Here is a 49,198-nt window from a genome sequence, read left to right on the forward strand (position 1 = left end):
CCCCGTACCCGTAGAACTGCGTCAGCAGTGATTTTATAACGAGCAAAAAGCGAAGCGTTTGCGAGTTTAACCGCAAAGGCATATACATATAAAGGAACGATATGAAAGAGATAGCTGTGATCGGTGCAGGTGCTGCCGGGATGATGGCTGCAATAGCAGCTGCCGCAAAAGGTGCCCATGTTACCATCTATGAGAAAAATGATAAAGCCGGCAAAAAGATATATATAACGGGCAAAGGACGCTGCAATGTCACTAACGTGGCTGAAAACAGCGAGTTTTTTGCCAATGTTTGCCGCAATCCCAAATTTCTCTACAGCAGTATCTATTCCTTTGATCATGATATGGTCATGGACTTCTTTGAACAGAACGGATGCCCTTTGAAGGTGGAAAGAGGGGGCAGAGTCTTTCCTGTTTCCGATCATTCCTCGGATATAATAGCGGCTCTCCTTAGAGTCTGTAAGAAGAAGGGTGTAAAGATCCGTTACAATTGCAAGGTCACATCTGTGGAATATACTGATGATGCAGTGACAGGCATTGTGATAGTCGGCAAAGAGAAAGCCTCCTGCGATAGTGTGATAGTCTGCTGTGGAGGAATGTCTTATCCATCTACTGGATCCACAGGAGATGGCTACAGATTCGCCAGAGAAGCAGGACATAGTCTTAATAAGGCCTGTCCAAGTCTGGTCCCTTTTGAAGTTAGAGAGAAATGGCCTCTGGCTCTTCAGGGTCTGTCTCTTAAAAATGTGGGACTTAAGATGTACAAGAACATTGCTCCTGAAGTCGGGGACAAAGCTGCCAAGGGCTCAAAAAAGAAAAAAGCAGTATATGAAGGCTTTGGCGAAATGCTCTTTACCCATTTTGGTATTAGCGGTCCCCTTATATTGTCTGCAAGTACAGCCTATGAAGAGGGGTGCGAATATATACTCCATCTGGATCTGAAGCCGGCTCTTAGTCATGAGATGCTGGACAAGAGAATAATAAGGGACTTTGAAGATGGCAGGAGAAAGGAATTCAGAAATGTACTGGGAGGACTGTTCCCCAGTAAACTGATCCCTGTGATCATAGAACTGTCAGAGATCAACCCTGATAAGAAAGTAAGTGAGATAGACAAGGCTGAGCGAACAAGACTTGTAAATATAACCAAGGACTTGACCATGACTGTGACAGGGACCAGAGGCTTTAATGAAGCTATTATCACCAGAGGCGGCGTCAAGGTGTCTGAGATAGATCCTTCTACCATGGAATCCAGATTCCGTAAGGGCCTGTATTTTGCAGGGGAAGTGATAGACACAGATGCGGTCACAGGAGGATTTAATCTCCAGATAGCCTGGTCTACAGGGTATCTGGCAGGTATCAGTGCAGCAGAAAGGACGGAATATGAGTCATAATATAGCAATAGACGGACCTGCAGGTGCAGGTAAGAGTACCATAGCAAGGATAGTATCAGATAAGCTGGGCTTTATCTATGTAGATACCGGTGCAATGTACAGAGCTATGGCATTATATATGATCAGAGAAGGTGTAGACCCTGCGGATGAGCAAATGGTTGCCCGAAAGGCTCTGGAGCCTGATATTACTATCAGACATGAAGATGGAGTACAGGTGGTGATCCTCAACGGAGAAAATGTAAATGATCTGATCAGGACTGCCCAGGTAAGTGACATGGCCAGCAAGACATCTCTTGTAGGCGATCTGAGAAAGCAGTTGGTGAGCCTGCAGCAGAAGCTGGCTGCAGATGCTGATGTAGTCATGGATGGCAGGGATATTGGTACAGTGGTCCTTCCCGGTGCGGATCTGAAAATATACCTGGATGCATCTGTTCATGTAAGGGCGCTTCGAAGATATAATGAGATGCTTGAAAAGGGCGAAGAAGCTGTTCTTGAAGATATCGAAAAGGATATCGAAGAGAGGGACTACCGTGATATGAACAGGCAGGAATCCCCTCTTAGAAAGGCCAAAGGTGCTGTGCTTGTGGACAGCTCTGACATGACCATTGAGGAAGTGGCTGATACTATTATCAGCGAATATCAAAAGACATTGAAATGAAGATGTGAAGCTGTTTTATAGGCGGCTTTGATGATCGGAGGCATTTTATGGAGATCAGACTGGCCAAACATGCCGGATTCTGCTTTGGAGTAAAGAAGGCGGTTGATACGGTATACGAACAGATAGAAAGCGGAGAGAAGATATATACCTTTGGTCCTATTATACATAATGATGAAGTTATAAGGGATATGGAGTCCAAAGGAGTATCCGTTATAAATGATATAGCCGAGCTGGAGAAGATAACTGAGGGCAGAGTGATCATCAGAGCACACGGCGTTCCCAGACAGGTAGAAGACAAGATACGTAACATGGGAGTACAGTATATTGATGCAACCTGTCCCTTTGTCAAAAGGATACATAAGATAGTCAGTGAAGAATCTGCTGCAGGTAAGGGGATACTCATCACAGGCAATCCTCTTCATCCTGAGGTAAAGGGCATAGTTTCCTGGTGCAGCGGGCCTGTTTACGTTATAGAATCCAGAGAAGAAGCCTCTAATACTGACTTTCCAAAGGACATGGAGCTGACTTTGGTGTCCCAGACTACATTTAATCATAAAAAATTTGATGATATAGTTGAAATTTTGCGCAGTAGAGGCTACAATATAAATATTGTGAACACTATCTGTAATGCTACCAATGAGAGGCAGACGGAGGCAGAGGAAATAGCAGAGGCTGCCGACGTTATGATAGTGATAGGGGGAACGAGCAGCTCCAATACCCGCAAACTCTATGAAATCTGCAAGAGTAAGTGCGAAAATACATATTTCGTACAGACAGCTGAAGATCTGCCTCAGGAATATCCTGAGGATACAGATATAGTGGGAATTACCGCCGGGGCATCCACCCCCAAGAATATTATTGAGGAGGTTCAGACACATGTCAGAACAGGAACAGACATTTGAGCAGATGCTCAACGAGTCATTCAGGACAATTCATACGGGGGAGGTCGTTGAAGGTACAATAATCGATGTTAAACCTGATGAAGCTATCCTCAACATAGGTTATAAGTCCGACGGTATCCTTTCCAGGAATGAATACAGCAATGACAACAGCATCGATCTTACAACCAAGCTGAATGTTGGCGACAAGATGGATGTTAAGGTCCTTAAGACCAATGATGCAGACGGACAGGTTATCCTCTCTTACAAGAGACTGGCACTTGACCGTGGCAACAAGAGAATTGAGGAAGCGTTCAATAACAAAGAGACGCTTACCGCTAAGGTCGTACAGGTTCTGGAAGGCGGACTTGTAGTAGTTGTTGAGGAAGTAAGGATCTTCATCCCTGCAAGCCTTGTATCAGATACTTATGAGAAGGATCTGACAAAGTACCAGGATCAGGAAATTCAGTTCGTTGTAACTGAGTACAATCCTCGCAGAAGAAGATATATCGGTAACCGCCGTATGCTTATCTCCGCCGAGAAGGCAGAGAAGGCTAAGGAGCTCTTTGATAAGATCCAGGTCGGCGATATTGTAGATGGTATTGTTAAGAACGTTACAGATTTCGGTGCATTCATCGATCTGGGCGGCGCTGATGGACTCCTTCACATCTCTGAGATGAGCTGGGGCCGTGTAGAGAATCCCAAGAAGGTATTCAAGGTTGGCGATTCCGTTAAGGTTCTTATCAAGGCTGTTGATGGTCGTAAGATCGCTCTTTCCAGAAAGTTCGAAGATGGCAACCCTTGGAAGGACGCAGCTGAGAAGTATGCAGTAGGCAATGTTGTAACAGGTAAGGTTGCTCGTATGACTGACTTTGGCGCATTCGTAGAGCTTGAGGCCGGCATTGATGCACTGCTTCACGTATCACAGATCTCCAAGGATCACGTTGATAAGCCCTCTGATGTACTGAAGGTTGGCGATGAAGTAACTGCTAAGATTGTTGATTTCAACGAAGCAGATCACAAGATCAGCCTTTCCGTAAAGGCTATGCTCGCTCCTGAGAAGAAGGAAGAAGAGGACGGAGATGTTGTATCAGTAGATATTGATCAGGTTATAGCTGAGGAAGGCTCCGAAGAGTAATTATTTAGAGATAATATTAAGGCAGGTTCCTTATGGGACCTGCCTTTTTTCGTAATAAGAATGATACGGATATTATCCTTTGGGCTTCTCGTAATAGAAAGAGTTCTTACGTACATAGCCCATATCCTTGTAATTGATGATCTGTTCTGTGGCTCCGATGAAGAGGATGCCTCCGGGGGCCAGGGCTTCATAGTATTTACGGAAGGTTTCATCCTTGGCTTCCTCTGTGAAGTAGATGAGCACGTTTCTGCATACGATCAGGTGATAATCCTTGGGATAAGGGTCTCTTAAGAGATCTGCCTTCTTAAAGGTAACACGGCTCTTGATCTCATTGGAGATGGATACTGTACCATCAGGATTGGTGGTGAAATACTTTTGCTTCAGATCAGCAGGCACACCTGCTATTTCCTTGGCCTGATAGACACCATTCTTGGCCTTTGCTATAGCTACTGTATCAAGATCTGTTGCCAGGATGTTGATCTGATTAAGGGGCATATGGCGTGATAGGAGCATTACTATAGTGTAAGGCTCGTCACCTGTAGAGCAGGCTGCACTCCAGATCTTGAGGTTCTTTCCGAATTTATCTATAAGCTCAGGAACCATTTCCTTGTCCATGAGGGACCACTGATCCGGATTTCTGAAGAATTCCGATACATTGATAGTCAGATAGTTGACGAATGTACCAAGGACATCCTTATCTTTTTTTAGCATGTCAGCAAATACTTCATAGCCTTTGACATCGTACTTTGTAATAAGGGTATCAATACGCCTTTTCATCTGCTTTTCTTTATAGGCGTTCAGATCGATCTTAGTCAGGTCAAATACTGCCTTTTTAAACCACTCATAATCGTAATTCATTACCTGATCCTCCGTAGACTGAAGTTGAAAATCAAATGATAAAGTTCGCTATTAATCTATCGGAGAAAATATGGATTAAACTTATGATTATTTGTTAGTTTGTTCCCAAAAACATGTAAATTGGACTTCATAGGGATAACGGGATCAAAAAAAGCAGCGCAGGTAGGGTTTTTGATCCTTATGAAAAGAGATAGGACATGATATGGCAGGCATAGAGGCTCATGGCGCTGCGGCTCTTCTTCATGGCATCTGTGAGTTCGAAATACAGATCCCTGGACTCGTAATCTTTTTTGAAGAAGGGAGTAAATACCAGGTCCCATTCAGGCAGGAACTCTCCCGGCTTTCTGGTATAACAGTTTTTGGCTGTTGCACGCTCTCTGTGGGATCTGTCCACAAATTCGGCTACGGATTTGTGAAGAGCCTGATCCTCCAGCGGCAGATAGTAGTAATTCTTGTAATCAGAATAGAAGTATTTAAGTTCTCCGCAGTAAATAGGAATGCGCAGTGTGCCGCGGCCCTGCTCGCTCCTGAAGAATATCTCTCCCTTTCTGCATCTGAAATCCGAAGGCAAAGTCATGGGCAGATTGATTCCCAGCATGAGCTCTCTTTGCTCGCTACCGTTTATATCCTTGTAATTATTGGCCCATGCCTTGACTACCCGCAGAGGAAGAGGTCCAATATCTTCTGCCGGAGCATCGCTTGTAAGGCTGATTGTGGGATAGGATAAAATACAGTCAAAGAAATCTTTGTAAATACTGATCTGTGAAAGAGGAAACATGCCGCGAACATCGTCTGCGTTGTGTAGAAGAAGGAGGCTAAGGAGTTCTTTGGAATTGTTTGCACGGTATTTTTTGTATACGTCTATCAGTTCCTTTCCGCTGTAGATATCCTGTCTCTTTATCCCCAGAAAGCTTTCGATGCTCTTTTGCTTGCAGTCTGTGAGGGAGAGTGCGTTCTTAAAGGGCAGTATGACCTTGTACAGGTCTACGCTTTCCATGTCCAAAGGAAATGTCTCGTCAGAAGGGATGCCAAGGGCTGAGGCTCTTGCCTTTATAAATGGAATGTCAAAGCGGTTGCCATTGAAATGGACCAGGCTTTTATAGCCTTTGCATAGTTCAAAAAAAGATCTCAGGAGCATGGGTTCATCTGCATTTTTCTCTGCAAAAAACTGGATAAGTTCCCAGCTGCCGCCATTATAATAGGCAGCTCCGATGAGATAGATGGTGCAGTTTCTTGGTGAAAGACCTGTCGTCTCGATATCAAAGAAGAGAATGTTTTCTTTATTATCTATTCTTTCTATATATGGATCATATACTGATGATATATCAGCTGAAATGGCCTCGTTTACCTTTTTCATATACTCCCTCCGGGTCTTGTATGCCAGCGCCTGTTTGCAGTCTGTTACTTATGGATAAAGCTTATGTACACATGATATCACAAAAGTGGAATTTCTCCGCGTGTTGACGTAAAATATATATGTGTGTATTCTGTTAAAAGCGCATTTATTTATCAAGGCATTAAAGCGCTAAAGTTTCAAAATGTGTCCTGGCTTTTCGGGACATTTATTATCCTATATTCAATATCAATACATTAAAAGGAAAGAGGGGTAGGAAATGGCAACATCTACGTTCAGAGGAGGCGTCCATCCTTATGAGGGCAAGGAACTCACGATGGATAAGCCAATCAGGACTGTTCTGCCAAAAGGGGATCTTGTATATCCGGTTTCCCAGCACATCGGTGCTCCTGCAGAGCCTATTGTGGCTGTGGGGGATCGTGTCCTTACCGGGCAGAAAATCGCAGAAGCAAAAGGATTTGTTTCTTCGCCAATCTATGCTACTGTTTCAGGAACTGTCAAGGCTATTGAGCCCAGAAGACTGGCAACAGGCGGCATGTGCAACAGTATCATAGTTGAAAATGACGGCCTTTATGAGGAAGTGGCAAAACCTGAAATAAGGCCCTGGAAGGATATGACCAGCGAGGAGATAATCGCTGCTGTTAAGGAGGCCGGAGTCGTTGGCATGGGCGGCGCAGGCTTTCCTACACATGTCAAGCTCTCACCCAAAGAGCCTGACAAGATAGAATACGTGATTGCTAACTGTTCAGAGTGTGAGCCATACCTTACCTCTGATTACCGCAGGATGATCGAAGAGCCTGAGCTCGTTGTGGGAGGCCTCAAGATCGCTGTATCACTCTTCCCTAAGGCAAGAGGAATACTGGCTGTGGAGAATAATAAGCCTCAGGCTATAGAGAAGCTCAGAGAACTGGTCAAGGATGAGCCGGGACTTGAAGTCAAGGTGCTTCAGACCAAATATCCTCAGGGCGCTGAGCGTATGCTCATCTATGCCTGCACAGGTCGTGAGATCAATTCCTCCATGCTCCCCGCAGATGCAGGCTGCATAGTGGATAACACTGATACACTCTGTGCTATTTACAGGGCTGTTACAGAGGGGCGCCCGCTCATGGAGAGGATAGTCACCATAACAGGTGATGCCGTAAGTGATCCTTGTAATTACAAGGTCAGGATTGGTACCAATTACAAGGAACTCTTGGAAGATGCAGGTGGTTTTAAAACAGAGCCTGCTAAGATCATATCCGGCGGTCCTATGATGGGATTTGCGGTTTGGGATACAGATGTTCCTACTACCAAGACTGCATCTGCTCTGACTTGCCTGACAAAAGATGCTGTATCTGCGATGGAGCCCAGTGCCTGCATTAATTGCGGCAGATGTGTCAGTGCTTGTCCTGAGCATCTCATTCCTAAGAATCTTGCTGATGCTGTTACAAACGGACAGACGGAGAGATTCCTGGCAGAGTATGGCATGGAATGCTGTGAGTGCGGATGTTGCAGCTATATCTGTCCGGCACACAGACACCTGACCCAGCTGATCAAAGGCATGAGAAAGATCCAGTTGGCGCAGAGAAAAAAGAAATGATTAGGGGGATAAAATGGCTGAATTAAGAAATGTGTCATCCAATCCGCATGTAAGAGCCGCAGATACCACAAAGAGCATCATGCTCTGGGTCATTATGGGTCTGTGTGTTCCTGCAGCCTTTGGAGTATATAATTTTGGCCTTAGAGCGCTTATTATCATGATCTTGTCTATAGTAAGCTGCGTATGTTCTGAGGCTGTATATGAGAAGCTGATGCACCAGAAGATCACTGTTTCTGATCTGTCTGCAGTGGTCACAGGACTCCTTTTGGGCATGAATATGCCTGCGACAATACCTTACTGGGTACCTGTTATGGGCGGTATATTTGCCATAGTTGTAGTCAAGATGCTCTTTGGAGGTCTTGGACAGAACTTTATGAATCCTGCTCTTGGTGCAAGATGCTTTTTGGTAATATCTTTTCCCAAACTTATGACAGCATATGCTACTGATACATATTCCGGAGCTACACCTCTTGCAGCGCTTAAGGCGGGAGAGAGTGTAAACGTAATGGATATGATCATAGGAAGGACAGGCGGCGTAATAGGTGAGACATCTATGATCGCTATAGTGCTTGGTGCTTGTATCATGATCCTGGCAGGTGTCATCGATCTTAGGATCCCCGGATCATATATCGTGACCTTTGCTATTATGACAGTGCTTATAGGCGGCAAGGGCTTTTATCCTCCATATCTGTCAGCTCAGCTGGCAGGCGGCGGACTGATGCTGGGAGCCTTCTTTATGGCTACTGATTATGTATCCAGTCCCATTACACCTAAGGGAAAATACATATTTGGTATTATTCTGGGACTTTTGACTGCAATATTCAGATTTGCAGGTTCTGGTGTTGAGGGCGTATCCTATGCCATCATCATAGGCAATCTTATGGTACCGCTAATCGAGAGATGGACACTTCCCAGAGCATTTGGTATCAGTCGTAAATCTAAAAAGGAGGGAGCAGCATGAGTACAAACAGTGCGGCAGCCGGAAGAAATGAAGGCGCTGAGATGATAAAGAATGCGCTTATCCTCTTTGTGATCACCCTGATAGCAGGTATCCTGCTTGGAATGGTCTACCAGGTTACCAAAGAGCCTATCGCGCAGCAGGAAGCATTAAAAGTAGAAAATGCCAATAAGGCAGTATTTGCAGAGGCAGCGTCCTTTGGTGAAGAATCAGTTCTTGATGAAGCCGAGAAAGACAGGCTGCTGTTGTCTGATGAGGAATTCTCCGGCGTAAACATTGATTCTGTTCTTGAAGCCTATGATGCTTCAGGTGCCCTGGAAGGATATGTAATGCAGATCACATCCAAGGGATACGGAGATGAAATAGTATTTAGTATGGGCGTGGATCTTGAAGGGGAGCTGAATGGAATTTCCCTGATCAGCATCAATGAGACTCCCGGACTGGGAATGAACGCCGAGAAGGTACTGGTACCCCAGTATAGCGAGGAAGGTCTTGCGGCCAGCCCTGATTACAGCATCGTGAAGGATGGAAGTGGTAAGGCTAATGCCTCTGATACTGCGATCGAAGCTATCTCAGGAGCTACCATTACATCCAAGGCAGTCAACAGAGGCGTTAATGCTGGCCTTTTGTACTATTCTGAAATACTGAAAGGAGGCCACTGATCATTATGGATAACAGAAGAAAAGGTGCTCTGGGACTGGCGGCAGACACTCCCCTTGAGCGATTTTTTAACGGTGTGATCACTGAGAATCCTACTACAGTATTGGTACTGGGTATGTGTCCCACACTGGCGGTTACTACCTCCGCTATCAACGGTCTGTCCATGGGCCTTGCCACTACCTTTGTTTTGGCCTTGTCCAACCTTGTAATATCACTGCTTAGAAAGGTGATACCTGATACAGTCAGGATCCCCTCATTTATAGTAGTCATCGCATCATTTGTTACATTGGTACAGCTCCTTATGGCGGCATATCTGCCGGATCTGAATGAAGCACTTGGTGTGTATATACCTCTTATCGTTGTTAACTGTATCATCTTTGGCCGTGCGGAATCCTACGCAAGCAAGCATGGCGCTGTTCCCGCATTTTTTGATGGTATCGGTATGGGACTGGGCTTTACTATGTCTATCACCATCATCGGTCTTGTGCGTGAGCTTATAGGTGCAGGTACAGTTTTTGGCATCCAGCTTCTGGGCGAAGATACCATAGTTGGAGGTGCGGTAGGTTCTGTACTTGCGCTGTATACACCTGTTAGTATCTTTGTACTTCAGGCGGGAGCTTTCCTGGTGCTGGGCACTCTTATGGCTCTTATGAACCGTATCAGGAGAAAACAGGAAGAAAAGGGCAAAGATGTATCAAAGTATAAGAGCGGCGGCTGCATGAATGTAGATCCTGTGCTGCCCGGCGAAAAGGAGGGAGATAAATGAGTACCATAAGCGGACTTTTGGGAATACTTATCATGTCTTCCCTTATCAATAATGTTGTATTATCCCAGTTCCTGGGTCTGTGTCCTTTCCTGGGCGTATCCAAAAAGGTGGATTCCGCAGTTGGAATGGGCGGAGCTATAGTCTTTGTCATTACACTGGCTTCTGCAGTTTGCGGACTTCTCTATAAGTTCATACTGCTGCCACTTGATCTGACATATCTTAATACTATAGTTTTCATACTGATAATAGCTATGCTTGTTCAGTTTGTGGAAATGTTCCTTAAGAAGTTTGTTAAGCCTCTATATGAGTCGCTGGGTGTATATCTTCCCCTTATCACAACCAACTGTGCTGTTCTTGGTGTGGCTCTTTTGAATGTATCAGATGAGTACAATATCATTCAGGGAATAGTTAACGGCTTTGCTACAGCAGTGGGCTTTACTATTTCCATAACCATACTTGCAGGCATCAGAGAGAAGATCGCATATAACGATATTCCTGAATCCTGGAAGGGAACACCTATAGTTGTGATCACAGCAGGACTTATGGCGATCGCATTTACCGGATTTTCGGTACTGCGCTGAAAAGGAGATAAAATATGCTGAGCGGAATATTATTCGCTGTGCTTGTAGTGGCAGGCTGTGGAATAATGATCGGACTGATCCTGGGTTATGCCAATATCAAGCTACACGTTGACGTTGATGAAAAAGAGGCTGCAATACTGGGAGTGCTTCCGGGGAATAACTGCGGCGGATGTGGATATCCCGGATGCTCAGGCTGTGCTGCGGCAATTGCCAAAGGAGAAGCTGCTGTTAACCAGTGTCCTGTAGGCGGAGCTGCTGTTGCGGCAGAAATATCAGAGATCATGGGAGTGGAAGCTGAGAGTGCCGGCAGGATGGTAGCTTACGTGCACTGCGGCGGTGACTGTGAAAAAGCGCAGCAGCAGTATGATTACTCAGGAGCAGAGGACTGCAGAGTGATAGATCAGCTTCCGGGGCAGGGCCCCAAGACCTGTACCTACGGATGCCTGGGCGGCGGAAGCTGCGTATCTGTATGTCAGTTTGATGCCATACATATCCAAAACGGTATAGCAGTTGTGGACAAGGAAAACTGCAAGGCCTGCAAGAAGTGCATGGAGATCTGCCCTCGTCATCTTATTGATCTGGTACCTTATGAAGCTGTTGTTTCTGTTAGATGTAAGTCACAAGATCCTGGGCAGAAGGTTAATAAGTATTGTACAAGCGGCTGTATCGCCTGTAGGATCTGTGAAAAGAACTGCCCCAGTGAAGCTATTAAGGTTGAAGGCAATGTGGCTGTGATCGATCAGGATAAGTGTACTCACTGCGGACTCTGCGCATCCAAGTGTCCGAAGAAAGCTATCGAGCTTATCGGATAATAGCTATCTTATACATTCTTGGATAAATAATCCAAGAATGTATGCAAATAGGCCATTTGAGAGCGGCTAGGGCCGCTGGGCCTATTTGCCAGCAACATGTTCTCACGAAACACGCAGTAAATGCGTGTTTCTGAAGGTATGTCTAATAACATATACATTAGAAGAATAACCAAGCTGCCCTGGCAATTTGATATGTACCCTCCTTACTGGTTTGTCCAGTAAAGAGGGTACATATCATTATGACAGGGCAGCTTTTTAATAAGTTTTTATTTATCAGTTTACTTATTTTGACTTTTTTATTTGTTTTTAAGAGCTAATGAAATACTCTTTTACTGATCTATATAAGAGCCTGGGAAGCCTGAGGAATAGCTTATCTTTTGATCGCTGTCTATGAACATGGCTTCTATACCGTCAAGGCTCTCTATAAGCTTCATTCCTTCGTCTGGTCCCATTACAAAGCAGGCAGTGGATAAGGCGTCTCCGTCTATGGACTTGTCAGACAGTATGGTTACAGAGTAGAGTCCGTTTGATACAGGAAAACCGTTATCAGGAGAAAGGATATGATGGTATATAAGGCCATCCTTCTCAAAATATCTTTCGTAGACACCTGAAGTAACTATGGATTTGTTGGAAGTATTTACGATCTCTGAAAAGGAGCCCGAGTCACCAAAGGGCTTTTGTATCCCTACTCCAAAATCTTTGCCATTAGGCTTGGAACCTATCAGCAGGACATTGCCTCCAAGGTTGATAATGGCGGATTGTATTCCTTTTTCCAGTAAATGTGCCTTTAATTTGTCTGCTATCATTCCCTTGGCCACAGCTCCAAGAGCTATATGGCATGAAGGATCTGACACAGTGACTGTGGATCTTCCTTTGTTTATGCTTATGCATGAGGGATCGGTATGTTCCAGAGCTTTTTTCAGGGCGTCTCCTGACGGGATGATCTTGTCCCGGTCAGAAGTGAAGTCCCAAAGCTCTATCACAGATCCAAGAGCAGGATTTAGGGCGCCGCCGCTGAGCTCGTTATACTTAAGGGCGGTATCCAGAAGATCTATAGTGTCTTCATTTACCTTGGTGACTGCACCTTCCGAATGATTGATATTATAGACATCAGAGCCCTCAAGATCGGGATCAAGGAGATTCTCCATATCACCGCAGATCTCCATGCATTCATTTAAGATTTCTTCATCGTTGCAATCATAAATTCTCACATTGACTATAGTATTAAAATAAAATCCCGATCTTTCGATATACATGTTCCCGGAAAAGGCTGTACATCCCACCAGAGATATCACTGTTCCCAGTATCATAAAGAGGATAATGAAGGTAGCTATGAGCCTTACAAATGGTGAATATTTGCTGCGATAATTACCTTTGTTTTTATGCCTTCCAGGTTTGGCAGTATTTTTTGATGATTTCCTTCCTGATCTAATTGTGTCTGTTTCATTAGTGAGTCTGATCTTCATGTTCTTTGTTTGTCCTTATATTTTTTGTCACTGTTAAAATGTCTGATCCTGGGAGAAACCCGAATCGAGGCATATATATCTGCATAATCACGAGGGCTCATGTCCTGGAGATAATTGAGCTCGTAGTTTTTGCGCACATTTTGCTGCGAAAGGAGGTCTGCTGCTTTGTTATATGCGATTGCGGCTTCTTCCTCTGTGTTGTAGGTTCCGATTATATAATTGCTCCTGACATGGATCACTGCCTTGTAGCGTGTCAGACCTCTGACGCTGATCCTCCTGACGCCTCTGTAGTGATTGATCACTTCGATATTGTGGTAGCGCAGATCGCTGCTGTCACCATTGACGAAGCGAAAATCCCTGCCTGCTACGGAATAGGCTTGTATTCCATATCTTGACAGGATACTGATGTGGCTGCCATAATCTGCCACAAAGAGATGAGACCCCCTCTTCATTATGGTGTGAGAGGAATAATAGAAGAGGTCGTCCATATCGAATGTAAGTATATCATTTTGATTAAGATAATAAAAAAAATATTTTTTCATCAGGAAAATAGGAGTGGAGAAATATACTCCGTTATCCCTGTAATTGACAAGCTGTACACATTTATTAAAGGGCAGGATGTAATCCTCTTTCCACTTATCAAGAGTCCAGGCAGCTGCTGATATGATGCCTTTTCCCTCAAGATAGGCTGCATGAGCGTCATTTTCACTATTATATGAGCCCAGAGAGATATGCCTGCCTTTTATTGTTATAGAAGAGCGGTAGTATAAGCTGCCGTCTTTTTTGCTGGCTATCTGTACTCCTGCCAAAGCCGATGAAGGTAGATTTTCAGTCATATATAAAATGACCTCCATTTTTGACCATTCGGACAAAATAACGATAAATAATTGTATAATTATTCAATGCTTGTATTAATTGTACGTTACGCTATGGCGACAGATGTGGTAGAATAAAACCCATATTTATAACCATATTATCAAAATAAGTATAGGATTTCAAAATATAAGATATACAGATACAGGAAAGGGATCATTATGAAAGACGTTTTTTATTCCAGTACCAGAGGGGGCGGCGAGCAGGTAAAGGCTTCCAAGGCAGTGCTTATGGGACTTGCACCGGATGGAGGCTTATTTGTTCCGGATCATATCCCTGCATTTGACAAGAGTCTTGAAGAGCTGTCAGCTATGAATTATCAGGATCTTGCCTATGAAGTAATGAAGCTGCTGCTTACAGATTACACAGAGGAAGAGCTGAGATTCTGTATTAACAGTGCTTATGACAAGAAGTTTGATTGTGAGGAGATCGTACCTCTTACAGAGGCCGGCGGAGCATGGTTTATGGAGCTCTATCACGGTAAGACCATAGCATTCAAGGATATGGCTCTGTCCATCCTTCCTTATCTTATGACTACTGCAGCCAAAAAGAACGATATGAAAAATGAGATCGTCATCCTGACTGCTACCAGCGGCGATACAGGTAAGGCTGCTCTTGCAGGATTTGCAGATGTAAAGGGTACCAGGATCATCGTATTCTATCCCAAGCATGGCGTTTCTCCCATCCAGGAGAAGCAGATGGTTACTCAGAAGGGTGACAATACCTGCGTAATAGGTATCGAAGGCAATTTTGACGATGCCCAGACAGGAGTAAAGAAGCTCTTTACAGATAAGGAATTGGCTTCTGAGATGGATTCAAAGGGCTTTGTATTCTCATCAGCCAATTCCATCAACATCGGAAGACTGATCCCTCAGATCGTGTACTATGTATATGCTTATACCAGACTTATGGCAGGTGGCAGGATTGCTAAGGGCGAGACTATCAATGTAACTGTTCCTACAGGTAACTTTGGTAATATCCTTGCTGCTTATTATGCAAAGCAGATGGGCCTTCCTATTGGCAAGCTTATCTGTGCTTCCAATTCCAATAAGGTACTCTTTGATTTCTTTGCAAGCGGCAGCTATGACAGGAACAGAGACTTTATCCTTACCTCATCACCTTCCATGGATATCCTGATCAGCTCCAACCTTGAGCGTCTGATCTACCATATCGCAGGTGATGATGCAGCTGCAGATGCTGCTTACATGAAGGATCTCTCAGAAAAGGGCAGATATGAGATCACAGCTGCAATGAGAGAGAAGCTCTCTGACTTTGCAGGAGGATATGCCAGCGAGGAAGAGACTTCAGCAGCTATCAGAAAGCTCTACGAGGATACCGGCTATGTGATTGATACTCATACAGCTGTAGCAGCTCATGTTTACAATGAGTACAAGAAGAACACAGGTGATGATGCTGTATGCGTTATCGCATCCACAGCAAGCCCCTTCAAGTTCACAAGAGCGGTATTGGGAGCACTGGAAAATGTTGATGACAATGCCGATGATTTTGCACTGGCTGACAGACTTGCCCAGAAGGCAGGACTTGAGATACCTGAAGCTGTAACATCTATCAGACAGGCAGCTGTCCTTCATGACAAAGTTGTGGACAAAACAGAGATGGAAGCAGCAGTAAGAGCTTTTCTTAATATTTGATAATATTGTATGTATTATTAGATGACCATTCAGAAACACGCATTTACTGCGTGTTTCGTGAGAACATGAATCTGGCAAATAGGCCCAGCAGCTTTAGCTGCTTATAAATGGCCTATTTGCATACATTCTTGGATGTTTTATCCAAGAATGTATAAGTAAAGGGCACAGGTGACCGGATGGCCGCCTGTGCCTTTTTTGGACTTTACCTGTAAGCGCTGTCATGAATTAGCAGGAAGTTGCCGCAAAAAATCCTGCCCATATGAATATGAGCAGGATTCTGTGATCAAACGATCATTTGGGCCTCTTGTCCATGGGTACGTAAGGAATGTGAGGTCCTATAGGCTTGTAGGCGGGACGGATGATCTTGCCGTTATTGGCAAGCTCTTCAAGCCTGTGAGCTGACCAGCCTACAATCCTGGCCATTGCAAAGAGAGGAGTGTAGAGCTCCAGAGGAAGGCCCAGCATCTTGTATACAAAACCGGAATAGAAGTCCACATTGACACTTACGCCCTTATACATCTTTCTTCTCTCGGAGATGATCTCGGGAGCAAGCCTGGCTACCTTGTCATAAAGGGCATATTCCTTATCAAAGCCCTTTTCGTGAGCCAGCTGCTCTACGAAGCCCTTGAAGATCATGGCTCTTGGATCTGACTTGGAATAGATAGCATGTCCTACGCCGTATATGAGGCCGGCTTTGTCAAAAGCCTTGCCATCCAAAAGGGCATTGAGATAAGCTGTGACTTCATCATCATCTTCCCATTTAGAGATATTCTTTTCCATATCCTCAAACATGCGCACAACTTTGATATTGGCGCCGCCGTGGCGAGGCCCCTTTAAGGAACCGATAGCTGCAGCTATGGCAGAATAGGTATCTGTTAGTGAACTGGTAACAAGGTGTGTGGTAAATGTGGAGTTGTTACCACCGCCGTGCTCCATATGAAGTATGAGACATACGTCTAGCAGCTTAGCTTCAAGCTCTGTATAGGAGCTGTCCGGGCGGAGAAGATAGAGTATGTTCTCTGCGGTGGACAGGTCAGCCCTGGGCACATGGATAAAGAGGGAATTGCCCTCGTGGTAGTGATTGTAAGCCTGATAACCATAGATGGCCATGAGAGGAAACAGAGCTATCAGTGACATGCACTGCCTCAGTACGTTGGGAAGTGACGTGTCATCAGGGTTGTCATCATATGAATATAATGTAAGTACGCTTCTTGCAAGGGTGTTCATCATGTCACGGCTGGGAGCCTTCATGATAATGTCCCTGACAAAATTGGTGGGAAGAGACCTGTAAAAGAAGAGAGTCTCCTTGAACTCCTTGAGCTCTGAAGCTGAAGGAAGACGCCCGAATAAAAGGAGATATGTAGTCTCCTCAAAACCAAATCTCTTGTCAGCTATACAGCCGTTTATGATATCTCTGACATTGATGCCGCGATAATAGAGCTCGCCATCAGTTGGTACCATGACACCGTTCTCTTCTCTGGTGGCTACTATATCAGAAATATGGGTCAGTCCTGTAAGGACACCCTTACCGTTTAAGTCACGAAGACCGCGCTTAACATCAAATCTGGTATAAAGCTCAGAGTCGATCATGTCGGCAGCTTTGGCCTTGCTTGCAAGTTCTGTTATGAATGGTGTGATTTCTGAATAAATATTCTTTTCGCTCTGCAAAAAAACTCCTCCGTATAGAATCTAAATGGTTGAAAATGGCGTGTTTAAGAGATTTCTACGCCGCTAGAATAAAATATATAATTATTCTATCATAAATGACGACAGGAATTTATTAATTTTTTGTTTCGATATTCTGAAAATTACTGTATAATAAATAATTGGTCAAAGAATTAATATTGACCAAACAATGTGTTTTTATCTGTTCTCCCCTTATTAAGAACAGATAGGAATAGCAGAGGTGGGCATAATATGCTCAGGAAAGGAAGGATTATGAAAAAGATGAAGAAGATTCTGGCTGCTACAATGGCAGCTGCTATGACAATGAGTCTTGCAGCTTGCGGTTCTTCACAGCCGGAGACTCCCGCTGCAGAGGATGTACAGGAAGCAGTAGAAGATGTACAGGAAGCTGCCGAGGAGGTAGCAGAGGATGCCCAGGAGGCAGAAGAGGAAGTAGCTGACGATGCTACGGAAGAGACTGATATGCGTGTTGCTATGGTCACAGACTATGGTGATATCACTGACCAGTCTTTCAACCAGACAACATACGAAGCATGCCAGGCATACTGTGGCGATTCTATTGATTTCACATACTACAAGCCTGAAGGCGATTCTACAGATGATCGTGTTACATCTATCGAACAGGCTATTGATGACGGTTACAATGTAATCGTTATGCCCGGATACGCTTTTGCAGGCGCTATCGTTAACGTAGCTTCTGAGTATCCTGATGTTAAGTTCGTAGCTCTTGACGTTTCTCAGTATGATCTTGATACAGAGAACGGTGGAGAGTTCTCCGAAGCTAACGTATTCTCAGCAGTATACCAGGAAGAGCTTCCCGGATACATGGCTGGATATGCAGCTGTAAAGATGGGCTATACAAAGCTTGGTTTCCTTGGCGGTATGGCTGTTCCAGCAGTTATGCGTTACGGCTACGGTTTCGTACAGGGGGCAGATGCAGCAGCTGCTGAGCTGGGTGTTGATGTATCCATGAACTATGCTTATGGTAACCAGTTCTTCGGCGATGCTGATATCACAGGCGCTATGGACACATGGTACCAGGGCGGCACAGAAGTTGTATTTGCTTGCGGCGGCGGTATCTACACATCAGCAGCTGAAGCAGCAGCTAAGGTTGGCGCTAAGGTTATCGGTGTTGACGTAGACCAGCAGGCTACAATCGATGGCGGTTACGGCGATGGCATCACTATCACATCTGCTTGTAAGGGTCTTGCAGCAACAGTTAACACTCTTCTTGAGGCTATCAAGAACGGTGAGTGGGACAACTTCGGCGGACAGATCCAGAACCTTGGTCTGGTAAGCGGCGATGATCTCTCCCTTAACTATGTAAGCCTTGCAGATTCTACAGTATATACTGATGGATTCACAGAAGATGATTACAAGGCACTTGTTGCTGATATGTACAGCGGCAAGATCTCTGTATCAAATGACACTTCTGCTGAAGAGCCTACAGCTGAAAATGTAGCTATCAACTTCCAGGGCAACCTTAAGTAATTTGTTTTACAGATGAAAGCGGTGCCGGAAACGATATTTGTTTCCGGCACTTTTTTTGACGATTAGAAATTGATGAAATAAAGCTATTTTTGCTGCTTTATGTTAAAATATAAAAAGATGGTATAAAGGGTATTATCTTTTAATTAAGGCTTAAAAAATGTAAAGGAGACTTCAGCATGCAGGACGTATACACAATTGAAATGCTGAACATTACAAAGCGGTTTCCTGGAATCGTAGCCAATGATAACATCACGCTGCGATTGAAAAAGGGGGAGATCCATGCTCTGCTGGGCGAAAATGGCGCCGGCAAGAGTACACTGATGAGTGTCCTTTTCGGACTTTATCAGGCAGAAGAAGGTATTATCAAAAAGGATGGCAAAGAAGTAAAGATCACCAATCCTAATATTGCCAATGACCTTGGTATAGGAATGGTGCATCAGCATTTTAAGCTGGTGCAGTGCTTCAGTGTTCTGGATAATATCATATTAGGTGTTGAGACTACAAAGAACGGCATACTTCAGAAGGCTGAGGCCAGAAGAAAGGTCATGGAGCTGTCTGAAAAGTATGGTCTCAAGGTAGATCCCGACGCTCTGGTTGAGGACATTACGGTTGGTATGCAGCAGAGGACTGAGATCCTCAAGATGCTGTACAGGGACAACGATATTCTCATTTTTGATGAGCCTACCGCTGTTCTGACACCTTCTGAAATAGATGAGCTGATGCAGATCATGAAGAATCTGGCCAAAGAGGGCAAGTCTATTCTCTTCATCTCTCATAAGCTCAATGAGATCATGGAAGTAGCAGACAGATGTTCCGTACTCAGAAGAGGTAAATACATCGGAACAGTTGATATCAAAGATACTACAAAGGAAGAGCTCAGCCGAATGATGGTTGGCCGTGATGTTCAGCTGGTAGTATCCAAGGGTGAAGCAAAGCCCGGAGAAACAGTACTGTCTGTAAGAGATATGTCTGTTGCATCCAAGCTTCATCATAACAATGCAGTAAAGAATGTATCCTTTGACGTAAGAAGAGGCGAGATAGTATGTATCGCCGGTATCGACGGCAATGGTCAGACAGAGCTGGTATATGGTCTGTCAGGTCTTGAGCCTATAGTAGGCGGCTCCATCAACCTCTGCGGTAAGGATATATCAAAGGCCAGCATCAGGAGCAGGAGTACTTCCGGAATGAGTCATATTCCCGAAGACAGACAAAAGCATGGTCTGATACTGGATTATTCCCTTGCTTATAATCTGGTGCTCCAGAGATATTTTGAACCTAAGTTTCGTAATGCTCTGGGCTTCCTCAAGGAAAAAGAGATCAATGCCTATGCCAATGAGCTTATAGATCAATACGACGTAAGATCAGGACAGGGCACTGCTACCATAGTAAGGAGCATGTCCGGAGGTAACCAGCAGAAGGCTATCATTGCCAGAGAGATGGACAAGGAACATGATCTTCTCATTGCTGTTCAGCCTACAAGAGGTCTGGACGTGGGAGCTATTGAGTATATCCACAGACAGCTGATTGCTCAGCGTGATGCCGGCAAGGCAATCCTTTTGGTATCTCTTGAACTTGAAGAGGTGCTCAGTGTATCAGACAGGATACTTGTTATGTATGAAGGCGAGATCGTAGGTGAGCTTGATCCTGCAAAAACAAATAGAGAGGAGCTGGGTCTGTACATGTCCGGCGCCAGGAGGGAGGCAGTTAAGGTATGAAACAGAAGAAATCCATACTAGCTAATGAGACCTTCCAGTCTATAGCAGCATCAGTTCTCTGTATCGTAATAGGAATGCTCATTGGTTACATAGTACTTCTTGTGATCAACGCCAAGGGAGCCAATGAGGCTATTACCACACTTATCAAGAACTATTTTACATTTTCATCCAAGAAGCTGATATTAAAAAACCTGGGTAATACCCTGATCAAGACCGCACCTCTTATCATGTGTGCGCTGTCCGTTCAGTTCTGTTACAAAGCAGGTCTCTTCAATATCGGAGCTGCCGGTCAGTATGTAGTAGGTGCCGGAGCCAGCTTATATGCCGCACTTGGCTGGCATATGCCCTGGTTTGTATGTGTGCTCTTTGCTATGTGCGCAGGTGGCATTTACGGAGCTATCGTAGGCTTCCTCAAGGCTTTCCGTAATGTTAATGAAGTTATCTCAGGTATCATGCTCAACTGGATAGGTCTCTATCTGGTAAATATGCTCCTGTCAGGTGTTAAGGAGACCACAAGCCCTTATACACTGGACCTTGCCAAGGAGAATACTTCAGCTTTGATGCCTACACTGGGTATGGAGAAGTTCTTCTCCAATAATACTCATGTGACCATAGCTATTCCTCTTGCTGTTATCATTGCCATAGTTATCTGGGTTATCCAGAAGAAGACAGTATTTGGCTATGAGCTCAGGGCTACAGGTATCAATAAACAGGGCGCCAGATATGCAGGTATGAAGGAGAATACCAACATTATCCTGACTCTTGTGATAGGCGGCGCGCTGGCAGGTACAGGTGCTGCATTCCAGTTCCTGACAGGCTATGAGCAGTGGACTACTACAATGTCCAGTGTTCCTGCAATGGGCTTTAATGGCATTGCGGCTACCTTCCTTGGTGGACTCCATCCCGTAGGTACTGTATTTGCTTCATATTTCATCCAGCACATCACCAGTGGTGGTGCAAGACTTGACAAGAATATCTATCCTTCACAGATATCAGACCTGATCTCAGGTATCATCATTTATCTGTGCGGCTTCGTTCTATTCTTTAAGTATGCCATCAACTTAAGGCTCCAGGCCAGGGCTGAGAAGGAGCTAAGGCTCCAGAGACAGCGCGAGGAAAATGCATCATCAGCTGATGCAAAAGAAGAGAAGGGAGGTGATAAGTAATGGTACTACTTATCCAGTACACACTGCTCTTTGCTTCCGTTCTTATGCTTGTAGCCCTGGGCGGCTGCTATTCCGAGCATTCTGGTGTCATCAACCTGGGTCTTGAAGGCATCATGGTAATGGGTGCTCTGGGCGGAGCTCTTACTCTTAAGAGCTTTAATCAGGCTTATGCAGCAGGAAATGTTAGTGCATTTGTAGTAGTTATCGTTACTATCCTTATTGCGATCCTCAGCGGCATGCTCTATTCATGCCTCCTTGGTTTTGCAAGTATCCAGTTCAAGGCTGATCAGACTCTGGTAGGTACAGCCATGAACATGCTGGCTGCAGCTATGGCTACAGTTATTGTTAAGACTATCAATACTTCTGAGAATCCTAACAATGTATCTACTACAGTAGCTTATATTGATGCTAAAAAGGCACTGAACAGGAACATCGGTTCCTTCCAGTTTAGCTGGTTTATGCTGGTGGCAGTGATTGCTCTTATCCTGGCTTATGTGGTCCTTTATAAGACCAAATTCGGCCTTAGGCTTATGGCCTGCGGTGAGCATCCTCAGGCAGCTGATTCTGTAGGTATCAGTGTTAACAAGATGCGCTGGGCAGGAGTTCTGATCTCTGGTATGTTCGGCGGTCTGGGCGGCATTGTATATATCACTGCCGGCGTTAGTGAGTGGAAATTTGAAGTGGGCGTAGCAGGCTTTGGTTTCCTGGCTCTTGCTGTTATGATCTTTGGTCAGTGGAAGCCTCATATCATAGCTCTTGCAGCTCTGTTATTTGGTTTCTTCAGAGCTTTGTCCAACGTGTATTCAGGCTTTGATTTCCTCTATGCACTGGGCATCCCCAGCTCATTCTATAACATGATGCCTTATATCATCTCGCTTCTGGTATTGGCATTTACATCCAGAAACTCAAGGGCACCCAAGGCAGAGGGAATTCCTTATGATAAGAGTTCAAGATAAGTATGTCTCTGCTTGTTATAATAGACCAGGGAGTTTATTGGAAGTGCAATTGTGATATAATAAAGGCCCCACGTTTTGTGGGGCCTTATTTTACGAAATAATTTATCCGGAGGATATTATTTATGGAAAACACAAAGATCAGAGAGCGTCTGGCTGCTCTCAGGAGTAAGATGAAGGAGTATGGCATTGATTATTATCTTATGCCTACCTCTGATTATCACAACTCCGAATATTCGGCTGATTTCTTCAAGGCCAGGGAGTTTTTTACAGGCTTTACCGGATCCAATGGAACAGTAGTAGTAGCTCAGGACTGGGCAGGCCTTTGGACAGACGGAAGGTACTTCATCCAGGCTGAAAAGGAGCTGGAAGGCACAGGAGTTACTCTCTATAGAATGGGTAATGAAGGCGTACCTACTATCAAAGAGTATTTGACTGAAAATGCTGCAAGCGGATCTAAGATAGGCTTTGATGGCAAAGTAGTCCCTTCTGCAGAAGGTGCAGGCTATGAGAGTATATTTGCAGCTAAATCAGGCGTTGTAGTATATGATAAGGACCTGGCAGCTGAAGTATGGGCTGACAGACCGGCCCTTCCCAGTCACCCTCTCTATCTGGTGCCTGCAGATCTGTGCGGCAAGAGCTTTGAAGAAAAGCTTAGCGAAGTGAGAGAGAAGATGGAGGAGCTGTCAGCTAAGGATCATCTCATCTGTAAGCTGGATGATATCATGTGGCTGACTAACCTTAGAGGTAATGATGTGGAGTGCAATCCTGTAGCTCTGTCATATGCCTTTATCACCCCTGATGCTTTCCACTTCTTTGTACAAAGCGGTGAGATGACAGAAGAAGTCTCAGACTATTGCAGGGAGCATGGCTTTACTGTTCACGACTATAGTGAGATCAGTACATTTTTGGAAAATTATGACTATGACGGAGACGTGCTGGTAAATAAGGGTAATGTGAGCTATGCCATGGACAAGGCTCTGGATAAGGGGCTTAATCCCGGCTCATATAAAAAGGTCAATAATTTTGATCCCACTGAGCTGATGAAGGCTGTAAAGAATGAGACAGAGCTGAAGAATATCCGTGAGGTATATCTGAAGGATAGTGCAGTCCTTTGCCGCTTCATATATTATGTTAAGAATAATGTGGGCAAGGAGCCCATGGATGAATACAGCCTGGCTATGAAGCTTGATGATATGAGAGCTCAGCTTCCCGGCTTTATAGAGCTGTCCTTCCCTACCATATCAGCATATGGACCCAATGCAGCTATGATGCATTATGAAGCTACAAGGGAGGATCATGCCGAGGTTAAGGCCGAGGGCATGCTGCTGGTAGACTCAGGTGCCACATACCTGGGTGGTACCACTGATGTGACCAGGACCATGGTGCTGGGACCTATCTCTGAAGAGGTGAAGGAACATTATACCAGGAGCTGTATGGGGATGTTAAGGCTGGCTGCTGCAACCTTCCTTGAAGGCTGTACAGGTCGCAATCTGGATATATTGGCCCGTAGTCCCCTTTGGGATATTGAAACTGATTACAAGTGCGGTACAGGCCACGGTATAGGTTATATGCTCAATGTACATGAGGGGCCTCACAATATACGCTGGGCTATGAGACCCGGCCTTAATGATGCTGCTCTGCAGCCCGGCATGATCGTATCTGACGAGCCCGGTGTCTACAAGGAGGGCAGTCACGGTATCCGTATCGAGAATATTATTGAGGTAGTAAAGGCCGGCAAGAATACAGACGGTCAATTCCTGAAATTTGCTCATCTCACCTATGCACCCATCGATCTGGACGCTATAGACAAGAAATATATGGAAGAGCGTGATGTGAAGCTTCTCAATGACTACCACAAGCAGGTATGGGAGAAGGTATCACCTCTTATCGTGGACCAGGAGATCAAGGACTGGCTAAAGAGTGCCACAAGGGAGATTTGATGGATTACGGTGCTGCAGAAGCTATTTTCTTTGTTCGCTGCACTCCAAATGACATTTTACAAAATTCTTCCGCAGCCTTCTTTCCAATGCGCCGCACTCGAAAAAACTCCGGGCTTTCAGCCCGTTCAGACAGTTTTCTCGTGGGCGCTTTGAAGGCTGCGTATGAAGAATTTGTAAAATTTATATTCTTGGATAAAGATTCCAAGAATATAAGTCATTTGAAGTGAATGCTCACGTCAGAAAATAGTTTTCTGCAGCAACCTGTTTCCATCAGAAATTGTGGACGAGCGGTTGTGTTTTGAATGTTATGGATATTAGAGGGTGAAAGCCATCTTGCTTTTTTGCCGTATATGTCTATAATAATAATTAATAAAGATAGAATAGTTGCCTGGGATGTACGACAATCCTGTATATTTTTGAACCTACAGTTACTTTAAACGGGACTCCTATATCACCGAACTTTATGTCACGCCTCCGGCTTCTGCTTATGTAGAATCGCCACGGCAGAGGAAGGCAGCGGCTTTCGGTTGCGGTAACCCACCTGGCTTTTGCTAGGAGTCAAAAAGCAGGAAACGGCACCTCCGGGTTAACTTAAAAGAAATGCCGGCGCGTTGCGCCGGCATTTCTTTTAGAAAAAGGGGGAATTATGAGCGCCAAAGATGAATGTGAAGTGTTATTAGGAAGTATATTGCCTTTTGTTCAAGAACTACTACAGAAGTATAAAGAGTTTTATCCTGTTGGAGCTGTAATGGATAATGATGGAAATATATCATTTACATCATGCAAAGAGGAAAGTGAACATCCTGAATCTCAGTTCATAATAGATGCTCTTACTCAAATACATAAGAATAAAGCTGAAAAGCAGTTAATAAAAGCCAGCGCAATCGCATGGAATGCTGTTATTCAGGATGAAAATGGGAATAATGTTGATTCGATTGTAGTCAGCTTGGAACATAAAGATGATTATAAGGTTAAAATATTTGAACGATACAAAATGGGATTGTTCAAAAAAATCCAGTTTTCAGAAATTACTGCGGTTGTTGGAAATACTGATATTTGGCCCGGGTAACCTTATCAGTGATCAGGTATCATGATGCTATTTCTTGTTTTCCTTTATTCATTGTTAAAAATGCGCAGCTGCAGAAGATTATTTGCCGCAGTGAGCATTCACTTCAAATGGTTGTTTTTACTTATTCTTCATTCACAGCCTTCAAGCGCCCACGAGAAAGTTGTCTGAACGGGCTGAAAGCCCGGAGTTCTTTCGAGTGTGGCGTAATGAAGGAAGGCTGTGAAGAAGAATATAGTAAAACACCATTTGGAGTGTGGCGAACGAGGAAAAAACCTTCTACACTGCGCAATATTTATAATACATTTGATACAATAGATTCAAGAGCTTTATCTGCCGAAGGAGGCACGGGATGAAGCTGTCTGCTTTATAGAAGCAATCGGAAATCAGCACGATTAAGGACGATTATGATAGTGATATTTTCAGCCCTGTTCATAGAGGCTGCCGAACTCATAAGAATACTAAAACTCAAAAAAGAATCAGAGCCCTCTGCATTTGCAAGGTATAGTAATAGTGATAAAAATATTCTGCTCATAATAAGCGGGGTGGGACCTGTAAATGCAGCAGCTGCTGTTGGCGACTGCCTGGGGAGGTTATCCGGGGAGGAGCTGTCCCATGTTCAGCTATTGAACTATGGCTCTGCTGCCGGTGAGGGCATGGCTGTGTCCTCAATCTACAGGATAGTCAGGATAGTGGATGATATTACACAAAGGACGTATTATCCTGATCTGATAATAAGGTCAGAGTATCCTGATGCGGTGCTGTATAGCAGTCCCAAGATATTTAAAGACAAAGAGGTGCAGCATAGCCCTTCTCTGATCAATAAATCTGATAGCCATCAGGATATGTCCGGGGGATCTGATCAGGAGCAGATGCCATGCAGGTCTCTGCCTGTGCTCCATGATATGGAGGCTGCAGCTATATATGAAGCTGCGTCTCATTACATAGGTCCTGACAGGCTGCATTTCATCAAAGTGGTATCTGACATGGGAGATCCGGCTGTCAGCAGAGATACGCTGGCTGCAGTAATGACAGAGAGCTCAGCTAGAACAGCAGCCTTTGTGGACGTCTTGTGCCGGTATGAAGAGATTAAGGGGAGAGCTGCATACTATGGCGAAGGAAGAAATCTTGAGATCACAGCTAAGCTCTCCGGTCTTCTTAAGTGCTCTGTGACCATGGACAGGCAGCTTAGGCAGCTTGTGAGATATTATTTTTTGTCTACTCAAGATGCGGGAGATAAGCTGGATAAGCTGCTGGAGGAAGGGTATTTTGATGCCAAAGACAGAAGGGAAGGCAAGAAGATACTGGATGATCTAAGGAAGCGGATCCTGGCATGAATAGAGGCGTGGTATATGGATGTGAATGATAATAGAGCTGCCTTCGAAAGCAGTGATATAGTCCTTCCTGCTTTTCATCATATATATGTTGAAAAAGAGCTCCTTAGGAGTCCGGAGGCAGAGAGGATCATAAAGAGATTTCCTGCTGCAGGAGTGATAGAGATAGATCATTACAAGGATATATTTAACAGGAAAAGGCAAGACGGCAGCGTGCAGAGAAAGGCAAGGAGCCTAATCCTTGCACAAAAGAGCGGAAGGCTGGTATACGACGGAGCACCTGTATGCCAAAACTTTGGAAATAAACACTTTTACTATACTTCCGTGATGATGAACTGTATATATGATTGCGAATATTGTTATCTTAAAGGTATGTATCCTTCGGGCAATATGGTCCTCTTTATCAATCTGGATGACATATTTGCGGCTGTAGAAGAGCTGCTTGGCTCTTTTCCTGTATACCTGTCAGTATCTTATGATACGGACCTTATGGCAGTGGAAGATATTACAGGCTATATTGCCAGGTGGATAGATTTTACCCTTATGCATGAGGATCTGACCATTGAGATCAGGACCAAATGTGCCAGGAGGGATCTCTGGGACAGGCTGCCTGCCTGCGACAGGGTGATCTTTGCATATACCTTGTCTCCTGATGAGATAGCCGGGGACTATGAACACGGATGCCAGGGGCTGCGTGAGAGGCTTAAGGCTTCCTCGGAAGGCCTTGATAAAGGCTACAGCGTGCGCCTTTGCTTTGATCCTATGATATATATCCCCGGCTGGAAAAAAGCTTATGCTGACATGATAGAAGAGGCGGCGTCTTTGGTGGACTTTGACAGGGTGAGAGACTTTAGCGTGGGGAGCTTTCGCATATCTGAGGAGTATCTTAAAAGGATGCGCAGGTCACTGCCATATTCTGCGGTGGTACAGTATCCCTTTGAGCTATCTGATGGCTACTATCATTATCCTCAGGCTCTTACTGATGAGATGGAGGGATACCTTAAGGAACGCATCCTTGAGCATTGTCAGGGAGCGCAAATATTCAGATGGAAGGAATCGTGACTATTTATGAATATCAAAACTGCACTGGTAACAGGAGCATCCAAGGGAATAGGAGAGGCTATCTCCGCACTGCTTGTTGAAAGAGGGATAGAGGTCTATGGAATAGGGCGAGATTTTACCAAAACGGCACCTTCCCTTATTAAGGACCCATTGTTTCACGGCGTGACCTGTGATCTGACAAATGATAAAGAGACGGAAGTTTGTGTGAACTTTATAAGAAAACAGGCCAGCATAGATATGCTGGTCAATAATGCAGGCTGTGCTTATTACGGTCTTCACGAGCAGCTAAAGGCAGATGGCATCAGGGAGATGATAAAGACCAATTTAGAGCTCCCTATAGTCCTTACAGGGCGCTTCCTTCCGGATTTTAAGAAGCGGGGAGGCCTGATCATCAATATCTCTTCAGTAACGGGATCATCTTTTGCCAATCCTCATGGAGCAGCTTACGGTGCTACCAAGGCAGGACTCTTATCATTTGGCAGGAGCATATTTGAGGAGGCCAGGAAGTGCGGCGTCATGGTGACCAGCATTATGCCCGATATGACCAGGACAGAGCTATACAGGAATGCAGATTTTGAGGCGGATAGCGAAGAAGGTACAGGGCTTGATCCCATAGACGTAGCCCGTATGGTAGGAGTGGTCCTTGACCTTCCTGATGGTGTGACCTTGCCCGAGATCACTATAAGACCTCAAAAGCATCGCATCAGAAAAAAGCAATAAACAAGAAAACAGACATGCAGCAGGAATACTGTACATGTCTGTTTTTTTGATTCGTTTTATTCTTTTTATAAGCGCTTTTGCATCTTTAAATGATTACTTTAAAACAACCTGATCCCATGTATCGCCGGGGATGAGACCTACATAAGTCTTGCCGGTGTTGATGGTAAGCTCATTGCCGCTCAGATCAAAGTATCTTGTGTGATCAGTCTCGGAAGACTTGGTCCACTTGATCGGGATGCACTTGCCGCCTGTGAGATAGTAGCCGGGCTGGTCAACGTTGAGATAGTTGTATACCAGGTAGCCGTTCTTATCAAGCTGTGCAAAGCTTGTATCCTGAAGGATGACATTGGTAAAAGCAAGAGCCTCGCTGTCTTCGCCATCCTGGTGAAGTGAGCCGTAGTCGTAATACTCATACTTGCCGGTAGACTCATTGTACTTCAGCTTGGACTCATTGTGCTTGAAGGGAAGATCTACTTCTGTAACATCAGATACTGTGCCCATGGTGCTCAGATCAACTGTTGTACCGTACTGTGTGAAATTGAAGTGTGACTCATCAGCAAATCTGTTCTCATTATATGTTGTAGAGATGCTGGAGTTCTTGAATGCGGAATTCAGGTCTCCGGATACGATATACTCTGTAAATTCTCTGGACTTGCCGTTGGCAACACGAGAGAAGATACCGGAGAAGTGATCCTTGTAAAGCTTCTGCTGGAAGTACTGGTCGTTATAGAAAGGACCACCATCGTGGCAGAGTACTGCATTCCATTCAGCAGCCAGAACGATATTGGTAGGTCTGGTGGAACGGATGGAGCCCAGCTGGTCGATCTTCTCCCAATCCTTAACAAGGCACATCAGACGTGTGATGCGGTTGTTGGCTGTGCTGTTCATAAGCTCATATACTACATCTGCTTCAGCTGTTCCAAAGTGGGGAAGTGCTGTCTTTTCATTGTCTACCATTGCTGCGATGGGGCGCTGATCCTTAAGAGCCTCATCAATAGGCTCACCTGTAAGCTCAGAGAGATACATTCCTTCGGGGATCTCTGCTGATGCAGCAGTTTCATCCTCAGTCACAATTTCTTCATCCTCGGGAGTTACCTCTTCCTCTGCGGGTTCCTCAACAGGGGGCATTACTTCAACTGCAGAAGAACCGATCTCTGATTCTTCCTCTTTTGCTCCGCAAGCTGTGAATGTTGTTAGAAGCAGTCCTGCGATAAGAAGAGAAGCTATTTTTCTTTTCATTATTGTCTACTCTTTCCGACCGTCTTAATAGATGATTCCTGCGGTCTATCAATTTTTTCGTAAAACCTGCCAAATAATTTTACCAAATACTGTTAAATACTACAAGGTCATAATATAATCTGCTAAGCTTAAATTATCCTTAAAAGCGGTTCTATACTTGATTTCATGTGTTAAACTATTGTTAGTGAAAGAAAGGAAAATAAACAATGAGTCATATATCTGAGAATCTGATCCAAGTAGAAGAAAAAATAAAAAAGGCTTGTGAGAGAGCAGGACGAAAGAGAGAAGAAGTCACTCTTATTGCAGTAAGCAAGACCAAGCCCGTAAGCGATATCAGAGAGGCTATGGACTGCGGTATCACAGTCTTTGGAGAAAACAAGGTTCAGGAGCTAAGGACCAAGACAGCTGAGATCACTGAGAAGCTCAGCTGGCATATGATAGGCCACCTGCAGAATAACAAGGTCAAATATCTGCCCGGAATGGTGGATATGATCCATTCCGTTGATAATATGAAGCTGGCCCTGGAGATTGAAAAGCAATATGCTGCAAAGGGCCTTAGAGCTGACATTCTATGCGAAGTGAATATGGCAGGTGAAGAGAGCAAATTCGGTCTTTCACCTGAAGATGCAATAGCATTTATAGATAGCATAAAGGATCTGGAGCATATACGTATCAGAGGCCTGATGACCATTGCTCCCTATACAGATGATCCCGAATCAAACAGGAAGTATTTCAGAGGCCTTAGAGAGCTTATGAATAAGGCCAATGAGAGCCTGGAGCTTAAGGAAGCCATGGATACTCTGTCAATGGGAATGACAGGGGATTACGAAGTAGCCATAGAAGAGGGTGCCAGCTTTGTAAGAGTAGGCACCGGTATCTTTGGCGAGAGAAACTACGCTGTCTGACAGAGATAGTTGTTCAGAAAGTATATGAAAAATGATCAGAAATATATATCTGATCATTTTTCAGAAGAGCTGGCCAAAGAAATATAATATGACTGCGGCCAGTCCCAGTGCTGCAAGTATTACCAGTGCATAGTACCATTTGATCCTGCCCATAAATATCCATCCTTTCGAGTATTTGCATTATGATATGTTATCATTTTTGGCACCTGTATTTCAAATACATTTTGATGACAAAGTGTTGATAGTGCAGGCTGCTCATGTGTTTGGAGGTATGCTATGAGATATTATGTTGCTGCAGACAGACTTACAACAGGTGACGGTTCTCTTGTACATCCCTTTAGCAGGATATCGGATGCTGCGAAAGTGGCAAGGCCGGGGGATGAAGTGATAGTTGCTCCCGGTGTATACAGGGAGTGGGTGGATCCCCCAAGAGGCGGCAGCAGAAAGCATCGCATCACCTACAGGTCACAGATCAAGCACGGCGCAGTCATAACAGGTGCAGAGATAGTGGACCACTGGGAACGCATAGAGGGCGGTATCTGGAGAGCCAGTGTTCCCTGCAGCATATTTGGGGAGAGGAATCCATATACAGAGTATGTGAAGGGTGACTGGTATAACAGTTCTAAGGTCAATCATCTGGGGGATCTGTATCTTAATGGCAAATCCATGTACGAAGTCCATAGCATAGAAGAGGTCAGAAGTCCCAAGGTAAACAGGGATTCCTGGGTACCGGAGGATACTGTCTTTGTATGGTACTGCGAGGAATCTCCGGATCATAGGGACATGATTTTTTATGCCAATTTCAGAAGGGCTGATCCCAGAAAAGAGACTATAGAGATATCTGTAAGACCTCACTGCTTTTATCCCAGCCGTGAAGGCTGTGGATATATCAGTCTCCAGGGCTTTACAGTAAGGCAGGCAGCATGTCAGTGGGCTCCTCCCACAGCTCTCCAGGAGGGTATGATAGGCCCTCATTGGTCTAAGGGCTGGATAATAGAGGATTGTGATATATCGGAAGCCAAGTGCGCAGGTATATCCCTGGGCAAGTATTACCAGGAAGGTAATGACAACAAGTGGACAAATGAGGGACTAAAGGACGGCACCCAGACTCAGAGAGATGCCTCCTGCAGAGCTCTTATAGATGGCTGGGACAAGAAGAATATCGGCTCCCATATTGTCAGGAGATGTGAGATCCATGATTGCGGACAGGCAGGAATAGTGGGGAATCTTGGAGCTGTTTTCTCTCAGATAGAAGATAATCATATACATCATATTAATTGCAAGCACAATCTTGAAGGCGCAGAGATAGGAGGCATTAAGCTCCATGCTGCCATAGATGTGCAGATAAGGCACAACAGGATCCATCATTGCACCAGAGGCCTGTGGCTGGACTGGCAGGCTCAGGGTACCAGGGTCAGCTCCAATCTCTTCTATGACAATACTCCCCCAAAGGGCTGTACTTTTTCTGATGGACTGGCTGTGGGAGAAGATATATTTGTAGAAGTATCCCATGGTCCTACGCTTATAGATAATAATCTCCTCTTATCAGATTTTTCCCTTAGGTTATCCACCCAGGGAATAGCTTTGGTGCACAATTTTATCGCCGGCTCCATGACCTTTGTGGGCAGGGGAACTGATAATGGCGGCAGACTTTTTGCCACTGACAGGTATACGCCTTATCACGAGCCGCATTCTACTGCTATTACGGGCTTTATGACTATCCTCCACGGTGATGCCAGGATATTCAATAATGTATTTGTGCAAAAGCCCATATCCGAGGAACTGATGAGATATGCCGAAAGGAACAAACTCTCGGACGGAGATCTTCTTAATTTCTCCTGTGGCACCGGTCCTTATGAGGATTATCCTGAGCCTGATGAGTACAAGGAAAAGCTAAGGACCATGTCAATGGGCAGAGATACGTTTTATGATCATCTGCCGGTATCCTATGAAGGCAACTGCTACTTTGGCGGCGCCAGGCCTTCAAGCCATGATAAAGACTGCTACTGCGATCCTGACAGCCGTATAAGCTGGAAATTGGAAGACAATAACGGAATGGTGGAATTCTCCACAGACCTTTTCGCCTTTATGCCTGCAGGCAAGGACAGGATCATCAATTCAGATATCCTGGGCTGCGCCTTTGAATCTGAGCAGAGATTTGAGGATGCTGACGGCTCCTTCCTGGTCCTGGATACGGATATCAGGGGCGTGCGCAGAAAACCTTCTACCAGCTGTGGACCCTTTGAAGGACCGGGAGAGCGCTTTATCCTGGACTGGGATGAGAGGGCTGGCTATGGGGAAAAGAAGTCTATAGCCGAAAAGCCCCGCCTCATACCTCTAAAGGAGAGAGGGGGATATATAGATGGTCCTCGAGAAGATGGCAGACCTGAAAAAGAAGATAAAAAGCATGATGATATAATGCCAAAGGAAGAAGATGATAAGGCAGAAGATGATAGGGCCAAAGAAGGCGAAGGCCGCAGCTCCAAGAGGGAACTGATCTGTGATATAGCAATGACTGAGTGCGATGATATTACAGTCATGAGCAAGGAGAGGACCAGACGGGTGAGCGAGATCTTCATCAAGAATAATATCGTATGGGTCCATCTGGAGAATGACAGCGGTCTTACAGAGATAGACTGTGAATATGGGATAGGGCATTTTGTGCCCTCCTGGAGCATGGAGGCTGATAATACCATAAGGGCTACAAAGAGCGATGGAAGCATGGCTCTTGGCAGGACTATTGCTGCACTTCTGAGAATATATATTGACAGCGACCTGCAAAATCCCGAAACTATAGAGAGGCAGATTCTTGGCTCTGAGGGAGATATACTGTCCAGATATGGCATAGAGCTGCGCTTTAGAGGAAGGCAGCTGAGGCTGATCAGGGACAAAAAGTTTATAACCATAGAAGAAGCAGCGGAGGTACTCTCAAGAGCCTCCGGTGATGTGATCACAGAGGAACTCTAGGATCGACTATAAATGAAAGGCTGTATTTGTAAATGTATCTGTATTTGGTAAGACACGGCGAGACCAGCTGGAATAAGGAAAAGCTCTTTCAGGGAGGCACTGACATAGCGCTCAATGATGAGGGAAGAGCTCAGGCAAAGGCTGCGTCAGAGAGACTCTTAAAGGCCGGCATAGTATTTGACAAAGTAATATCTTCGCCTCTTGGAAGAGCGGTGGAGACAGCTCTGGTACTTAGTGGTAAGTCAGACAAAGAGATCATGATAGATGAGCGTATCAGAGAAATGTCCTTTGGAAGTCTGGAAGGAACAGACTACTATGCTGTAAAGGATAATAACGCGCTGCTCTTTAATGAGCCCCTGACCTACGTTCCCCAGTGCGGAGAGGAGACCTATGACAACCTTTATGGCAGAGTCAGGTCTTTTCTGGAGGATATAAAAGAGCTGGAAAATAAGGCAGATAAGGTCCTGGTATCTACCCACGGGGCTTGTATGAGAGCGCTTCTCACTGTCCTTAGGGATACAGATCCCAATCTTATGTGGAAGATCAGCGTAGGTAATTGTCAGTTCTTTAAGTTCAGACTGGAAAAAGGATTGTATCTGGAAGAGGATGCGTCCGATATAAATACCGAGATCAGAAACGGTAACGTGTAGCTGCTTCTATCTTATCCTGTGAATTAATTAAAAATAACAAATGGATGGTTTTGCGATCATAGATGGCTAAGAGATCAAGTAAATGGTACCAACTGGATAATGCTGCCAAGATCATCCCCTCTACAGTCAGAGGGGCTAATACCAGGGTTTTTCGAATAAGCTGCGAGCTTAAAGAGGATGCAGACCCTGTGATCCTGCAAGAGGCGCTGGATGAGACCATAGAGGAGTTTTCATACTTCAACAGTGTCCTTAGGAAGGGCGTATTCTGGTATTATCTTGAACACAGAGATAATCTGAAGGCTACGGTCAGTCCCGAGAATCTTCCTCCTTGTTCCAGACTTTATTTTGCCGGCAGAAAAAATCTCCTCTACAGGATCATATATCACAGAAAGCGTATCAGCCTTGAGATGTTTCATGTGCTGGCAGACGGTACAGGTGGCTTTATATTCTTCAAAAAGCTGATATTAAATTATTTGTGCAAAAAGTATGATATTGATATATCTTCTGAAGGACTTGATAAATCATCTGCGACTGAGAAAAACACTGATGCTTTCAGGGATTTCTACCAAAGAGGAAGAGGACTGGGGCATCTTCGTAATCTCTCCTCCAGAAAGGCCTTTAAGCTTAGAGGTGAAAGAGATCTGGACAAGTTGCCCCATCTGGTGGAAGGCTGTATGTCTGCGTCAGCATTTCTTAAGGCAGCTCATGACCATAAGACTTCTGTAGGCGTACTGGCCACCAGTCTCTACATCGCTTCTGTTATAGATGTGATGAATGTCCATGACAGAAAGAGGCCTATAGTAGTCAGTGTACCTGTCAATCTGAGGCAGTACTTTCATTCCGAGACTACCCGCAATTTCTATGGCACAATCACTATAGTCTATGAAGTTGAAAAGGAAGGGACAGAGCTTGAGAATATCATAAAGGTGGTATCTGAGTCCTTTAAGGAGCAGCTCTCTCAGGAAAATATCGCTGCAACCATGAATTCCTATTCTGCTCTGGAGCGCAATCCTGCTCTTAAGATATTGCCCCTTTTTATCAAGGATATAGGTATAGTGGGCTTTAATGCGGCTGCCAAAAGGGGAGTTACATCCACCATGTCCAATCTGGGCAATATAGATCTGCCAAAGGAGTGCAGCAGCTACATTGACAGGTTCTCCTGCTTTATGCCTGCTCAGTCACAGCAGATATGCCTTTGCAGCTATCAGGATAAGATGGTATTTGGCGAAGTATCACCCTTTGTGACTCATGATGTCATGATGCATTTCTTCAGGCGATGCGTGGCTATGGGGATAGATGTGGAAGTGACCAGTTCTGACCACAATGCCGATCCCGAAGTGATACTGGCCTTTGAAGAAGAAAGGCTTAATAAGGAGATATAAGATGCAGTATTGTCCCAAGTGCAAGATACATGTAAGAGGATATAAGACGGCCTGTCCCCTTTGTCAGGGCAAGCTGGGAGGAGATCCTGAGCTTCCTGTTTATCCCGTCCTTGCAGGCAGGGTATCGGAGTTTTCCATAGTGAAGCTGGTGACCTTTGCCTGTGCAGCACTGGCTATCATCATGTTTATCATCAGATATTTTGCCATACATGATCTTGGAGTGAGCGCAGACTGGACCGGTATAGTGATATTTGCAGCATTCCTTGTATGGCTGGATACAGCCCTTGCATTTACCCTGCGTGGTAATGTGCTCAAGATGGTGACCTTCGAAGCCTATGCCATTATGGTAGTGCTGATAGGAGTAGACAGATATACAGGCTTTTTTGGCTGGTCCTTTGCCGTGCCGCTGCCTCTGATATTCCTCTTTTTGCTCATCTTTACAACTGTTTACGGCCTGGTGACAGGCTCCCATTTTGAAGATATGGTATATTATCTGCTGATGGATTTTATTGCCTGTCAGCTTCAGTGGATACCTATGCTCAAGAACATGAACCCTATGGAACTTCCTGCAGTGATATCTATTGCGATCTATCTCATACTTCTGGTCGCAGTTCTCATATTCAGATTCAGAGATCTTAAGAATGCTTCAGTCAAAATGTGGAATGTATAGTTTTTGCTTTAATTTTCATGTCATTTATATTCAGAATCGGCAAGACTATATGATTTGGAGAATCTATGACAGATACAAGTAACGGGTCCAAAGGACCCCTTTTTGCATATAAGATGGGAGAGAGGCTGGAGAATAGGCTGGGAGAAGCTATAAGGAATACTTCTCTTCAAGCTCCGGTCCTTGAAGAGGGCATGGAAGCGGAGATGGGCAGTTGGTACAGGGTCCCTCTTGCTGATGGCATGAGCGGAGATGGGAGTGCTTATCATATCTATGTCAAAAAAGCCCAGTCCAAAGACCTTATCATTTTTTTCTCGGGAGGAGGAGTTGCCTGGAATGAATATACGGCAGCCAGGCCTTCCACAGGCGGCAGGATCACTGCCGGTGAGCCCAATTTCTATTGGAATAATCTAAGGCCCTTTACCCAGATCATGAATATCAAAGTGGGCATCACAGAGGATATCAATCCCAGAAATCTGTTTAAAGACTGGAATCAGCTTGTGATCAGCTATGCAACCGGGGATCTCCATGTAGGGCGAAATGAATTTCCCTATAAGGATGAAGAGGGTAAGGAGAATATCCTACATTTCCATGGATATGATAATTATAAGGCGGCTATGGAGGCTGCCAAAGGGCTCTTTCCCGATCCTGAGAGGCTCCTGATAGCAGGAGACAGTGCGGGGGGCTTTGCTGTGCCTGCGCTTGCAGAAGAGATAGCGGATGATCATTACCCTCTGGTCAGGGATATTACTCTTTTGTCTGACAGCTCGCTCCTTCTTTATGACAAATGGAAGGAGACTGCCAGGGATATATGGAGGTGTCCGGATCATCTATGGCAGGCTATTGAGAGTGATAATATTACTCTGGACTGGTATAAAAGACTTGTAAAGTCATCTCCGGGGCGCTTTAGATGCCTATATGCCAGTTCGGTTAGAGACTACCTTCTGGCTGCATATCTCAATGATATGGAATACAGGATCTATGGTTCTTACAGCGAGGTCCAGGAGGAGTATTTTGATCAGATGAAAGAGATGATAGGGGAGCTTAAGGAGCTGGACGCGGGCTTTCATTTCTTTATCAGCGACTTTAAAAATATGATGCTGATAAAGGGCGGTATGAGAGGGGGCACCACTCATACACTGGTGCGTACACTGAATTTTCATAATCCGGGGCCTGATGGTGTGTCCATGGAGAGATGGCTTTATGATGCTGTAAACGGCGATCCCTATTCCTGTGGTCTGTCACTTATCCGGGATGAGCCTTAACAGATGCCTTGCTGCAAGATATCACAGCTGCCGGGCAGATATACTAAAAGTAATGAAAGGTTTTAAAAGAATTTATGCAGGAATTATCAGGATCTGTAAACAATAATTACAAGCTTCTCATCAAGTATGACGGAAGCCGCTTTCAGGGCTGGGCCAGGCAGCCCGGCGTAGAGATGACTATTCAGGGCAAGATAGAGACAGTCCTTAAGAGAATGCTGGAGGAAGAGGGGGTAGAAGCCGATTATCCAATCAATCTCATAGCTTCCGGTAGGACCGATGCAGGAGTACATGCCCTGGGCCAGGTTGCCAATATCCATCTGCCCACCAGGAAAAGCCCCGAGGAGATAATGTCCTATCTTAACAGATATTTGCCCGATGATATAGCGGTAGAAGAGCTGATACTTGCTTCCGAGAGATTCCATGCCAGATATAATGCCAGGGGCAAGACCTACAGATACAGTCTTTATGCAGGCAGCAGCAAGCCTGTATTTGACAGAAAATATCTCTATGTATTGGATGAAAGGCCGGATATAGAGCTTATGAGAAAGGCCTCCCTGGTCCTTACCGGTCATCATGATTTTAAGGCTTTCTGCGCCAATCCCAGGATGAAGAAATCCACTGAGAGAAATGTGGACAAGATCAGGATAGAAGAAGATGGTCCTTATATCCGTCTCTATTTTCATGGCAACGGTTTCCTCCAGAATATGGTCAGGATATTGACAGGTACCATATTAGAAGCCGGCTATGGCAGGATGAGCCCTGAAAGGATTAACGAGGTAATGCAAAGCGGCGACAGGAAGCAGGCTGGCCCCACCGCTCCGCCACAGGGCCTTTGTCTTATGAACGTAGACTACTGATCATCAAAACGAGCGAGCAAGCTGGAGACGGTTGGAATACCAATAAAATACTTATGATATTTAGTGCTTGATTAATTCCGTGAAGATATTAAAATAGATACCGTAGTGTCCGATATCATCTATGTGAAGTTCAGATATCAAATTTCTGAAGTATTTCGACACCAATCGTGTGTATAACACATATCCCATAATTAGTTACTAAAGGAGACATATGAGAGAAAGATACGAAACGCTGAAGCTGGCTGACCTTAGGGCCCTGGCAAAGATACGCGGTATCAAATCTGTTACAACTCTTAAGAAGTCAGAGATCATCGATCAGATGGTAGCTCTGGATGAGAAGCAGCCACAGGCTGAAGCAGCGGCTGATACAAAGGCTGCGCCTGCAGCCAAGGAAGAGAAGGCTGAAAGCAGGAAGTCTGCCCGCAGGGAGACTACTGCAAAAGAAGACAAAGCACGCAGCAGTAAAGGAAGATCTTCCAAGACCCCTGCAGCTGCAGATGAAACAGCAAAAGAGGCAGTAAAGGAAGCAGCACAGGATAAGAAGGAAGCTCCCGCAGCTGATCGTGCCCCTCAGGGAGATAAGGGCAAGATCACAAGAAAGCATGTGATAATAGGGGGTATGGGTGCTCCTTCCAGAAATGGACAGGCTCATCCTCAGACTCCTTCCAAAGCTCCCATGCAGCAGCCGGTTAAGACCTCAAAACCAGCCGAGCAGCAAAGGAATGATTTTGCAGAAAACAGGAGTGAAGCTTCTGATAATACAGCAAGAGAAACCCAGGAAGAGAAGGGAATCAAGGCATCCGGTATCCTGGAAGTAATGCCTGATGGCTTTGGTTTTATCAGATGTGAGAATTATCTTCCCGGTGAAAATGATGTATATGTGGCTCCTGCCATGATCAGGAAGCTGGGCCTTAGGACCGGTGATATCCTGGTAGGTTCATCCAGGGAGAAAACAGATAAAGATAAGTTTGGGGCACTGATCAAGGTAGATTCCGTTAATGGATACAGTCCTGAGATCGCAGCCAGAAGGACCAGCTTCCAGAAGATGACTCCCATCTTCCCTGATGAGAAGCTGATACTGGAGAGAGAAGGCGGACCTGTAGCCATGAGGATCATGGATATGATCTGTCCCATTGGTAAGGGTCAGAGAGGTATGATAGTATCTCCTCCCAAGGCCGGTAAGACTACACTTCTCAAGGATGTAGCCAAGTCTATTCAAAAGAATTACCCTAATATCCACCTCATTATCCTGCTCATAGACGAGCGACCAGAGGAAGTAACGGATATCAGGGAGTCTATAACAGGCGAAAATGCTGAAGTCATCTATTCCACATTTGATGAGCTTCCCGAGCACCATACAAGGGTGGCTGAGATGACCATAGAAAGAGCAAGGCGTCTTGTAGAGCACAAGCAGGATGTTATGATCCTCATAGATTCTATTACACGTCTTACAAGAGCCTATAACCAGGTAGTACCTCCGTCAGGTCGTACACTTTCAGGTGGTCTTGATCCTGCAGCTCTCCATATGCCCAAGAGATTCTTTGGTGCAGCTCGTAATATGAGAGAGGGCGGCAGCCTTACCATTCTGGCAACAGCACTTATAGAGACCGGCTCCAAGATGGATGATGTAGTATACGAGGAATTCAAGGGAACAGGTAACATGGAGATGATCCTGAATCGTAAGCTTCAGGAGAGAAGAGTATTCCCTGCTATCGACATTCCCAAGTCATCCACCAGAAGAGAGGATCTGCTGCTTAGTCCTGATGAGATGGAAGCTGTTAATCGTATGCGAAAGGGCTTCATTGGCCTTAAGGCAGATAATGCGGTGGATCAGGTCATCAATCTATTCTCACATACCAGAAATAATCGTGAGTTCGTAAGGACTATAATGAGACAGATGTTCTGATATATGTGATATCATAAGGATGACGAAATTACGGATATTATTAAGGGAGCTATCCTGCTTGTGGATAACTCCCTTATAAATGTATTTTCGGGCATAAAAAAAAGCCTCTCGGCCTGTTTTTGGGAGGAGGGGCCGCCCGGCGGGGAACCGGACGACCCGGTATGAAAAAAGTTTTATTGGGGGAGTCGAAAGTGTTTCCACTTCCGATAATTTTATGATATCCGAGAAAAATGAACGCTTTGTGAACAAAGCATGAATTAAACGTGAAAATATACGATATTCCGATTATATTTAAAACGATATTATAAGCTATCGTCGTATATAATGGTCCAAGATACGGGCCATTTGGTCATTTGGGAGATAATTGATTTATGATCCCCGCTTTTGTGGTATACTAATATAAGATAAAGTCTATAAGAAGAAAGGGAGCTGATAATGAAAAACATATTATTTGTAGCATCCGAAGGAGTTCCTTTCATTAAGACAGGTGGGCTGGCTGACGTTGTCGGTTCACTTCCCAGAGATATTGATCGAAGATATTTTGATGTGAGAATCATCATTCCCAAATATACCTGTATTTCCCAGAAGATGAAAGATAAGATGGAATATATGACCAGCTTCTATATGGATTTCCATTGGAAGAGGGAGTACGTAGGTATATTCAAGGCTGAGGTCGATGGGATCAAGTATTACTTTATTGACAACGAATACTACTTTAACGGACCCAAGCCTTATTGCGATGATGTGAAATTTGAGATTGAAAAGTTTGCATTCTTTTCCAAAGCTTCATTGTCAATACTGCCTGTAATAGAATTTCATCCCGACATCATCCACTGCCATGACTGGCAGACCGGACTGGTCCCCGTATATCTCAAGGAGCGCTTCCAGGGCAATGACTTCTACAGAGGGATCAAAGCCATCATGACTATACACAATCTCAAATTCCAGGGCAGATGGGACAAGAGACTGGTCAAGGATATCACAGGACTGCCGGATATGTATTTTACACCGGATAAGCTGGAGATGTTCGGAGATGCGGACCTTTTAAAGGGCGGCATAGTATATGCCGATGCCATCACAACAGTGTCCCAGACCTATGCGGAAGAGATCAAGACAGAATTTTACGGAGAGGGCTTAAATGGTCTTCTCAAGTCCAGGGAAGCTGACCTTAGGGGTATTGTAAATGGAATTGACTATGATGATTTCAATCCCGAGACAGATAAGTATATTGAGTATCCTTACAATGCCATCAATTTCCGCAAGGAGAAGGTCAAGAACAAGAGAGCTCTCCAGAAGGAGCTTGGACTGAGCCAGGATGACAGGACCATGATGATAGGTATCGTGTCCAGGCTTACAGACCAGAAGGGCTTTGACCTTATCAGCTGCGTAATGGATGAGCTGTGTCAGGATGCGGTACAGTTTGTAGTACTGGGCACCGGAACAGAGCAGTACGAGAATATGTTCAGACATTTTGCCTGGAAGTATTCCGACAAGGTATCCGCCAATATTTATTATTCAGAGGCTATGTCTCATAAGATATATGCGGCTTCCGATGCATTCCTGATGCCTTCACTTTTTGAGCCCTGTGGATTGTCCCAGCTTATGAGCTTGCGCTATGGTACTCTGCCTATTGTACGTGAGACAGGCGGACTTAAGGATACAGTAGAGCCTTATAACAAGTTTGAGAGTACAGGAACGGGCTTCTCTTTCCTCAATTACAATGCTCATGAGATGATGCGTACCGTAAGGGATGCTGAGGCTCTGTATTATGATAACAGGAGAGAGTGGAACAAGATGATCGACAGAGCCATGGCTGTGGATTTCAGCTGGAAGGTTTCTGCGTCCAAGTATCAGGAGATGTACGACTGGTTAAGGCCATAAGCCCCGTACCCGTAGAACTGCGTCAGCAGTGATTTTATAACGAGCAAAAAGCGAAGCGTTTGTGAGTTTAACTACCGGCGACCATTTGAGGGAGGCCTCTGGTCGCCGGATAGTTTTGTTTGGAGTAAAGATGTCTTTTGAATCAACTAGTAAAGGTATTATCAAGCAGGCCGGGATACTGGCGGGGGCAGGGATCATCGTCAGGATCATCGGCCTTTTGTATAAGAGTCCTCTTACCTCTATCATTGGAGATGAGGGTAATGGATATTATAATTCTGCATATAACTGGTATATCATCATACTGATGATATCTTCATACAGTATACCTTCAGCGGTATCAAGGGTGCTGGCTCAGAAGTTTGTATTGGGTGAATACCGTAATGCTCAAAAGCTCTTTCGGGCAGCAATGATTTATGTACTTATAGTAGGAGCCATAGGATCATTGATACTGACGCTGGCTGCCAGGCCTATGGTAGGCGAGGGCGGTGCATATGTTCTCAGGGTATTTGCGCCTACTGTATTTCTATATGGACCCCTGGGAGTACTAAGGGGCTATTTCCAGGCTCATAAGACCATGGTCCCCACGTCTGTATCTCAGATAGCCGAGCAGATCATCAATGCTGTGGTGAGTATCATGGCTGCATATTTCATGACAGGATATGCTGTCAGGACCTCTGCCAATAAGGCTGTATATGGTGCTGCAGGCTCTGCTCTGGGAACCGGCGCAGGAGTACTGCTGGCTCTGATCTTTATGTCACTGGTATATCTATATAACAGGAAATATATCAGAAGAAACCTTGGCAAGGATGCTCATCCCACTGACAGCTACAAAGACTGCTTTGTCATGATCATAACTGTGGTGACACCCTTCCTCCTTAGTGCTTTTCTCTATAACATCACTCCCAATATCAACCAGAAGCTCTTTTACCATGTGATGCAAAAGACAAGAGGACTTACAGAGAGTGCCACGGCTTCATTATACGGAGTATATTCAGGTAAGGCCCTGACCATTACCAATATTCCTATAGCAATGGCTTCTGCAATGGCTGCTGCCATGATCCCGGGTATATCCGAAAAGTTCATACAGGGAAGGCTCGAAGAGGCCAATACCATAGCTACCAAGGTCATAAGGATATCTATGATGATCGCCATCCCGGCAGCTGTGGGCTTGTGCGCTTTGGCACGTCCTATTACCATGATACTGTTTCCTCAGAGGGCCTCTCTGGATCAGGCCTCACTTCTTCTGGCAGTGCTGGCTGTGACTGTTATATTCTACTCCCAGTCTACCATCACCAATTCTGTACTCCAGGGAACAGGTAGAGCTTCAGTACCTGTAAAGAATGCATTGATCGCGCTTGTACTTCAGACTGTGCTGCTCCTGATCCTTTTATATGTATCGCCTCTGGATAATATGGTATTGGTGGTGACCAGAGTATTCTATGCTTTTATCATGTTCCTGCTTAATGACATAGCCTGCAGGAAGAGGCTGGGGCTTAAGATAAATGCCATACAGGTATATATCATGCCGTTTATAGCTTCTGTCATAATGGGAGGGGCCAGCTTTGGTCTGTATTACCTCATCACCCTTCCTTTTGGAGGCTATCGTGGGACAGGTTATCTTGTAAATCTCCTTGCTACTGCCGTTGCTATTATGGCAGGCGCTGTAGTATACGGAGCTTTTCTCATAAAGACTCGCGTCCTTACAGGAGATGATCTTAGGAGTCTTCCCGGAGGCAGGAAGCTGGCAGGGCTTATTAAGATTAAAAACAATACCTAAATAAAATATTGATGTGACATATGTAGCAAACGGATGATATACTATGACAATAGAGCCTCGCTTTGGGGAGGTAATAATTAAGGAGTAAGGTATGGAAGAGAATACGATCAAAAAGAAAGTAATGCTCTCGGGCATACAGCCCAGTGGAGATCTTCATCTGGGTAATTACCTTGGAGCTATCAAAAACTGGGGAGTCAGGAGTGAAGAATTTGACTGCTACTACTTTATGGCAGATCTTCACACTATCACTGTAAGACAGGAGCCTAGTCAGCTCAGGAGAAGGACTATAGAGCAGCTGGCTCAGTATATTGCATGCGGTCTGGACCCTGAGAAGAATACCCTTTTTATCCAGTCTCATGTTCCTGAGCATACACAGCTGGCATGGGTGCTTGAATGCTATACCATGTTTGGAGAGCTCTCCAGGATGACACAGTTTAAGGATAAGTCCTCCAAGCACAAGGACAATATCAACTGCGGTCTGTTTGCATATCCCTCATTGATGGCAGCGGATATCCTTCTCTATCAGCCTGATTATGTGCCTGTAGGAGAGGATCAGAAGCAGCATGTAGAGATCACCAGAAATATTGCAGAGAGATTCAATGGTATCTACGGCGATGTGTTCAAGATCCCGGAACCTTATATTCCCAAGGCCGGCGCCCGTATCTATGGTCTGACCACACCTACAGACAAGATGAGTAAGTCTGTTCCTGATGGCTGCGTATTCCTGATGGATGATCCTGATGTCATCGCCAGGAAATTCAAGAGAGCTGTCACAGACTCGGATACAGAGAATTGTGTTCGCTATGACAAGGAGAATAAGCCCGGCGTAGCTAACCTGATGAATATCTATTCTGCAGTGACCGGTAAGACCTTTGAAGAGATCGAAAAGGAATTTGAGGGCAAGGGCTACGGAGTATTCAAGCCCTGTGTAGGAGAGGCTGTTATCGAAGCCCTTCGTCCTATCAGGGAAGAGACTAACCGTATCCTGGCAGATAAGGAATATCTGGAGTCTGTTTACAAGGACGGCGCAGAGAGAGCTCACAGGACTGCATTTAAGACTTTGAGAAAAGTATATAAGAAGGTTGGTTTTGTACAGCCCTGATAATAAAGCTCATTTTGACTGTATAAAAGCAGTATCTAGTAAAAGTCTCTTTGTAAAAAGATATTAATAACAAAAGATCGCATCAGCGGACTTATGGTCCTGCAGATGCGATCTTTTGTTTGTGCTTAAGTCACAAATTTATTCATCTAATTGCTTTAATGAGCTGATATCCGGCTTAACAGCCATGGAATAGTTGGTATAGTAGACCACAAAGCCCGGCTTTGCACCACCCGGCTTTTTGACATCCTTGCGCTTTAGGTAGTCTATCTCGGCCTTTTCCTGATCTCTGGCCTTGGAATAATATCCTGCCAGGGCTGCAGCTTCTTCAAAGGCTCTGTCGGGGACTTCATTTCCACCCGTCCTTAGGATGACATGGGAGCCCGGCATGCCCTTGGCGTGAAACCACCAGTCGCCGCCATTTGCCACCTTAAAGGTCAGCATATCGTTTTGATAATTATTCTTTCCCACATAGATGTCAAAGCCGTCGGAGGAAAGATAGTGAAGAGGGCTGCTCTTATCTCTGGCTTTTTTCTCTTTGCCGCCGGCAGGTCTCTTGTGGATATAACCGCATTCAATCAGCTCTTCTCTGATAGGTAGCAGATCAGCCTCTGTCAGGGCTATATCCAGGGAGTTCTGAATGGATTCCAAATGGTCGATCTCTTCTTTTACCTGCAGAGTCAGTTCTTCCAGATTTTCAGCAGTTCTTTTGAGCTTGTTGTATCTGTCAAAATATTTCACAGAATTCTCATGGGGGCTAAGCTGGGGGTCAAGAGGGATGGTGATGTCTTCCCCTGTGTTGTAATTATTGACAGTGGCAGTCTTTGCTCCCTGGCTGATGCTATAGCCATATGCATTGAGAAGCTCGCCCCATAGGCGGTATTTATCCTTCTTTTTGGTATCTGCGAGCTGCTTGATCTGCAGGTCGTATTTTCTGATGTTCCTCTCAAGGCTGGTAGAGACTATTTTTCTAAGGTCTGTGGACTTTTGTCTGATCCTGGTGATGGCACTCTTCTCAGCGTAGTAGAAACGCAAGAGATCTGACATCCTCTCAAAGGATCTGGAGCTGCCTTCTGCGCCGTTTTCGTAGCTTTGAAGGGGGAAGGCAGCGTATTCTGCAGGCTTGCCATTTTCATAATAGAGTGTTGGAGTAAATGCAGACTCCTTTACCCTGTTCATAAAGAGCTCGAATACATTGTATAGCCTGGTAAGATTGTCACTTGTAAGCTGAGAGCCGGGAACTGAAGGATCCTGGTCTGCCCTGAAGCAGATCTCGTGAGCCATGGTGGAAGCAAAGCCTGTAAATGAGGCACACAGCGCCTTGAATACAGGAGCATTTGATCCTCCTATAAGTGACATAAAACGGTCTTTGTCTGTTTCACCGGGATCGGCCTTGGCCTGCTTGTCAGGAACAAAATAATCCCTGCCGGGCAGCACTTCTCTCACTGATGAAACAGAAGAGGGGATATGCTTGATGGAATCTATGATCTTGTTATCTTCATCGATGATAATGATATTGGAGTATTTGCCCATGAGCTCTATAAGGAGAGTGATGACCCTAAGATCGCCCATTTCATCCAGATGTTCAACAGCGATGCGTATGATCCTCTCCATGGAGGGCTGTGTAATAGAGATGATCCTGCCTCCTGAGAGCTTCTTGCGCAGCATCATGCAGAAGGTGGGAGCCTGAGGGGGGCTGACCTTGTTTTCCTCAGACAGGTATACCAGGGGGAGAGAAGCATCTGCAGACAGATATAATCTTATCTGGCCTCCTCCTCTTTCTATAGTCCTTTTTATGGTAAGGACGATCTCGTCCTTTTCGGTCTGTGCTATTTTATTGATCCTGCCGTCTACGCAGGATGCGGCTATCTCTGAAACAAGACTGGCCACTGTAAATCCGTCAAATGCCATGATCAACCTCGATATAAATAGTATTGTCAGGCTATTATAACATAAACTAATCCATGGTGATGGATCCGTCGCCTATCAGGCCAAGGAAAATATTTGCGATAACAGGGTCGAACTGCTTGCCCTTGTTGGTTACGATCTCGTTTATGATAGTATCTCTGGTCAGCTTTTTTCTGTAGACTCTGTTGGAATTCATGGCATCAAATGAGTCTGCCACGCAGATCATCCTGGCAATAAGGGGGATGTCTTCTCCTGAGAGCCCCTTGGGATAGCCCCTGCCGTCATAACGCTCGTGATGGTAGAGAGCGCCTTCCCCGACTCCGCTAAGACTCTTAAAGCTGCTGAGGATCTCGCCGCCTTTAATTGTATGAGATTTGATGATTTCATATTCCTCAGGTGTAAGCTTGCCGGGCTTTCTGAGTATATTGTCAGGTATGCCGATCTTGCCGCAGTCATGGAGAAGGGCTACGTAGTATATCTTATCCAGTTCTTCTCCCTTATAGCCCATTTTGGAAGCAATCATTCTGGTATATTCTGCTACGCGGCCGGAATGGCCATGAGTATAGGGATCCTTGGCATCTATAAAGCCTATAAAGGTCTCGATGGCCTCCTGGATGATCTCATTATCACGCATGTGCCTCTCGTTGTATTTGTGTATCTGAGAGGAGCTTACAGCATAATTGATAAGTGCCAGGAGCCATATCAGGCCCGCTCCGATAGATATCCAAAAGAGAGGTTCACCAATAATATTTCTCTTGAAATGGTATGTGAGATCAAGAACGGAGCCAAATATACTGTCGCCTATTTTTACATATAGGATCAGTCCGGGAACAGTAACCTTATGAGGCTCTACGGGTATTTCCATGGCATTGATCGTGGAAGAGGGATAATATACCAGATAATCACCGGGGTTCATACGTACCAGTACATCGCCGTCGATTTGAACTGTGTCCAGAGTATAATCACTTGCATCATAATCTCTCAGATCCGGCACTGTATTAACATATTCTTTTTCATCAATAAACTGATGTATTTCCAGAGATCCGTTCCAGGCAGAGAGGAGAAAGACCTCTGTGTTAAAGGCCAGCTTAAAGCTATAGTCAGATATTTCATCTGCTGTATTGTTGCAGACATTAAAATCATAGGTATAGGCCTGATAATTTGGGTCTGTCAGCCCTTCATCATAGAGATCAAAGCATTTGGTCCAGGTGCTACCTCTGGCAGCTGCTCTGACGGCTACGGGTACGGATCCTGCAATAATATCAGTGAAGAGAGACTGAGAGGAATAAGTCCCTTTATGTTCCGTTTTGTTGTAATTATCTGCTTTTATAAAACTGACAATAAATAGGAGAACTGCTATCAGCAGGACAATGACAAAGGATATGCGGATTGTGATTAATCTGGCTGTTTTCATATCAGTCCTCCTAAAGACATGGATATACATTCTTGGATAAAACATCCAAGAATGTATGCAAATAGGCCATTTGAGAGCGGCTAGGGCCGCTGGGCCTATTTGCCAGCAACATATTCTCACGAAACACGCAGTAAATGCGTGTTTCTGAAGGCTCATCTAATAATACATACATATTTATTTCGGCAAAAAGAATCAAAGCTGAAGTGAAAAGTTAAATTCCACTTCAAAAACGTCATTCTGAAAAGTGGAAGTTACTCTTTCAGAAAGGCGTTTTTTCTTTGGCATAGTTCCCAAAAGTTGAATTTACTGTTACAATAATTGCCTGTCAGAGGGTTTTAAATCCTCTGATGGCATATTTCTGGACATGACTAATAAGCGAAACTCAAACGTACATTTTGCGGGTGTAAGAGTGAATTCCACTTGGTTGTGGGGGTTATTGACTTGTCATGTCCGATTTGTGCCTTATGCATTTAGAGTTCCTTTTACTTTTTCTTTTTGAGTAAGTAGGGTTTGAGTATCACTTC

The 49,198-nt window shown here is 44.9% G+C and carries 40 protein-coding genes and 1 other RNA gene; 33 read left to right on the plus strand and 8 right to left on the minus strand.

The features are described from left to right. The first annotated feature begins 101 nt into the window (after nucleotides 1-101). From G636_RS0116365 to rpsA, 4 genes are read left to right on the plus strand one after another with little or no spacing between them, the layout of a single operon-like run. On the plus strand, nucleotides 102-1,388 hold the full coding sequence (locus G636_RS0116365; RefSeq protein ID WP_026508940.1) for an NAD(P)/FAD-dependent oxidoreductase: 1,287 nt from the start codon (nucleotides 102-104) through the stop codon (nucleotides 1,386-1,388). After that, nucleotides 1,378-2,046 carry a (d)CMP kinase gene (gene cmk, locus G636_RS0116370; protein ID WP_026508941.1) on the plus strand — a complete coding sequence of 223 codons (669 nt, stop codon included), beginning with the start codon at nucleotides 1,378-1,380 and terminating at the stop codon, nucleotides 2,044-2,046. The genes G636_RS0116365 and cmk overlap by 11 nt, the downstream gene beginning before the upstream one ends. A gap of 47 nt (nucleotides 2,047-2,093) precedes the next feature. Beyond that, the gene (locus G636_RS0116375) at nucleotides 2,094-2,948 is read left to right on the plus strand and encodes a 4-hydroxy-3-methylbut-2-enyl diphosphate reductase (protein ID WP_026508942.1); all 855 of its coding nucleotides are present in this window, start codon (nucleotides 2,094-2,096) and stop codon (nucleotides 2,946-2,948) included. Beyond that, nucleotides 2,923-4,062, plus strand: coding sequence for a 30S ribosomal protein S1 (rpsA, locus tag G636_RS0116380; protein WP_035779957.1), 1,140 nt, complete (start codon nucleotides 2,923-2,925; stop codon nucleotides 4,060-4,062). The genes G636_RS0116375 and rpsA overlap by 26 nt, the downstream gene beginning before the upstream one ends. Before the next feature lie 72 nt (nucleotides 4,063-4,134). Here rpsA and G636_RS0116385 read toward each other — a convergent pair whose 3' ends face one another. Further along, nucleotides 4,135-4,920 carry a CheR family methyltransferase gene (locus G636_RS0116385; protein WP_026508944.1) on the minus strand — a complete coding sequence of 262 codons (786 nt, stop codon included), beginning with the start codon at nucleotides 4,918-4,920 and terminating at the stop codon, nucleotides 4,135-4,137. A gap of 178 nt (nucleotides 4,921-5,098) precedes the next feature. Next, nucleotides 5,099-6,277: a ribonuclease H-like domain-containing protein gene (locus tag G636_RS0116390; protein WP_026508945.1), complete on the minus strand. Its 1,179-nt coding sequence runs from the start codon at nucleotides 6,275-6,277 to the stop codon at nucleotides 5,099-5,101. Between the two features lie 256 nt (nucleotides 6,278-6,533). Between G636_RS0116390 and rsxC the strand changes: the two genes are divergently transcribed. From rsxC to G636_RS0116420, 6 genes are read left to right on the plus strand one after another with little or no spacing between them, the layout of a single operon-like run. Further along, on the plus strand, nucleotides 6,534-7,853 hold the full coding sequence (gene rsxC / locus G636_RS0116395; protein WP_026508946.1) for an electron transport complex subunit RsxC: 1,320 nt from the start codon (nucleotides 6,534-6,536) through the stop codon (nucleotides 7,851-7,853). Between the two features lie 13 nt (nucleotides 7,854-7,866). Continuing rightward, nucleotides 7,867-8,814 (plus strand): RnfABCDGE type electron transport complex subunit D, encoded by a 948-nt coding sequence (locus tag G636_RS19070; RefSeq protein ID WP_035779961.1) that lies wholly within the window; start codon nucleotides 7,867-7,869, stop codon nucleotides 8,812-8,814. After that, nucleotides 8,811-9,473, plus strand: coding sequence for an FMN-binding protein (locus G636_RS0116405; RefSeq protein ID WP_242826995.1), 663 nt, complete (start codon nucleotides 8,811-8,813; stop codon nucleotides 9,471-9,473). The genes G636_RS19070 and G636_RS0116405 overlap by 4 nt, the downstream gene beginning before the upstream one ends. Before the next feature lie 5 nt (nucleotides 9,474-9,478). Next, entirely contained in the window at nucleotides 9,479-10,237 is a 759-nt protein-coding gene (gene rsxE / locus G636_RS19075; RefSeq protein ID WP_051227100.1) for an electron transport complex subunit RsxE, read from the plus strand. Then, the gene (locus G636_RS0116415) at nucleotides 10,234-10,818 is read left to right on the plus strand and encodes an RnfABCDGE type electron transport complex subunit A (protein ID WP_026508948.1); all 585 of its coding nucleotides are present in this window, start codon (nucleotides 10,234-10,236) and stop codon (nucleotides 10,816-10,818) included. Before rsxE ends, G636_RS0116415 begins: the two co-directional genes overlap by 4 nt. Nucleotides 10,819-10,832: 14 nt before the next feature. Next, the gene (locus tag G636_RS0116420) at nucleotides 10,833-11,630 is read left to right on the plus strand and encodes an RnfABCDGE type electron transport complex subunit B (RefSeq protein WP_035779963.1); all 798 of its coding nucleotides are present in this window, start codon (nucleotides 10,833-10,835) and stop codon (nucleotides 11,628-11,630) included. 329 nt (nucleotides 11,631-11,959) lie between these two features. On the opposite strand, the gene G636_RS19080 is transcribed toward G636_RS0116420, so the two are convergent. Beyond that, nucleotides 11,960-13,096, minus strand: a complete 1,137-nt coding sequence (locus G636_RS19080; protein ID WP_051227101.1) for an FAD:protein FMN transferase — start codon at nucleotides 13,094-13,096, stop codon at nucleotides 11,960-11,962. Beyond that, nucleotides 13,093-13,932 carry a hypothetical protein gene (locus tag G636_RS0116430; RefSeq protein ID WP_035779964.1) on the minus strand — a complete coding sequence of 280 codons (840 nt, stop codon included), beginning with the start codon at nucleotides 13,930-13,932 and terminating at the stop codon, nucleotides 13,093-13,095. Before G636_RS0116430 ends, G636_RS19080 begins: the two co-directional genes overlap by 4 nt. 198 nt (nucleotides 13,933-14,130) lie before the next feature. Between G636_RS0116430 and thrC the strand changes: the two genes are divergently transcribed. Further along, nucleotides 14,131-15,621, plus strand: coding sequence for a threonine synthase (gene thrC / locus G636_RS0116435; protein WP_035779967.1), 1,491 nt, complete (start codon nucleotides 14,131-14,133; stop codon nucleotides 15,619-15,621). Nucleotides 15,622-15,912: 291 nt separating this feature from the next. On the opposite strand, the gene G636_RS0116440 is transcribed toward thrC, so the two are convergent. Beyond that, complete coding sequence (locus G636_RS0116440; protein ID WP_026508952.1) at nucleotides 15,913-17,289, minus strand: citrate/2-methylcitrate synthase; 1,377 nt, start codon at nucleotides 17,287-17,289, stop codon at nucleotides 15,913-15,915. Nucleotides 17,290-17,559: 270 nt separating this feature from the next. Between G636_RS0116440 and G636_RS0116445 the strand changes: the two genes are divergently transcribed. The 11 genes from G636_RS0116445 to G636_RS0116490 all read left to right on the plus strand — a co-directional run bounded on the left by G636_RS0116445 (nucleotide 17,560) and on the right by G636_RS0116490 (nucleotide 28,757). Then, entirely contained in the window at nucleotides 17,560-18,798 is a 1,239-nt protein-coding gene (locus tag G636_RS0116445) for a BMP family lipoprotein (RefSeq protein ID WP_026508953.1), read from the plus strand. A 176-nt stretch (nucleotides 18,799-18,974) separates the two neighbouring features. Beyond that, nucleotides 18,975-20,513, plus strand: coding sequence for an ABC transporter ATP-binding protein (locus G636_RS0116450; protein ID WP_026508954.1), 1,539 nt, complete (start codon nucleotides 18,975-18,977; stop codon nucleotides 20,511-20,513). Further along, nucleotides 20,510-21,679 carry an ABC transporter permease gene (locus G636_RS0116455; RefSeq protein ID WP_026508955.1) on the plus strand — a complete coding sequence of 390 codons (1,170 nt, stop codon included), beginning with the start codon at nucleotides 20,510-20,512 and terminating at the stop codon, nucleotides 21,677-21,679. The genes G636_RS0116450 and G636_RS0116455 overlap by 4 nt, the downstream gene beginning before the upstream one ends. Further along, on the plus strand, nucleotides 21,679-22,635 hold the full coding sequence (locus tag G636_RS0116460; protein WP_026508956.1) for an ABC transporter permease: 957 nt from the start codon (nucleotides 21,679-21,681) through the stop codon (nucleotides 22,633-22,635). Before G636_RS0116455 ends, G636_RS0116460 begins: the two co-directional genes overlap by 1 nt. 122 nt (nucleotides 22,636-22,757) lie before the next feature. Next, complete coding sequence (locus G636_RS0116465) at nucleotides 22,758-24,575, plus strand: aminopeptidase P family protein (protein WP_026508957.1); 1,818 nt, start codon at nucleotides 22,758-22,760, stop codon at nucleotides 24,573-24,575. Beyond that, nucleotides 24,575-24,802, plus strand: a complete 228-nt coding sequence (locus G636_RS0116470) for a hypothetical protein (RefSeq protein WP_026508958.1) — start codon at nucleotides 24,575-24,577, stop codon at nucleotides 24,800-24,802. Before G636_RS0116465 ends, G636_RS0116470 begins: the two co-directional genes overlap by 1 nt. 155 nt (nucleotides 24,803-24,957) lie before the next feature. Further along, nucleotides 24,958-25,167, plus strand: a non-coding RNA gene (ssrS, locus tag G636_RS20150) — 6S RNA. Between the two features lie 54 nt (nucleotides 25,168-25,221). Continuing rightward, nucleotides 25,222-25,644 (plus strand): hypothetical protein, encoded by a 423-nt coding sequence (locus G636_RS0116475; protein WP_026508959.1) that lies wholly within the window; start codon nucleotides 25,222-25,224, stop codon nucleotides 25,642-25,644. Between the two features lie 404 nt (nucleotides 25,645-26,048). Beyond that, the gene (locus G636_RS0116480; RefSeq protein WP_026508960.1) at nucleotides 26,049-26,978 is read left to right on the plus strand and encodes a hypothetical protein; all 930 of its coding nucleotides are present in this window, start codon (nucleotides 26,049-26,051) and stop codon (nucleotides 26,976-26,978) included. A gap of 15 nt (nucleotides 26,979-26,993) precedes the next feature. Then, nucleotides 26,994-28,037 (plus strand): SPL family radical SAM protein, encoded by a 1,044-nt coding sequence (locus tag G636_RS0116485; RefSeq protein WP_051227102.1) that lies wholly within the window; start codon nucleotides 26,994-26,996, stop codon nucleotides 28,035-28,037. Between the two features lie 6 nt (nucleotides 28,038-28,043). Further along, nucleotides 28,044-28,757, plus strand: a complete 714-nt coding sequence (locus tag G636_RS0116490; protein ID WP_026508962.1) for an SDR family oxidoreductase — start codon at nucleotides 28,044-28,046, stop codon at nucleotides 28,755-28,757. Nucleotides 28,758-28,850: 93 nt separating this feature from the next. On the opposite strand, the gene G636_RS0116495 is transcribed toward G636_RS0116490, so the two are convergent. Then, entirely contained in the window at nucleotides 28,851-29,996 is a 1,146-nt protein-coding gene (locus G636_RS0116495) for a DUF3048 domain-containing protein (RefSeq protein ID WP_026508963.1), read from the minus strand. Nucleotides 29,997-30,202: 206 nt separating this feature from the next. On the opposite strand from G636_RS0116495, the gene G636_RS0116500 reads away from it, so the two are divergent. From G636_RS0116500 to trpS, 11 genes are all read left to right on the plus strand, one after another. Further along, complete coding sequence (locus G636_RS0116500; RefSeq protein ID WP_026508964.1) at nucleotides 30,203-30,901, plus strand: YggS family pyridoxal phosphate-dependent enzyme; 699 nt, start codon at nucleotides 30,203-30,205, stop codon at nucleotides 30,899-30,901. Nucleotides 30,902-31,177: 276 nt separating this feature from the next. Next, a complete protein-coding gene (locus G636_RS19085; protein ID WP_081668549.1) occupies nucleotides 31,178-33,868 on the plus strand; it encodes a right-handed parallel beta-helix repeat-containing protein in 2,691 nt (896 codons plus the stop codon). Nucleotides 33,869-33,900: 32 nt separating this feature from the next. Further along, complete coding sequence (locus tag G636_RS19090; protein WP_051227103.1) at nucleotides 33,901-34,518, plus strand: histidine phosphatase family protein; 618 nt, start codon at nucleotides 33,901-33,903, stop codon at nucleotides 34,516-34,518. Nucleotides 34,519-34,580: 62 nt separating this feature from the next. Then, entirely contained in the window at nucleotides 34,581-35,900 is a 1,320-nt protein-coding gene (locus G636_RS19095; protein ID WP_051227104.1) for a hypothetical protein, read from the plus strand. Between the two features lies 1 nt (nucleotide 35,901). Then, nucleotides 35,902-36,570 carry a DUF6320 domain-containing protein gene (locus tag G636_RS0116525; RefSeq protein WP_026508965.1) on the plus strand — a complete coding sequence of 223 codons (669 nt, stop codon included), beginning with the start codon at nucleotides 35,902-35,904 and terminating at the stop codon, nucleotides 36,568-36,570. A 65-nt stretch (nucleotides 36,571-36,635) separates the two neighbouring features. Continuing rightward, nucleotides 36,636-37,832, plus strand: coding sequence for a pectin acetylesterase-family hydrolase (locus G636_RS0116530; RefSeq protein ID WP_026508966.1), 1,197 nt, complete (start codon nucleotides 36,636-36,638; stop codon nucleotides 37,830-37,832). Nucleotides 37,833-37,906: 74 nt separating this feature from the next. Then, a complete protein-coding gene (gene truA, locus G636_RS0116535; RefSeq protein ID WP_026508967.1) occupies nucleotides 37,907-38,689 on the plus strand; it encodes a tRNA pseudouridine(38-40) synthase TruA in 783 nt (260 codons plus the stop codon). 211 nt (nucleotides 38,690-38,900) lie between these two features. Continuing rightward, nucleotides 38,901-40,595 carry a transcription termination factor Rho gene (rho, locus tag G636_RS0116540; protein ID WP_026508968.1) on the plus strand — a complete coding sequence of 565 codons (1,695 nt, stop codon included), beginning with the start codon at nucleotides 38,901-38,903 and terminating at the stop codon, nucleotides 40,593-40,595. Between the two features lie 435 nt (nucleotides 40,596-41,030). Beyond that, on the plus strand, nucleotides 41,031-42,476 hold the full coding sequence (gene glgA, locus G636_RS0116545) for a glycogen synthase GlgA (protein ID WP_026508969.1): 1,446 nt from the start codon (nucleotides 41,031-41,033) through the stop codon (nucleotides 42,474-42,476). Nucleotides 42,477-42,606: 130 nt separating this feature from the next. Next, a complete protein-coding gene (locus G636_RS0116550; RefSeq protein WP_026508970.1) occupies nucleotides 42,607-44,253 on the plus strand; it encodes a putative polysaccharide biosynthesis protein in 1,647 nt (548 codons plus the stop codon). A 91-nt stretch (nucleotides 44,254-44,344) separates the two neighbouring features. Then, a complete protein-coding gene (trpS, locus tag G636_RS0116555) occupies nucleotides 44,345-45,355 on the plus strand; it encodes a tryptophan--tRNA ligase (protein WP_026508971.1) in 1,011 nt (336 codons plus the stop codon). 138 nt (nucleotides 45,356-45,493) lie between these two features. Here the strand turns inward: trpS and G636_RS0116560 are convergent, their stop codons facing one another. Continuing rightward, complete coding sequence (locus G636_RS0116560) at nucleotides 45,494-47,263, minus strand: Rqc2 family fibronectin-binding protein (RefSeq protein ID WP_026508972.1); 1,770 nt, start codon at nucleotides 47,261-47,263, stop codon at nucleotides 45,494-45,496. 46 nt (nucleotides 47,264-47,309) lie between these two features. Beyond that, nucleotides 47,310-48,674, minus strand: a complete 1,365-nt coding sequence (locus tag G636_RS19825) for an HD-GYP domain-containing protein (RefSeq protein WP_051227105.1) — start codon at nucleotides 48,672-48,674, stop codon at nucleotides 47,310-47,312. Nucleotides 48,675-49,198 lie beyond the last annotated feature (524 nt).

Source organism: Butyrivibrio sp. MC2013 (assembly GCF_000424585.1).
Lineage (GTDB): Bacteria > Bacillota > Clostridia > Lachnospirales > Lachnospiraceae > Butyrivibrio.

What these genes read in the sequence shown, in the direction of transcription:
- G636_RS0116365 (WP_026508940.1), top strand. Translation starts at nt 102, where the DNA reads ATGAAAGAGATAGCTGTGATCGGTGCAGGTGCTGCCGGGATGATGGCT.
- cmk (WP_026508941.1), top strand. Translation starts at nt 1,378, where the DNA reads ATGAGTCATAATATAGCAATAGACGGACCTGCAGGTGCAGGTAAGAGT.
- G636_RS0116375 (WP_026508942.1), top strand. Translation starts at nt 2,094, where the DNA reads ATGGAGATCAGACTGGCCAAACATGCCGGATTCTGCTTTGGAGTAAAG.
- rpsA (WP_035779957.1), top strand. Translation starts at nt 2,923, where the DNA reads ATGTCAGAACAGGAACAGACATTTGAGCAGATGCTCAACGAGTCATTC.
- G636_RS0116385 (WP_026508944.1), bottom strand. Translation starts at nt 4,920, where the DNA reads ATGAATTACGATTATGAGTGGTTTAAAAAGGCAGTATTTGACCTGACT.
- G636_RS0116390 (WP_026508945.1), bottom strand. Translation starts at nt 6,277, where the DNA reads ATGAAAAAGGTAAACGAGGCCATTTCAGCTGATATATCATCAGTATAT.
- rsxC (WP_026508946.1), top strand. Translation starts at nt 6,534, where the DNA reads ATGGCAACATCTACGTTCAGAGGAGGCGTCCATCCTTATGAGGGCAAG.
- G636_RS19070 (WP_035779961.1), top strand. Translation starts at nt 7,867, where the DNA reads ATGGCTGAATTAAGAAATGTGTCATCCAATCCGCATGTAAGAGCCGCA.
- G636_RS0116405 (WP_242826995.1), top strand. Translation starts at nt 8,811, where the DNA reads ATGAGTACAAACAGTGCGGCAGCCGGAAGAAATGAAGGCGCTGAGATG.
- rsxE (WP_051227100.1), top strand. Translation starts at nt 9,479, where the DNA reads ATGGATAACAGAAGAAAAGGTGCTCTGGGACTGGCGGCAGACACTCCC.
- G636_RS0116415 (WP_026508948.1), top strand. Translation starts at nt 10,234, where the DNA reads ATGAGTACCATAAGCGGACTTTTGGGAATACTTATCATGTCTTCCCTT.
- G636_RS0116420 (WP_035779963.1), top strand. Translation starts at nt 10,833, where the DNA reads ATGCTGAGCGGAATATTATTCGCTGTGCTTGTAGTGGCAGGCTGTGGA.
- G636_RS19080 (WP_051227101.1), bottom strand. Translation starts at nt 13,096, where the DNA reads ATGAAGATCAGACTCACTAATGAAACAGACACAATTAGATCAGGAAGG.
- G636_RS0116430 (WP_035779964.1), bottom strand. Translation starts at nt 13,932, where the DNA reads ATGACTGAAAATCTACCTTCATCGGCTTTGGCAGGAGTACAGATAGCC.
- thrC (WP_035779967.1), top strand. Translation starts at nt 14,131, where the DNA reads ATGAAAGACGTTTTTTATTCCAGTACCAGAGGGGGCGGCGAGCAGGTA.
- G636_RS0116445 (WP_026508953.1), top strand. Translation starts at nt 17,560, where the DNA reads ATGAAAAAGATGAAGAAGATTCTGGCTGCTACAATGGCAGCTGCTATG.
- G636_RS0116450 (WP_026508954.1), top strand. Translation starts at nt 18,975, where the DNA reads ATGCAGGACGTATACACAATTGAAATGCTGAACATTACAAAGCGGTTT.
- G636_RS0116455 (WP_026508955.1), top strand. Translation starts at nt 20,510, where the DNA reads ATGAAACAGAAGAAATCCATACTAGCTAATGAGACCTTCCAGTCTATA.
- G636_RS0116460 (WP_026508956.1), top strand. Translation starts at nt 21,679, where the DNA reads ATGGTACTACTTATCCAGTACACACTGCTCTTTGCTTCCGTTCTTATG.
- G636_RS0116465 (WP_026508957.1), top strand. Translation starts at nt 22,758, where the DNA reads ATGGAAAACACAAAGATCAGAGAGCGTCTGGCTGCTCTCAGGAGTAAG.
- G636_RS0116470 (WP_026508958.1), top strand. Translation starts at nt 24,575, where the DNA reads ATGGATTACGGTGCTGCAGAAGCTATTTTCTTTGTTCGCTGCACTCCA.
- G636_RS0116475 (WP_026508959.1), top strand. Translation starts at nt 25,222, where the DNA reads ATGAGCGCCAAAGATGAATGTGAAGTGTTATTAGGAAGTATATTGCCT.
- G636_RS0116480 (WP_026508960.1), top strand. Translation starts at nt 26,049, where the DNA reads ATGATAGTGATATTTTCAGCCCTGTTCATAGAGGCTGCCGAACTCATA.
- G636_RS0116485 (WP_051227102.1), top strand. Translation starts at nt 26,994, where the DNA reads ATGGATGTGAATGATAATAGAGCTGCCTTCGAAAGCAGTGATATAGTC.
- G636_RS0116490 (WP_026508962.1), top strand. Translation starts at nt 28,044, where the DNA reads ATGAATATCAAAACTGCACTGGTAACAGGAGCATCCAAGGGAATAGGA.
- G636_RS0116495 (WP_026508963.1), bottom strand. Translation starts at nt 29,996, where the DNA reads ATGAAAAGAAAAATAGCTTCTCTTCTTATCGCAGGACTGCTTCTAACA.
- G636_RS0116500 (WP_026508964.1), top strand. Translation starts at nt 30,203, where the DNA reads ATGAGTCATATATCTGAGAATCTGATCCAAGTAGAAGAAAAAATAAAA.
- G636_RS19085 (WP_081668549.1), top strand. Translation starts at nt 31,178, where the DNA reads ATGAGATATTATGTTGCTGCAGACAGACTTACAACAGGTGACGGTTCT.
- G636_RS19090 (WP_051227103.1), top strand. Translation starts at nt 33,901, where the DNA reads ATGTATCTGTATTTGGTAAGACACGGCGAGACCAGCTGGAATAAGGAA.
- G636_RS19095 (WP_051227104.1), top strand. Translation starts at nt 34,581, where the DNA reads ATGGCTAAGAGATCAAGTAAATGGTACCAACTGGATAATGCTGCCAAG.
- G636_RS0116525 (WP_026508965.1), top strand. Translation starts at nt 35,902, where the DNA reads ATGCAGTATTGTCCCAAGTGCAAGATACATGTAAGAGGATATAAGACG.
- G636_RS0116530 (WP_026508966.1), top strand. Translation starts at nt 36,636, where the DNA reads ATGACAGATACAAGTAACGGGTCCAAAGGACCCCTTTTTGCATATAAG.
- truA (WP_026508967.1), top strand. Translation starts at nt 37,907, where the DNA reads ATGCAGGAATTATCAGGATCTGTAAACAATAATTACAAGCTTCTCATC.
- rho (WP_026508968.1), top strand. Translation starts at nt 38,901, where the DNA reads ATGAGAGAAAGATACGAAACGCTGAAGCTGGCTGACCTTAGGGCCCTG.
- glgA (WP_026508969.1), top strand. Translation starts at nt 41,031, where the DNA reads ATGAAAAACATATTATTTGTAGCATCCGAAGGAGTTCCTTTCATTAAG.
- G636_RS0116550 (WP_026508970.1), top strand. Translation starts at nt 42,607, where the DNA reads ATGTCTTTTGAATCAACTAGTAAAGGTATTATCAAGCAGGCCGGGATA.
- trpS (WP_026508971.1), top strand. Translation starts at nt 44,345, where the DNA reads ATGGAAGAGAATACGATCAAAAAGAAAGTAATGCTCTCGGGCATACAG.
- G636_RS0116560 (WP_026508972.1), bottom strand. Translation starts at nt 47,263, where the DNA reads ATGGCATTTGACGGATTTACAGTGGCCAGTCTTGTTTCAGAGATAGCC.
- G636_RS19825 (WP_051227105.1), bottom strand. Translation starts at nt 48,674, where the DNA reads ATGAAAACAGCCAGATTAATCACAATCCGCATATCCTTTGTCATTGTC.